General features: G+C 69.1%; 48 protein-coding genes (2 of these 48 cut by a window edge). 30 read left to right on the forward strand and 18 right to left on the reverse strand.

Annotated elements, in window-relative coordinates; all coding sequences use genetic code 11:
• The 11 genes from OG876_RS40185 to OG876_RS40235 form a co-directional block, all read left to right on the forward strand.
• Window positions 1-51 carry the end of a nucleotide sugar dehydrogenase gene (locus OG876_RS40185; protein ID WP_328521976.1) on the forward strand. Its footprint begins 1,290 nt before the window's first position, so only the last 51 of its 1,341 coding nucleotides appear in the window; its start codon lies beyond the left edge, outside the window; the stop codon is at window positions 49-51.
• Window positions 48-1,292, forward strand: a complete 1,245-nt coding sequence (locus OG876_RS40190; protein ID WP_328521977.1) for a glycosyltransferase family 4 protein — start codon at window positions 48-50, stop codon at window positions 1,290-1,292. Before OG876_RS40185 ends, OG876_RS40190 begins: the two co-directional genes overlap by 4 nt.
• Before the next feature lies 1 nt (window position 1,293).
• The gene (gene asnB / locus OG876_RS40195; protein WP_328521978.1) at window positions 1,294-3,213 is read left to right on the forward strand and encodes an asparagine synthase (glutamine-hydrolyzing); all 1,920 of its coding nucleotides are present in this window, start codon (window positions 1,294-1,296) and stop codon (window positions 3,211-3,213) included.
• A gap of 23 nt (window positions 3,214-3,236) precedes the next feature.
• Window positions 3,237-5,399 (forward strand): bi-domain-containing oxidoreductase, encoded by a 2,163-nt coding sequence (locus tag OG876_RS40200; RefSeq protein WP_328521979.1) that lies wholly within the window; start codon window positions 3,237-3,239, stop codon window positions 5,397-5,399.
• Complete coding sequence (locus OG876_RS40205; RefSeq protein ID WP_328521980.1) at window positions 5,396-7,372, forward strand: heparinase II/III family protein; 1,977 nt, start codon at window positions 5,396-5,398, stop codon at window positions 7,370-7,372. Before OG876_RS40200 ends, OG876_RS40205 begins: the two co-directional genes overlap by 4 nt.
• A gap of 89 nt (window positions 7,373-7,461) precedes the next feature.
• On the forward strand, window positions 7,462-8,679 hold the full coding sequence (locus OG876_RS40210; protein WP_328521981.1) for a Wzz/FepE/Etk N-terminal domain-containing protein: 1,218 nt from the start codon (window positions 7,462-7,464) through the stop codon (window positions 8,677-8,679).
• The gene (locus OG876_RS40215) at window positions 8,676-10,307 is read left to right on the forward strand and encodes a hypothetical protein (protein ID WP_328521982.1); all 1,632 of its coding nucleotides are present in this window, start codon (window positions 8,676-8,678) and stop codon (window positions 10,305-10,307) included. Before OG876_RS40210 ends, OG876_RS40215 begins: the two co-directional genes overlap by 4 nt.
• Window positions 10,304-11,533: an O-antigen ligase family protein gene (locus OG876_RS40220; protein ID WP_328521983.1), complete on the forward strand. Its 1,230-nt coding sequence runs from the start codon at window positions 10,304-10,306 to the stop codon at window positions 11,531-11,533. The genes OG876_RS40215 and OG876_RS40220 overlap by 4 nt, the downstream gene beginning before the upstream one ends.
• Complete coding sequence (locus OG876_RS40225; protein WP_328521984.1) at window positions 11,530-12,744, forward strand: glycosyltransferase; 1,215 nt, start codon at window positions 11,530-11,532, stop codon at window positions 12,742-12,744. The genes OG876_RS40220 and OG876_RS40225 overlap by 4 nt, the downstream gene beginning before the upstream one ends.
• A 31-nt stretch (window positions 12,745-12,775) precedes the next feature.
• Window positions 12,776-14,401, forward strand: coding sequence for a right-handed parallel beta-helix repeat-containing protein (locus tag OG876_RS40230; RefSeq protein WP_328521985.1), 1,626 nt, complete (start codon window positions 12,776-12,778; stop codon window positions 14,399-14,401).
• Window positions 14,402-14,407: 6 nt separating this feature from the next.
• The gene (locus tag OG876_RS40235; RefSeq protein ID WP_328521986.1) at window positions 14,408-14,779 is read left to right on the forward strand and encodes a hypothetical protein; all 372 of its coding nucleotides are present in this window, start codon (window positions 14,408-14,410) and stop codon (window positions 14,777-14,779) included.
• 31 nt (window positions 14,780-14,810) lie between these two features.
• Here the strand turns inward: OG876_RS40235 and OG876_RS40240 are convergent, their stop codons facing one another.
• The 4 genes from OG876_RS40240 to OG876_RS40255 form a co-directional block, all read right to left on the reverse strand.
• Window positions 14,811-15,410, reverse strand: a complete 600-nt coding sequence (locus tag OG876_RS40240) for an RNA polymerase sigma factor (protein WP_328521987.1) — start codon at window positions 15,408-15,410, stop codon at window positions 14,811-14,813.
• Window positions 15,411-15,501: 91 nt separating this feature from the next.
• Window positions 15,502-17,028 carry a sugar transferase gene (locus tag OG876_RS40245; protein WP_328521988.1) on the reverse strand — a complete coding sequence of 509 codons (1,527 nt, stop codon included), beginning with the start codon at window positions 17,026-17,028 and terminating at the stop codon, window positions 15,502-15,504.
• Between the two features lie 271 nt (window positions 17,029-17,299).
• Window positions 17,300-17,575, reverse strand: coding sequence for a PspA-associated protein PspAA (gene pspAA, locus OG876_RS40250; RefSeq protein WP_328521989.1), 276 nt, complete (start codon window positions 17,573-17,575; stop codon window positions 17,300-17,302).
• The gene (locus OG876_RS40255; RefSeq protein ID WP_328521990.1) at window positions 17,572-18,399 is read right to left on the reverse strand and encodes a PspA/IM30 family protein; all 828 of its coding nucleotides are present in this window, start codon (window positions 18,397-18,399) and stop codon (window positions 17,572-17,574) included. The genes pspAA and OG876_RS40255 overlap by 4 nt, the downstream gene beginning before the upstream one ends.
• Window positions 18,400-18,563: 164 nt before the next feature.
• Between OG876_RS40255 and OG876_RS40260 the strand changes: the two genes are divergently transcribed.
• From OG876_RS40260 to OG876_RS40320, 13 genes are all read left to right on the forward strand, one after another.
• On the forward strand, window positions 18,564-19,151 hold the full coding sequence (locus OG876_RS40260; protein WP_328521991.1) for a DUF3043 domain-containing protein: 588 nt from the start codon (window positions 18,564-18,566) through the stop codon (window positions 19,149-19,151).
• 22 nt (window positions 19,152-19,173) lie between these two features.
• Window positions 19,174-20,184 carry an aldo/keto reductase family protein gene (locus OG876_RS40265; protein ID WP_328521992.1) on the forward strand — a complete coding sequence of 337 codons (1,011 nt, stop codon included), beginning with the start codon at window positions 19,174-19,176 and terminating at the stop codon, window positions 20,182-20,184.
• The gene (locus OG876_RS40270; protein ID WP_328521993.1) at window positions 20,181-20,390 is read left to right on the forward strand and encodes a hypothetical protein; all 210 of its coding nucleotides are present in this window, start codon (window positions 20,181-20,183) and stop codon (window positions 20,388-20,390) included. The genes OG876_RS40265 and OG876_RS40270 overlap by 4 nt, the downstream gene beginning before the upstream one ends.
• A 205-nt stretch (window positions 20,391-20,595) precedes the next feature.
• Window positions 20,596-21,303 (forward strand): SCO2322 family protein, encoded by a 708-nt coding sequence (locus OG876_RS40275; protein WP_328521994.1) that lies wholly within the window; start codon window positions 20,596-20,598, stop codon window positions 21,301-21,303.
• Window positions 21,304-22,392, forward strand: coding sequence for an energy-coupling factor transporter transmembrane component T (locus OG876_RS40280; RefSeq protein WP_328521995.1), 1,089 nt, complete (start codon window positions 21,304-21,306; stop codon window positions 22,390-22,392).
• Window positions 22,389-23,999, forward strand: a complete 1,611-nt coding sequence (locus OG876_RS40285; RefSeq protein WP_328521996.1) for an ABC transporter ATP-binding protein — start codon at window positions 22,389-22,391, stop codon at window positions 23,997-23,999. Before OG876_RS40280 ends, OG876_RS40285 begins: the two co-directional genes overlap by 4 nt.
• The gene (locus tag OG876_RS40290) at window positions 23,996-24,841 is read left to right on the forward strand and encodes an ECF transporter S component (RefSeq protein ID WP_328521997.1); all 846 of its coding nucleotides are present in this window, start codon (window positions 23,996-23,998) and stop codon (window positions 24,839-24,841) included. Before OG876_RS40285 ends, OG876_RS40290 begins: the two co-directional genes overlap by 4 nt.
• Entirely contained in the window at window positions 24,834-25,364 is a 531-nt protein-coding gene (locus OG876_RS40295) for a bifunctional adenosylcobinamide kinase/adenosylcobinamide-phosphate guanylyltransferase (protein ID WP_328521998.1), read from the forward strand. The genes OG876_RS40290 and OG876_RS40295 overlap by 8 nt, the downstream gene beginning before the upstream one ends.
• A 164-nt stretch (window positions 25,365-25,528) precedes the next feature.
• The gene (locus tag OG876_RS40300; RefSeq protein WP_328521999.1) at window positions 25,529-26,317 is read left to right on the forward strand and encodes an adenosylcobinamide-GDP ribazoletransferase; all 789 of its coding nucleotides are present in this window, start codon (window positions 25,529-25,531) and stop codon (window positions 26,315-26,317) included.
• A 207-nt stretch (window positions 26,318-26,524) separates the two neighbouring features.
• Window positions 26,525-27,715 carry an ROK family transcriptional regulator gene (locus tag OG876_RS40305; RefSeq protein ID WP_328522000.1) on the forward strand — a complete coding sequence of 397 codons (1,191 nt, stop codon included), beginning with the start codon at window positions 26,525-26,527 and terminating at the stop codon, window positions 27,713-27,715.
• A gap of 171 nt (window positions 27,716-27,886) precedes the next feature.
• Entirely contained in the window at window positions 27,887-28,963 is a 1,077-nt protein-coding gene (locus OG876_RS40310) for a substrate-binding domain-containing protein (RefSeq protein ID WP_328522001.1), read from the forward strand.
• Window positions 28,964-29,112: 149 nt separating this feature from the next.
• Window positions 29,113-29,928, forward strand: a complete 816-nt coding sequence (locus OG876_RS40315; protein ID WP_328522002.1) for an ATP-binding cassette domain-containing protein — start codon at window positions 29,113-29,115, stop codon at window positions 29,926-29,928.
• On the forward strand, window positions 29,925-31,256 hold the full coding sequence (locus OG876_RS40320; RefSeq protein WP_328522003.1) for a sugar ABC transporter permease: 1,332 nt from the start codon (window positions 29,925-29,927) through the stop codon (window positions 31,254-31,256). The genes OG876_RS40315 and OG876_RS40320 overlap by 4 nt, the downstream gene beginning before the upstream one ends.
• Window positions 31,257-31,472: 216 nt before the next feature.
• Here the strand turns inward: OG876_RS40320 and OG876_RS40325 are convergent, their stop codons facing one another.
• The 6 genes from OG876_RS40325 to gcvT all read right to left on the reverse strand — a co-directional run bounded on the left by OG876_RS40325 (window position 31,473) and on the right by gcvT (window position 39,207).
• Window positions 31,473-32,540, reverse strand: coding sequence for an ABC transporter ATP-binding protein (locus tag OG876_RS40325; RefSeq protein ID WP_328522004.1), 1,068 nt, complete (start codon window positions 32,538-32,540; stop codon window positions 31,473-31,475).
• An 18-nt stretch (window positions 32,541-32,558) separates the two neighbouring features.
• On the reverse strand, window positions 32,559-33,686 hold the full coding sequence (locus tag OG876_RS40330; protein ID WP_328522005.1) for an ABC transporter ATP-binding protein: 1,128 nt from the start codon (window positions 33,684-33,686) through the stop codon (window positions 32,559-32,561).
• Window positions 33,687-33,718: 32 nt separating this feature from the next.
• Window positions 33,719-34,711 (reverse strand): ABC transporter permease, encoded by a 993-nt coding sequence (locus OG876_RS40335; protein WP_328522006.1) that lies wholly within the window; start codon window positions 34,709-34,711, stop codon window positions 33,719-33,721.
• Between the two features lie 109 nt (window positions 34,712-34,820).
• A complete protein-coding gene (locus tag OG876_RS40340; RefSeq protein ID WP_328522007.1) occupies window positions 34,821-36,578 on the reverse strand; it encodes an ABC transporter substrate-binding protein in 1,758 nt (585 codons plus the stop codon).
• Window positions 36,579-36,619: 41 nt separating this feature from the next.
• Window positions 36,620-37,627, reverse strand: a complete 1,008-nt coding sequence (locus OG876_RS40345) for an ABC transporter permease (RefSeq protein WP_328522008.1) — start codon at window positions 37,625-37,627, stop codon at window positions 36,620-36,622.
• Between the two features lie 473 nt (window positions 37,628-38,100).
• Window positions 38,101-39,207: a glycine cleavage system aminomethyltransferase GcvT gene (gcvT, locus tag OG876_RS40350; RefSeq protein WP_328522009.1), complete on the reverse strand. Its 1,107-nt coding sequence runs from the start codon at window positions 39,205-39,207 to the stop codon at window positions 38,101-38,103.
• 98 nt (window positions 39,208-39,305) lie between these two features.
• Between gcvT and OG876_RS40355 the strand changes: the two genes are divergently transcribed.
• Entirely contained in the window at window positions 39,306-40,802 is a 1,497-nt protein-coding gene (locus OG876_RS40355; protein ID WP_328522010.1) for a leucyl aminopeptidase, read from the forward strand.
• Here OG876_RS40355 and OG876_RS40360 read toward each other — a convergent pair.
• The 4 genes from OG876_RS40360 to OG876_RS40375 form a co-directional block, all read right to left on the reverse strand.
• Window positions 40,791-41,120 carry a cupin domain-containing protein gene (locus tag OG876_RS40360; protein ID WP_328522011.1) on the reverse strand — a complete coding sequence of 110 codons (330 nt, stop codon included), beginning with the start codon at window positions 41,118-41,120 and terminating at the stop codon, window positions 40,791-40,793. The two genes, OG876_RS40355 and OG876_RS40360, sit on opposite strands and share 12 nt — an antisense overlap.
• Before the next feature lies 1 nt (window position 41,121).
• Window positions 41,122-41,799 carry a DUF2848 domain-containing protein gene (locus OG876_RS40365; protein ID WP_328522012.1) on the reverse strand — a complete coding sequence of 226 codons (678 nt, stop codon included), beginning with the start codon at window positions 41,797-41,799 and terminating at the stop codon, window positions 41,122-41,124.
• 91 nt (window positions 41,800-41,890) lie between these two features.
• Window positions 41,891-42,529, reverse strand: a complete 639-nt coding sequence (locus OG876_RS40370) for a GntR family transcriptional regulator (protein ID WP_328522013.1) — start codon at window positions 42,527-42,529, stop codon at window positions 41,891-41,893.
• A gap of 149 nt (window positions 42,530-42,678) precedes the next feature.
• Complete coding sequence (locus OG876_RS40375; protein WP_328522014.1) at window positions 42,679-42,996, reverse strand: hypothetical protein; 318 nt, start codon at window positions 42,994-42,996, stop codon at window positions 42,679-42,681.
• 168 nt (window positions 42,997-43,164) lie between these two features.
• Between OG876_RS40375 and lpdA the strand changes: the two genes are divergently transcribed.
• The 3 genes from lpdA to OG876_RS40390 all read left to right on the forward strand — a co-directional run bounded on the left by lpdA (window position 43,165) and on the right by OG876_RS40390 (window position 47,728).
• Window positions 43,165-44,544 carry a dihydrolipoyl dehydrogenase gene (gene lpdA / locus OG876_RS40380; protein ID WP_328522015.1) on the forward strand — a complete coding sequence of 460 codons (1,380 nt, stop codon included), beginning with the start codon at window positions 43,165-43,167 and terminating at the stop codon, window positions 44,542-44,544.
• A 139-nt stretch (window positions 44,545-44,683) separates the two neighbouring features.
• A complete protein-coding gene (gene sucB, locus OG876_RS40385) occupies window positions 44,684-46,696 on the forward strand; it encodes a 2-oxoglutarate dehydrogenase, E2 component, dihydrolipoamide succinyltransferase (protein WP_328522016.1) in 2,013 nt (670 codons plus the stop codon).
• A gap of 141 nt (window positions 46,697-46,837) precedes the next feature.
• The gene (locus tag OG876_RS40390) at window positions 46,838-47,728 is read left to right on the forward strand and encodes a TIGR01777 family oxidoreductase (protein WP_328522017.1); all 891 of its coding nucleotides are present in this window, start codon (window positions 46,838-46,840) and stop codon (window positions 47,726-47,728) included.
• Between the two features lie 94 nt (window positions 47,729-47,822).
• On the opposite strand, the gene OG876_RS40395 is transcribed toward OG876_RS40390, so the two are convergent.
• Both OG876_RS40395 and OG876_RS40400 read right to left on the reverse strand, forming a co-directional pair.
• Window positions 47,823-50,372 (reverse strand): DUF222 domain-containing protein, encoded by a 2,550-nt coding sequence (locus OG876_RS40395; RefSeq protein WP_328522018.1) that lies wholly within the window; start codon window positions 50,370-50,372, stop codon window positions 47,823-47,825.
• Between the two features lie 529 nt (window positions 50,373-50,901).
• Entirely contained in the window at window positions 50,902-53,154 is a 2,253-nt protein-coding gene (locus OG876_RS40400; protein ID WP_328522019.1) for a protein kinase domain-containing protein, read from the reverse strand.
• Between the two features lie 130 nt (window positions 53,155-53,284).
• On the opposite strand from OG876_RS40400, the gene lipB reads away from it, so the two are divergent.
• Complete coding sequence (gene lipB, locus OG876_RS40405) at window positions 53,285-54,001, forward strand: lipoyl(octanoyl) transferase LipB (RefSeq protein ID WP_442914061.1); 717 nt, start codon at window positions 53,285-53,287, stop codon at window positions 53,999-54,001.
• Window positions 54,002-54,638: 637 nt separating this feature from the next.
• Here the strand turns inward: lipB and OG876_RS40410 are convergent.
• Window positions 54,639-56,021 (reverse strand): sulfatase family protein, encoded by a 1,383-nt coding sequence (locus tag OG876_RS40410; protein WP_328522020.1) that lies wholly within the window; start codon window positions 56,019-56,021, stop codon window positions 54,639-54,641.
• A 4-nt stretch (window positions 56,022-56,025) separates the two neighbouring features.
• Window positions 56,026-57,336: a sulfatase-like hydrolase/transferase gene (locus OG876_RS40415; RefSeq protein ID WP_328522021.1), complete on the reverse strand. Its 1,311-nt coding sequence runs from the start codon at window positions 57,334-57,336 to the stop codon at window positions 56,026-56,028.
• Window positions 57,337-57,423: 87 nt separating this feature from the next.
• Between OG876_RS40415 and OG876_RS40420 the strand changes: the two genes are divergently transcribed.
• Window positions 57,424-57,671: the start of a hypothetical protein gene (locus OG876_RS40420; RefSeq protein WP_328522022.1), read on the forward strand. It continues 1,693 nt past the right edge of the window; only the first 248 of its 1,941 coding nucleotides appear in the window; it begins with the start codon at window positions 57,424-57,426; its stop codon lies beyond the right edge, outside the window.

Consider the following 57,671-nt stretch of genomic DNA (forward strand, 5'->3'; position numbering starts at 1 on the left):
CTCGGCGACGCCGTCGAGGCGCTGCCCGGATACGAAGGAGTGGGCTGGTGACCGGTCCGCGCGTCCTGATCATCATCCAGAACCTCTGGGTCCCGTTCGACCGCCGGGTCTGGCTGGAGTGCAAGGCCCTGGTGGCCTCCGGGTACGACGTGACCGTCGTGTGCCCGAAGGGTCCGGGCGACCCGTCGTACCAGGTCATCGACGGCGTGACCGTGCACCAGTACAAGGCCTACGCGCCGGGCGGCAGCAAGCTCGGGTTCGTCACCGAGTACGCCTACTCGTTCCTGATGACGCTGCGGCTGGTGCTGCGGGCCCGCAAGGCCGGCACGTTCCAGGTCCTGCAGGCCTGCAACCCGCCGGACATCTTCTGGCCGATCGCGATGCTGCTGCGCCGCCTCGACCGGACCCGGTTCGTGTTCGACCACCACGACCTGTGCCCGGAGCTGTTCCAGTCCCGCTTCGGCGGTACGACGAGCCTGCCGTACAAGGGACTGCGGTTCCTCGAGCGGATGACGCACCGCAAGGCCGATCACGTCATCTCGACGAACGACTCGTACCGGCGGATCGCGATCACCCGCAGCGGCAAGGCGAACCACGACGTGACCGTGGTCCGCACCGGGCCGGACCCGGACAAGTTGCGCCGCGACTCGTCTGGTGCGGACGAGTCGCGCCAGATGTTGAGGCGCGGGCACCGCTACCTGGTCACCTACATCGGCGTGATGGGACCGCAGGACGGCGTCGACATCGTCGTCCGCGCCGCCGATCACATCGTGAACAAGCTCGGGCGCACCGACGTCGCGTTCACGCTGATGGGTGGCGGTGACTCCTTCGACGACGTCGTGGCGCTGCGCGACGAGCTCGGTCTCGGCGACCACGTCGAGTTCACCGGCCGGGTGCCGGACGAGACCGTCCGCGCGGTGATGTCGACCGCGGACCTCGGCCTGTCGCCGGATCCGAAGAATCCGCTCAACGACGTGTCGACGATGAACAAGACGATGGAGTACATGGCCTTCGAGCTCCCGGTCGTCGCCTTCGACCTGATCGAGACCAAGGTGTCGGCCGAGGACGCCGCCGTGTACGTCGAGCCCAACGACGTCGCGCAGTACGGCGAGGCGATCGTCGACCTGCTCGACGACGAGGTACGGCGCCGCCGGATGGGCAAGCTGGGTCGCGAGCGGGTCGAGCGGGTGCTCGCCTGGAACCACCAGCGCAAGGCCTACCTCGAGGTGTACGACCAGCTCACCGGTCACGTCAGCCACGTCGGCGACGTCGCCCGGGCCACGGGGTCCTGAGGTGTGCGGCATTGCCGGCTGCTACCAGCAGCGCGACGGGTTCGCCCTCGCCGAGACGATGAGCGACCGGATCGCGCACCGCGGTCCGGACGCCTCGGCGGTGTACCCGTTCGACGACGGCGACGTGCGCGCGTACCTGGCGCACCGCCGGTTGTCCATCATCGACCTCTCGTCGGAAGCCGACCAGCCGTTCAGCAAGCGCGGCCTGACGATCTGCTACAACGGCGAGCTCTACAACTACAAGGAACTGCGGGCCGAGCTGTCCAAGGCCGGCGTCGCGTTCCGGACCAACGGCGACACCGAGGTGGTGCTGGAGGCCTGGCGACGGTGGGGGCCGGACGCACTCCGGCGGTTCCGCGGCATGTTCGCGTTCGCGATGCTCGACGAGGACAGCGGCAGCATGTACCTGGCCCGCGACCCGCTCGGCATCAAGCCGCTGTACTTCCTCCGCCGTGAGGGCGGCGTGATCTTCGCGTCCGAGCTGAAGGCGCTGGTCGCCGCGATCGGACCGGAGCTCCGCACCGAGCCCGGGGCGCTGGTCGCGTCGATGCTCTACTACTGGCTGCCCGAGCAGCGCTGCTCGATCGAGGGCGTGGAGAAGCTGCCGCCGGGTTCGTGGGCCGAGTTCCGGCCGGACGGCAGCAGCCGGCACGAGACGTACTGGCGCGTGACCGACGTCGCGACCGAGGCCGCGGCCGGGCCGCGCGCCGACCTGCGGACGGTGATCGAGGAATCCGTCGCCGCTCACATGGTCGCCGACGTACCCGTCTCCACCTTCCTCAGCGGCGGTCTCGACTCCAGCCTGGTCACCGTGCTGGCGAAGCGGCTCGACCCGAGTGTCGACTCGTACACGATCACCTTCCGCGCGCAGGACCAGCGGCTCGAGGCGATGCCCGACGACGCGATCTACGCCCGCAAGGTGGCCCAGCAGTTCGGCATCGACCTGCACGAGATCGAGATCGCGCCGGACGTGGTCGAACTGCTGCCGCGGATCGTCGACATCCTGGACGAGCCGATCGGCGACCCGGCCGCGATCAACACGCTGCTGATGTGCGACACCGCCCGCGACGCCGGCGTCAAGGTCCTGCTCTCCGGGATGGGCGCCGACGAGCTGTTCGGCGGCTATCGCAAACACCTCGCGTGCGTGATGGGAGCGCAGTACCAGCGGCTTCCCGGCGTACTGCGCAACGGCCTCATCGGACCCACGGTCCGGCGGCTGCCGGTGACCGTGAACGGTCGCGGCCTGCGGTACGCGCGCTGGGCGAAGCGGTTCCAGACCTTCGCGGATCTCCCCGAGGAGACGGCGTTCCGGCGCAGCTACACGATGTACGACGGGGACCAGCTGACCGGTCTGATCAGTCCGGACCTGGAGCCGTACGTCGGGAAGCTGCTCGCCGAGCACAGCGACATCTACCACGACACCACGCTCGACGATCACGTGAACCGGATGTGCCTGGCCGACTCGCGGATGTTCCTGCCGGGGCTCAACCTGGCCTACACCGACCGGTCGAGCATGGCCGCGTCGACCGAGGTCCGGACGCCGTTCGTGGACCCGATCGTCGCGCGGGCGGCGTTCTCGATCCCGGGCAGCGAGAAGATCCACCGGCGGGTCAGCAAGCTCGCGCTGAAGAAGGCGGCCGAGGCCTGGTTGCCGAAGGAGATCATCTACCGGCCGAAGGCGTCGTTCAGCGCGCCGCTGCGGGCGTGGATCCGCAACGACCTGCGCGAACTGGTCGACGACACCCTGCTGCGGGGCGAGCTCGTCGGCAGCGGGTTCCTGCGGCAGAGCGCCGTACAGCGGCTGGTCGACGACGAGCGGGCCGGACGCGAGGACTACTCGAAGCAGATCTGGCAGTTGCTGACGCTGGAGACCTGGACCCGGAACATGCGGTCCCTGGGCGTGACCATCACCTCACTGTGAAGACTCTTCTCTGAAGGACTGGCATGAAACAGGTTGCACAGAACTACAAGTCCGGTGAGCTGGCGGTTCTCGACGTACCGCCGCCGGCTTGTGCGCCGGGGGGCGTGCTGATCCGCTCGCTCTACTCGTTGATCTCCACAGGCACCGAGCTGATGAAGGTCGGCGAGGCCAAGCTGTCCATGGTCGGCAAGGCACGGGCGCGGCCGGACCAGGTGCGGAAGGTGCTCGACTCGGTCGCCCAGCAGGGCGCGGTCAACACCTACAAGAAGGTGATGAACAAGCTCGACTCCTACACACCGCTGGGCTACTCGCTGTGTGGTGTGGTCGTCGAGGTCGGCGCCGGTGCCGAAGAGTTCAGCGTCGGGCAGCTGGTCGCTGCCGCGGGCAACGAGTTCGCGCTGCACGCGGAGTACAACTGGGTGCCGGTCAACCTGTGCGTGCCGGTGCCGGACGGGGTGCCGCCGGAGCAGGCCGCGTTCTCGACGGTCGGTGCGATCGCGATGCAGGGCGTGCGGCAGGCAGAGGTACAGCTCGGCGAGACCGCGGTCGTGATCGGGCTCGGCCTGGTCGGTCAGCTCGTGGTGCGGCTGCTGGTCGCGGCCGGCGTACGCGTCTTCGGCATCGACACGGTCGAGGACCGCTGCCGGATGGCGGAGAAGGCCGGCGCGTTGCACTGCTCGTCCGCGGACGAGGCCGGGATCGCGACGCTGGAACGGGCCTTGCTGGAGGCCTCGAACGGCCTCGGCGCGGACCGCATCCTGCTGGCCGCCGGCGGTCACTCGAATGGCCCGGTCGAGACGGCCGCCCGGCTGGCCCGCGACCGCGCCCGCGTGGTCGACATCGGCAAGACCAAGCTCGACCTGCCGTGGAACGCGTACTACGACAAGGAACTCGACGTCCGCTTCTCGCGGTCCTACGGCCCCGGCCGGTACGACGACCGCTACGAGCTCCAAGGCATCGACTACCCGGCCGGGTACGTTCGCTGGACCGAACGCCGCAACCTGGAATGCTTCATCGACCTGATCGCCCGCGAACAGATCGACGTCGGGTCCCTGGTGGCCAGCGTGTTCCCGATCGCCGACGCGACCGAGGTCTACCAGCAACTCAGCAGCGGCTCCCTCCCAGGAGTCGGCTTCCTCTTCGAGTACCCCGATGTTCCCCAGCAGGAGGCCGCGCCGCAGACGACGCGGGTTTCGCGACCGTCCGCTCCGACCACCGGCTCCGTCCGACTCGGATTCATCGGCGCCGGGAACTACGCGTCGAGCATGTTGCTGCCGCACCTGCAGAAGGATGAGGACGCGGTGCTGGCTCACGTGGCGACGAACAAGTCGTTGTCGGCGGCCAACGCGCAACGGAGGTTCGGGTTCGAGGCGATCTCGACCGACGCGGATGCGGTGCTGACGGACCGGAGCCTGGACGCGGTGTTCGTGGTGACCCGGCACAGCAGTCACGCCGACCTCGCCTGCCGGGCGCTGGAGAGCGGGAAGGCCGTCTTCGTCGAGAAGCCGCTGGCCCTGACCACCGAGGACGTGGACCGGATCGTCGCCACGGTTGATGCCACCGGCAACGACCGGCTGATGGTCGGGTTCAACCGGCGGTTCGCCCCGCTGTTGACCGACCTGCGGGACCGCTTCGGCACCCCCGGCGGCAACTCGTCGCTGCGCTACCTGGTGAACGCGGGCCGGCTCGACCCGTCCAGCTGGTACCTCGACCAGGACAAGGAAGGCAGCCGCTTCGGCGGTGAGGGCGGCCACTTCATCGACACCCTCAGCTGGTGGCTCAACAGCCCGCCCACCGAGGTGTACGCCGTACCCGGTCCCGACGCCGGCGACGTCGTCGTCACGCTGCGGTTCGCGAACGGCTCGGTCGGCACGATCAGCTACGTCGGCGGCGGCAACTCCCGCTTCCCGAAGGAGACGCTGGACATCACCGGCGGCGGCCGCAACGGCCGGCTGGACAACTTCCAGAGCGCCTCGGTGTGGGCCGGACGGAAGCCGGCGATCCGCAAGGCCCGCGGCACCGACAAGGGTCAGCGGATCGAGCTCGAACACTTCGTCGCGGCGGTCAGGTCCGGCGGCCCGATGCCGATCTCGTTCGACTCGCTGATAGCCACCACCCGCGCGACCATCGCGGTCGATCGCAGCCTCGCCAGCGGCCGCCCGGAGCCCATTCAAGGGACCCGATGAGCCGTCAGCCCCTGGGCTGGTACGTCCGCCGCCTGCGCCGGATGTCCGCCACCGAGCTGATCTGGCGCACCCGCGACCACGCACGCCGTACTGCCTGGGCCTACCAACAGGTCCGGCCCGGGCAGGACGCGGAGGTCCACCTCCCGCTGCGCAAGGAGCTGACCTTCGGTACGACGCTCCCGCCGCACACCGCGTGCGCCGTACCGGAGGAGGCCCGCAAGGCGATGATCGCGACCGCCGACGCGATCATGGCCGGCAAGCTCGAGGTGCTCGGCGCCGACCGGACGGACCTGCGCGCGCCGGACTGGTTCCGCGACCCGACCACGGGCCGCCGGTCGGACCCCGCGCAGTACGTGTTCAAGCTGAACCACCGCAACGAGGAGGTGGTCGGGAACATCAAGCAGGTCTGGGAGTTGTCCCGCCACCACCACCTCACCCAGCTGGCCGCGGCCTGGTATCTGACCCACGACGACGCGTACGCCGAACGAGTCGCCGACCATCTGAACGACTGGTGGCGGTCGAACCCGTTCCTGTCCGGCGTGCATTGGGCCAGCGGGATCGAGATCGGCCTCCGGCTGATCAGCTGGACCTGGATCCGCCGGCTGCTGAACGACTGGCCCGAGGTCACCGACCTGTTCGAGCACAACGAACTCGCCCTCCGGCAGATCTACTGGCACCAGCGCTATCTCGCCGCGTTCGAGAGCCGTGGCTCGTCGGCGAACAACCACGTGATCGCGGAGGCCGCCGGGCAGCTCGTCGGGGCCTGTGCGTTCCCCTGGTTCAGCAAGAGCGCGCGCTGGCGGACCGACGCGGCAGCGCTGCTGGAGAAGGAACTCGACGCCAACACGTTCCCGTCCGGTGTGAACCGCGAGCTCGCGACCGACTACCACCGCTTCGTCTCGGAGCTCGGCCTGTACGCCGCTCTCGAGGCGGACACCGCCGGTCATCCGCTCAGCCCCCGCACCTGGGCCCTGCTCACGCGGACCGTCGACGTCGCCGCGGCCATCGTCGACGACACGCTGCGACCACCTCGGCAGGGCGATGACGACGAGGGCATGGTGCTCGTCCTCGATCCACCGGATGTCCACCACTGGTCGGCGTTCCTGTCGCTCGGCGGCGCCGTCGTCGGCCGAGCACCCTGGTGGCCGAAGACTCCGGTCACGGCGACCGCGGTCATCGTCGGCTCTTTAGTCAACGGCAAGCAATCCGATCGTCCGGCCGAGCGGCCGGCGCACTTCGGGGACGCCGGTCTGACGATCCTGCGCAGCCGCGCCAGTGTCGACGGAGCCGACGGCCCGGAGATCTGGTGCCGCGCCGACGCCGGCCCGCACGGCTTCCTGTCCATCGCCGCCCACGCGCACTGCGACGCGCTGTCCCTCGAGGTCCGGGTCGGCGGGGTCGACATCCTGGCCGACCCTGGCACGTACTGCTACCACGGCGAGGAAGCCTGGCGGAACTACTTCCGCTCGACAATCGCCCACAACACCGTCGAGGTCGCCGGCACCGAGCAGTCCACCTGGGGTGGCCCGTTCCTCTGGCTGCGCGGGGCAACAGGCCGGGTACGCCGGTACGCCGTCGACGACGACGTGGTCACCTGGGACGCCGACCACGACGGCTACCGAGCCGGCGAATCACCGATCACTCACCGGCGGACCGCCGTACTGGATCATGGCGTGCTGCGGGTTGAGGATCACCTGGATGAGGCGTCCGCCGTACGGATGGCGTGGCACCTCGGTCCGGAGGTATCCGTCGAGCTGGACGGGGCCATCGGCCGGCTGGAGTGGCCCACGGGTTCGGCGATCGTCGAGTTGCCGGCCGGACTGAGCTGGACCGCGCACTGCGGTGGCGACGATCCGTTGATGGGCTGGTACTCCCCGCGATTCGGCCACAAGGTCCCGATCATCACGCTGGTGGGCTCGGGCACGCTCGCTGCGGACGCTCCGGCGACCAGCATCTTCCGATTCCGGTCCTGACCGGACTCCACTGCCTCCTCGCTGTATCAGGCGCGGATCACCGCCCTCTATTACTCCGAAGTCACAGTGACGTTCGACTGGAGGGGACTGTGAGCGCACAGCAGCTCGACGTCAAGAAATCCTGGCAGGCCATCCGCCGCCAGCGACTGGTGGTCGCCGCGGTGGCCGCTGTCGGCCTGCTCGGCGGGGTCGCCTACGGCGTCCTGGAACCGCCGCTGCACACGGCGACGTCGCTGGTGGTACTGCCACCACCGCCGGCGACCGACGCGGAGAAGGAAGCCGGTACGCAGAGCATCGCGACCCAGGTGTACATCGCCGAGAGCGAGCCGGTGCTGCGGAGCGCAGGCCAGAACCTCGCGCCGGCGCTGGGCGTGAAGACCGTCCGCGACCGGGTCAATGTCACCGCGGTCACGACGGACGTGATCAGGATCGATGCCAAGGGAACCTCGGCGCAGCAGGCGATGCGGCTGTCCAACGCGGTCGCCCAGATCTACCTGGTGTTCGTCACCACGGACCAGAAGCTGCCCGGTGACCTCGGGAAGAAAACGGGAGCCCGGATGCTGGAGGAAGCGACCACCGCCCGCGGCGGGAACATGTTCGTCCATCTCGGCATCTTCGGCCTGCTCGGTGCGCTGCTGGGTGCCGCGGCCGGCTCGATCGGTGTGCTGGCCAGGGCCCGCGGTGACCGCCGGCTCCGGCTGCGCGACGAGGTCGCCGACGCGGTCGGGCTGCCGGTGCTGGCCTCGGTCTCGTCGTACCGGGCGACGGACGTGTCGGACTGGGCCTATCTGTTCGAGCACTACTCCCCGACCGCCGTCGACGCCTGGAGCCTGCGCAAGACGTTGCACAACCTGGGCCTGGACGTGAAGGGTGGGTCGCCGGCCTCGCTGACGGTCATCTCGTTCGCCGACGACGACAAGGCCCGTCCACTCGGTCTGCAGCTCGCCGCGTTCGCCCGGTCGATCGGGATCAGTACGTCGATCGTGCTCGACAACCACCAGGAGCGACCGTCCGGATCCGTGGCCCTGGACATCCATCTGGTCGTGGTCGACAAGGACACCCCGCACCTGGACGGCGCGGAACCCACCACCAGCACGATCGTCGCCCTGTCGGCGGGCACCGTGACGGCCGAGGAACTGGCCCGGCTCGCCGTGGCCGCGGCCGCCGACGACCGGAACATCGACGGCCTGGTCGTCACCGATCCCGATCCGTCCGACCGGACGATCGGCCGGGTCTCGCAGGCACAGCGGCGCGCGGGCTCCCGACTGCCCACGCTGCTGACCGGATCTGCGAGGCGGCCGCGATGAGCAACCAACCGTACTCCGATCCCCCGGCCGGCTCGACCACCTGGTTCGACGACGACGACGGCCTGTTCGCCGACGAGACGACGACCTCGTTTCCGCCGGACGCCCTCGTCACCTACCGGTTCCTCCGCGACGCCATCCGCCGGCACATGCGCATCTGGCTGGTCCTGGCGATCATCGGTCTGGCCGGCGGGATCACGACGGCCGTCGCAATGCCGACGGCCAGCGTTTCGTCGGCCCGGCTGCTGCTGACCCACCGGGACGGCGAGGATCCGACCAAGGCGATGGCCACGGACGCCAGCCTGGCCACCACCCGCACCGTGGCCGAGCGGACGATCGAATTCCTGAAGCTGCCGGAGACACCGGACGACCTGCTCAAGGAGTACACGGTCGCGCCACTGACCGACCGGGTCCTGGAGATCAAGGTCAGCGCGAAGACCAGCGAGGATGCCACCAGGCTGGCCAGGATCCTGGCGCAGACGTACCTGATCTTCCGCAAGGAGCAGATCGCGCTCCAGGGGGCGCCACTCAGCCGCGATTATGTCACCGCCCAGAACGAGGAGACCACAGCGGAACAGGCTGTGGTGGCGGCGGGTGGCAACCCGAACAGTCCGGAGCAGCCGCAGACCCCGGAGATGATCAGGCTCGGCGCCGCCCGGGACAAGGCGCAGTACGTCCGGCAGCAGCTGCTCGACGAGCAGGTCGCGGCCTCCAAGATGAACAGCAGCCGGATGCTCGACGACGCGGCGCCGGTCCTCGTGTCGGCGAAGCGGACGCTGGCCATCAAGGCCATGACCGGCCTGATCGCAGGTCTCTTCATCGGGCTGGGCTTCGTGGTGGTTCGCGCGCTCGTGTCCGACCGTGCGTGGAAACGGCAGGACATCGCCCGCTCGCTCGGGGCCAGGGTCCGGCTCAGCACCGGCCGCCCGCCGCGCTGGCGCCTGTGGCCGTTCCCGAAGCGGCTGCGCGCCTCGCAGCAGCAGAACCCCGAGATCAAGCTGATGGTGCAGCACCTCGACCAGCGGATCATCTGGTCGAAGCGGCCGACTCCGGCGCTGGCCGTGGTGAGCGTCGACGACGTCAAGGCGTGTGCGCTGGCCGTGGCGTCTCTGGCCGTGTCGTACTCCACCGAGGGCAGGCATGTGCTGGCCGCCGACCTCACCGGGACCGGTCTGCTCGCCGCGACGCTCGGCGTCAAGACGCCGGGCACCCACGAGTCGCAGTTCAGCGAGCCGGGCAAGCGGCTCGACGTCTTCCTGCCGGACCCGGACAACGGACCGGCCGAGGGCTGCTACCTGCGGCTGGGTGACAACAACCGCTCGGGCGGTTCGGACGACATCGCCCTGGACGCCGCGTGGGACGTCGCCGACGTGGTCCTCACCCTCGCCACCTTGACGCCGGCCCTCGGCGCCGAGCATCTGGGCAGCTGGGCGGCGCGGGCGGCCGTCGTGGTCACAGCGGGACGGTCGACGACGGCCAAGATCCAGGCGACCGGGGAGATGCTGCGGCTCGCGGGCCTGCAGATCGACACCGCCGTCGTACTGCGGGCCGACAAGACCGACGAGGGCGTCGGGATCGCGGAACTGGAGTCTTCGACCAGGACCGCTGATGTCGAGATGTTCGACCGATGAGCACCGAGGTCGCCGGCCCGAAGCTCGGTGCCGCGGTCGGCCGCCGGCTCGTCGCGCCGGAGCGGCGCCGCCGGCGGCGGGTGCAGCTGGTCTGGGCCCTGCTGGTGCTGAACGTGATGACGTTCTTCCCCGGCGCGCCGCACATCATCCCGATCCCGGGGAGCGTCGGCAAGCTCATCGCCCAGTCGTCGCTGGTCGTCGCCCTGATGGTGGTGCTGACCGTGAACCGGCCGGCGCGGATCCGGCCCAGTGTCTACATGTTCCTGGCCGGCCTGCTGGCGGCCGAGGCACTGGTGGCGAGCATCCGGGCCGAGTTCCTGTTCGGCGCGCTGTTCCGGACCAGTCGCCTGTTCCTGTTCGTGCTCGTGCTCTGGCTGCTCACTCCGTGGTGGACCCGGCGCGACCTGCTGCTGGTGCGGACCCATCTGCTGGTCCTGTGGAGCATCGTCGGCTCGGTCGTGGTCGGGTTGCTGGTCGCACCCGGTCTCGCGCTCACCGACGATCGGCTCGGCGGCGTCCTGTGGCCCATCCCGCCGACCCAGGTCGGCCACTATGCCGCCGTCGCGATCGGCCTGACGGCTGTGCTGTGGATGGCGGGGCTGTTGCGTCGCTCGGTGGCGCTCGTCAGCGTCCTGGTGACAACGCCGGTCCTCCTGCTGACCCACACCCGGACGGCGCTGATCGCCATGCTGGCCGGCGTGGTGATCGCCGGGCTGAGCCTGTTCACCGCGCGTACGCGGGTCCGCCGGGCGTTCGCGATCGGCGTCGTCGTGTTCTCGGTCGGCGCGCTCACCCTCAGCTCGGTGGTGACCACCTGGCTGGCCCGCGGCCAGGACAGCGCGGAACTCGGCGCCCTGACCGGCCGCAAGATGGTGTGGGACGCGATCCTCGAGCAGCCGCGCTCGACGTTCGAGACCTTCTTCGGGTTCGGGCTGTCCAACAAGTCCTTCAACGGCCTGCCGATCGACAGCAACTGGCTGGGCACGTACTACGACGTCGGCCTGCTCGGCGCGGCGATCACGATCGTGCTCGTCCTGTTCGTGCTGATCGCGGCCTGGTTCCAGCCCCAGGGCCCGCGCCGCGCGCTGGCGCTCTTCCTGGTCGCCTACTGCGTCGTCGCCTCGTTCACCGAGAGCGGGCTCAGCGAGGCGTCACCGTACCTTCTCGAGCTCACACTGGCCGCGTCGCTGGTGTACTCGTGGACTCCGCGTGAGGGAGCACGATGAAGATCCTGCTGGTGCACAACAGGTACCGCTCGACGGCGCCCAGCGGCGAGAACCGGGTGGTCGATCAGGAGCTCGCGGCGCTGGCCGCGGCCGGCCAGGACGTCGAACTGTTCGAGCGCCGCAGCGACGAGATCGAGGACTGGCCGGCCTGGAAGAAGGCCACCTTGCCGGCCCGCGTGGTCTGGAACCCGGCCGCGAAACGCGATCTGGCCGAGACGCTACGGCGGTTCCGCCCGGACGTGGTCCACGTGCACAACACGTTCCCGGTACTGAGCCCGTCCGTGCTGTACGCGTGTCGGGACGCGGGCGTTCCGGTCGTGATCTCCTTGCACAACTACAAGCTGCTCTGTGCCAGCGGCGACTTCTTCCGCGACGGCGCCGTCTGTCACGACTGTGCCGGCGGCAATCCGCTCCCCGGCGTGCGGCACCGCTGCTACCGCGGGTCCACGCTGGCAACCGCGAGCACGGTGCTGAACACCCGCAGCCACCGGCGGAGCTGGCGCGACCTGGTCTCGGCGTTCGTGTTCATCTCCGAGTCGCAGCGCAGGCTGCTGGCCGGACTGTGCTTCGACCCGGACCGCAGCTTCGTCCGCTACAACTACGTGCCGTACGACGGCCCGGTCGGCCGCCCCGGCAACGGACGCAAGCAGCGACAGGTCGCGTATGTCGGCCGGCTCGACGCGGCGAAGGGCGCGCCCCTGCTGATGAAGGGCTGGGACGCGTACCGCGAGATCGCGGGTGACGACGCGCTGCGGCTGGTCATCGCCGGTGGCGGCCCGATGCTGGACGAGGTGACCGCCTGGGCGGCCGACCGGCCGTCGGTCGAGCTGCGCGGCCTGCTGAGCAAGCCGGAGGTCTTCGAGCTGCTCGGCGAGTCCCGCGGGGTTGTCCTGCCGTCGGAGTGGGAGGAGACGTTCGGGCTGGTGGTGGTCGAGGCGATGGCGGTCGGCGTACCGCCGCTGGCGTCCGCTCACGGCTCCTTCCCCGAACTCGTCACCGACGGGGTCGACGGCGCGTTGTTCGATCCCGGCCGCCCGGACGACCTGGGGAAGCTCCTGCTCGATGTCGACACCGACCCGGACCGGTACGACGTCCTCGGCCGCAACGCGCGGGCGACGTACGAGGCCAAGCACGACCCCGGACACGCCATCGAGCAACTGCTCGACATCTACCGGTTCGCCATCGACCGGTCAGCCACACCGCTTCGTTAGCCCACAGCACGTGCCCCCCGAAGGAAGAGCCATGGAACAGCGCGACCCGTCCCCGCCGGTCTCCGGCCGAGGAACCGCGTGGTACCGCAACCGGCGGACGGTGATCGTCGCCGGAGTGGCCGCGCTCGCGGTCGTCGCCGGCGCCGGTGTCTATGTCGCGAACCGGCCGTCCTCAACGGGGACGGCGTCATCCGGCCCTGCCGCGACGTCCACCGCGGCGAACGTGGTGGCGCCGAAGACACCGCCGGCCGCGATCTGCGGAAACGTCAAGGCACTGTCCGGCCCGGCGACCGCACCCGCGGGCGCCGTCGTCGTCAGCGCCACGCAGAACCTGCACGACGTCACCGAGGCCAGCCCGGCCGGCACCACGTTCTACCTGGAGGCTGGCAAGCACACGCTGGGCTCGGGCGCGTTCGCCCAGGTCATTCCCAAGCAGGGGAACGTCTACATCGGTGCACCTGGGGCCGTGCTGGACGGCGGCCGGAAGAACCGGTACGCCTTCACCGGCTACGCCACCGACGTGGTGATCAAGAACCTCACCATCCAGAACTTCGGAGCGCGCCGGACGAACAACGACGAGGGCGCGGTGAACCACGACGCCGCCGCGAAGTGGACGGTCGAGGCCAACACGATCCGGGAGAACGCCGGCGCCGGGGTGATGATCGGTGACCACAACGTTGTCCGCAGCAACTGTCTGAAGGACAACGGCCAGTACGGCTTCAGCGCGTACAACCCCGGCAAGGTCACCAGCATCACGGTCGAGCACAACGAGATCGCCGGGAACAACACCGACGACTGGGAGACCGCGAAGTCGGGCTGCGGCTGCACCGGCGGCGGCAAGTTCTGGGAGGTCACCGGCGCGATCGTGCGGTCCAACTGGATCCACGACAACCACAGCGCGGGGCTGTGGGCGGACACGAACAACACCAGCTTCGCCATCGAGGGCAACTACATCTCCAACAACCTGGCCGAGGGCATCGTCTACGAGACCAGCTACAACGCCTCGATCCGGGGCAACACGTTCCTGCGCAACGGTCTCGGCAAGGGTCCGCAGAACGGCGGGTTCCCGACCCCGGCGCTGTACCTGTCCGAGTCCGGGGCCGACAAGCGCGTGGCCGGCATGTTCAACCAGACGTTCGAGGTCAGCGGCAACGTGTTCACCGACAACTGGGCCGGGGTGATCCTGTGGGAGAACGCGGACCGGTTCTCCGGCTCACCGGCCAACACCAGCACGGGTTCGGGCACCCTGGTGAACCCGAAGGTCGTCACCGCCAAGACCTGCAACGCGGCGAACATCCTCGACCAGCCATACCTCGGCGACTGCCGGTGGAAGACTCAGAACGTCCGCGTGCACGACAACGTGTTCAGCCTCGACCCGGACAACATCGGCAAGTCCTGTGCGTCGCGCAGCGGCTGTGGCTACAACGGGTTGTTCTCCAACTGGGGCACGTTCCCGACCTGGTCGCCGTACCAGAAGGCCATCGTGCAGGACGCCATCACCTACCACCAGGGCAACCGTTTCTTCAGCAACACCTACGCCGGGCCGTGGAACTTCATCGTGCACGGTCAGGGCACACGGGTGAACTGGGCCTCGTGGCAGGGAGCGCCGTACGGGCAGGACGGCGACAGCGTGATCAAGGTGACCGAGGAGCGTTGAGCGGCGATGATCGGGCCTCCTGAGCGTGCCGCGGGCGAGCAGATCGCACTGCTCCGCTCGGTCGGCTATGCCGCCTTCGGGCGGCACGAGCGGGATCTCGACGTCCTCGACCTGATCTTCGACAGCATCATCGACGCCCCTGGTTCCGAAGACGTCCGGCGGCTGCGGTTCGCCGGCCACGGCATCACCCTGGACGTCGACGTGCACGGCCAGGCCGACCTGACCATCGAGCTGCGGGTCTCCCCGTCCGGTCCGGTCGCGGTCGAGTCCCGTGGCGGCGAGGCCGAGGGCCCGACCGCCGCGCGGCTGGTCAGCTTCCTGCTCCGCTGGCCGGGCAGCACGCAACGACCGGTCCGGACCGCCTGGATCATGCTCTGATCAGGCGGTCCGGACCGGTCGGGATGCTGCTTCAGGAGGCAAGCAGCAGTCTGAGTTTCTCCAGGCAGCGGCCGCGGATCGGGCCGATGCTGCCGATCGGGATACCGATCGTTGCGGAGATCTCCGCGTACGGCGCGGGCGGGTCGGCCATCAGCATGCCGAGCAGCTGCTGCCACCGATCCGGCAGGCTTTCCAGCGCCCGCCGTACGTCGTGCGCCCGCTCGCCGGCGAGCAGCTCGGAGTCCAGCTCGGGCTGGTCGCCCGGCTGTCCCTCGAACGCGGACGACTCGTAGGTCAGCAGGACACGCTTGCGGAATGCCAGCACCCGCAGGCATTCCCGGCGGGTCGTGACGACGAGCCACGCGCCGACCCGCTCGGGGTCGACGCGGTGAATGTGCTCGAGCAACCGCAGCCAGACCATCTGCGACACGTCGGCAGCGTCGCTGTCGCTGAGCCGGAAGCTGCGGGTGACGGCCCAGACGAGCCGCGCATAGTGATCGACCAATCGGCTCCACGCACCCTGGTCCCCGGACGCGGCCTGGATCACCAGGGTCGCGGCTTCGGACCGGACAGAGGTGTCCTCGGTCGTTGCCTGATCAGTACCGGATTCGGCACTGAGGTGTTGCGTCATGAATTCCCCCCTCGGGAATGCACCGCTGTTCGTCGTCCCCCGACGTGGTGCTTGGAAATGTCGCGCCGACCGGCAGAAGGCCGGAGCGAGGTCAGTACGCGCCGTCGCTACCGAGGACGGCGCGGGCGGTCTTCCACAAGATCAGCAGGTCCAGCGCGATCGACCAGTTGTCGGCGTAGCGCAGGTCGAGCCGCATGGACTCCTCCCACGTCAGGTCGCTGCGTCCGCTGACCTGCCACAGACCGGTCAGGCCTGGCTTCACGAGCATCCGCCGCGCGTCGTCGATCGCGTACTGCGCGACCTCGGCGGGCAGCGGCGGCCGTGGGCCGACCAGTGACATGTCGCCACGGAGCACGTTCACCAGTTGCGGCAGCTCGTCGATCGAGAACCGGCGCAGATACTTGCCGACCTTGGTCACGCGCGGATCGTCGCGGAGCTTGAACAGCACCCCGTTGCCCTCGTTCAGCACGGCCAGCTCGGCCTTGCGGGCCTCCGCGTCGGCCACCATCGTGCGGAACTTCAGCATCGAGAACTGCTCTCCGCCACGCCCCACCCGGGTCTGCCGGAACAGCACGGGCCCACGGCTGGTCAGCTTGACCAGGACCGCGGTGACGAGCAGGATCGGCGCGATCGCCAGCAGCAGCAGGCAGCCGACCACCCGGTCGAAGATGCTCTTCAGCAGGTGCGGCCCGCCGGAGACCGACGGGCGCTCCAGGTGCAGCAGCGACAGGCCGGCCACCGGGCGGATCGAGATCCGCGGACCGGCGACCTCGACGATCCCCGGCGAGACGATCAGTTCGACCCCGCGCTGCTCGAGCGCCCAGGACAGCTTGCGCAGCGTGTAGCCGGCCAGCTCCGGATCCGCGGCCACCGCGACGACATCCACGTCGTACTTGTCGACCGCGGCCAGGATGTCCATCTCGGTCCGGCCCAGGAGCTCGAGCTCCGGCTCCTCGAAGGCGTCGCCGCGCGGCAGGCAGCTCGCCACCACGACGTAGCCGTCGGCCGGCCGCTCCTCCAGGTGCCGCCGCAGCGTACTCACCTGATCGTTGCGTCCGACAACGAGCACCCGGCGCATGCACCGGCCGGCGAACCGCCGCCAGGAGATGCTGCGGTGCAGCACCCAGCGTCCGGTCATCGCCGCCAGACACGTCATCGGCACCGCGAGGACGACGAATCCACGCGCGACCTCGCTCTTGGTCGCGTACGACGTGATCGCGACCACGGCGGTCAGCGCCACCGCCGCGCGGATGATCGAGCGGAACTCTTCCGGCCCGGTGCCGAAGTAGCGGGTCTCATAACCCCGCTGCAGCGCCACACAGGCCAACCAGGCGATCGGCAGCAAGGCCCCGACCAGGAAGTAGCCGACATTGATCTGGGCCCCGAACCGGGCCACCAGCGCCAGCGAACCCCCGATCACGCCGGCACCGAGGTCGGCGGCGAGCGCAGCCCGCCGGTACCTCCCGACCCAGCGTGCCTCGGTGAACCGCGCCGATTGCGGCACGATCGCCGGGACCTCGTCCGGAACCACCCAGACCGGCCGACGACGCTCCCCCGACGACGCCGGCCGCAGCTCAGCTGGTTCGGCCAACCCCTCCGACATGACAAATTCAGTCACGCACAGTCACCCCCCACAGGTGAAAAGCGATGCCCGTGACCAACCCACACCCCGTCACGGACCTCGATGAACGCCGCCCCCACAACGGCGTGAAGCAGACAGTACTACGAGGACGCTGCGGACAACAGCACTGGTGGGCAGTGTTTACTTCGGCGCAACCCAACCAACAGGAAGAGACCCCCGAGGCCGCGATGCTGGCCTCGAGGGTCTCGAATGACTCGACTACCCGTGGTGATCAACCGCCGGGTCGGGACGGAGATCGGGGTGTGGTTCAGCCGGCGATCAGGCCGTCGCCGCTGATCAGCTCGCGCATCTCGGCCAGCGAGCTGTCGCCCGGCGGCAGGATCGCGTCGGAGTCGTGCAGCTCGTCGTCCGGCACCCTGGCACCGGAGCGGACGAACTCCAGCAGCGCGGCGAACGCGGTCTGGAAAGCCGCCTCGTCGCCGGCCGAGACCGCCTTCTCCAGGTCGCCGTCGACCGCGTTCAGCGCGTCGAGCTTCTCGTCGGCGAGGCGGTACTGACCCTCACCCATGATCCGAACGATCATCGAACGTCTCCGTCCTGAGGTCGCACCGGCTCGGCGGCCGGCTGCTGCACTGGCTGCTGGGTCTGGGCGGACTGCGGCGCCGCGGCGCCCTCGGCCTCACCGGAGAGCTCCTTCGGCGCACTGCCGCCGGACAGCTGGGCCTTCATCGCGGCCAGCTCGTTCTCCACGTCGGAGCCGGACGACATCCGGTCCAGCTCCAGGGTGATGTTGTCCTTGACCGTTCCGCTCGCGTCGTCGAGCGCGCCGGAGGCGAGCAGCTCGTCGATCGCGCCGGCCCGGGCCTGCATCTGCTGGGTCTTGTCCTCGGCCCGCTGGACCGCCAGGCCGACGTCGCTCATCTCCTCGGAGATGCCGGAGAAGGCCTCGTTGATCCGGGTCTGCGCCTCGGCCGCGGTGTAGGTGGCCTTGATGGTCTCCTTGCGGGTCCGGAACGACTCGACCTTGGCCTGCAGCCGCTGGGAGGCGAGCGTCAGCTTCTCCTCCTCGCCCTGCAACTGGGCGTGCTGGGTCTGCAGATCGTCGATCTGGCCCTGCAGCCCGGACTTGCGGGTCAGGGCCTCCCGGGCCAGGTCCTCACGGCCCATCGAGAGCGCCTTCTGGGCCTGCTCCTGCAGCTTCGCCGACTGGGACTGCAGCTGGGACGCCTGCAACTCGACCCGCTTGCGGCTGGTGGCCACGTCGGCCACGCCCCGCCGTACCTTCTGCAGCAGCTCCAGCTGCTTCTGGTACGAGTAGTCAAGGGTTTCGCGAGGATCCTCGGCCTTGTCCAGGGCGGAGTTCGCCTTGGCCTTGAAGATCGTCGACATCCGCTTGAAGATGCTCATCGATATCCGTACCCCTTCTGTGCCGGCGTGACGACCCGGCGTGCCTTATCCACCCTATGTCCCCACGGGTCACCACACCATCAGGACCGGCCCCGATAAAGTAGTGCCTAGGTCCGGGGACCACCCCGAGTCGCGACCTGCCCTGCGAATGAGGTTCAGACCCCGTGTTCCGTCGTACCAAGTCTGAGACAGCTACCACCGTACCCGCCGAGCCCCAGGGCAAGCCGGGAGGGAAGGGACGCCCGACCCCGACCCGCAAGGAGGCGGAGGCGGCCCGTAAGCAGGCGCTGAAGAAGCCGCGCAACCGCAAGGAGGCGTCGGCGTACCGGCGGGAGAAGGTCCGCACCGAGCGAGCCAAGATGCAGGACGCCATGCGCACCGGCGACGACCGGTACCTGCCGGCCGCCGACAAGGGCCCGGTCCGGCGGTTCGCCCGGGACTATGTGGACGCCCGCTACTCGGTGATGGAGTTCGCGCTGCCGGTCCTGCTGGTGGTGTCGCTGGTCGGCGTGGTGTTCTCGGCGCAGTTCCCGTGGCTGGCCGGCGTGGTCAACCTGCTCTTCCTGGTGATGATCGTGCTGATCGCGGCGGACTGGTTCCTGCTCTCGGCCGGGCTGCGGAAGGCGGTCACGGTGAAGTTCCCGAAGGAGTCCACCAAGGGCCTGGGGTTCTACGCGGTCCGGCGGACCATGCAGATGCGCCGCTGGCGGATGCCCAAGCCGATGGTCAAGCGCGGCGAGAAGCCCAGCTGACCGGGCCGGTAGGGTCAGGGGTATGGACTTCCGCTATCTCGGCAACAGTGGTTTGAAGATCAGCGAGATCTCGTACGGGAACTGGCTCACGCACGGGTCCCAGGTGGAGAACGATCAGGCCAAGGCCTGTGTGCGGGCGGCCCTGGAGGCCGGCATCACGACGTTCGACACCGCCGACACCTACGCCAACACCAAGGCCGAGTCGGTCCTCGGCGAGGCGCTGGAGGGTGAGCGGCGCGAGTCGCTGGAGATCTTCACCAAGGTCTACTGGCCGACCGGCCCCGGCGGACCGAACGACACCGGCCTGTCCCGCAAGCACATCCACGAGTCGATCAACGCCTCGCTGAAGCACCTCAAGACCGAGTACGTCGACCTCTACCAGGCGCACCGGTACGACACCGAGACGCCGCTGGAGGAGACGATGGAGGCGTTCGCCGACGTCGTCCGGGCCGGCAAGGCGCTCTACATCGGCGTGTCCGAGTGGACCGCGGAGCAACTCCAGGAGGGCCACCGGCTGGCCCGGGAGCTGCGCATCCCGTTCGTCTCGAACCAGCCGCAGTACAGCATGCTCTGGCGGGTGATCGAGGCCGAGGTGGTGCCGGCCTCGGAGGAGCTCGGCATCGGCCAGGTGGTGTTCTCGCCGATCGCGCAGGGTGTCCTCACCGGCAAGTACCTGCCGGGTCAGCAGCCGCCGGAGGGCTCCCGGGCCACCGACGCGGCCGGGTCGAACTTCATCAAGCGGTTCCTCACCGACGACGTGCTCACCCGGGTCCAGGACCTGAAGCCGGTCGCCGACGAGGCCGGTCTGTCGCTGTCCCAGCTGGCGATCGCCTGGGTGCTGCAGAACCAGAACGTGTCCTCGGCGATCATCGGCGCCTCCCGGCCCGAGCAGGTCACCGAGAACGTGAAGGCGTCCGGGGTGAGGCTCGAGGAGAGCCTGCTGAAGCGGATCGACGAGACGCTGGGCGGCATCGTCGAGCGTGACCCGGCCAAGACCGCGCAGAACGCGCCGCAGACCCGGCCCGGCTCGTGAGCTGGAGCTGGCGGTTCGAGACCGCTTCCGGCGCCCTGGTCGACCCCGGTGAGGTCGGTGGGGCCGAGTTCTCCGCACAGGGTGACGCGGAGAGCTGGCTGGGTGAGCTCTGGCGGGACCTGGCCGACCGCGGTGTCGGCCAGGTGTACCTGCTGGAGGACGGCCGGGAGGTCTACGGCCCGATGAGTCTGGCCGCGCCAGAGTAGGCTTCGGTCCGAACACGCCTGCGTCACAGGGAAGCCGGTCCGAGTCCGGCGCTGACCCGCAACCGTAGGCCACCTCAGGTGGCGAGCCGGAACACTGTGCCGCAGGCAGGCTCAGCTACCCGCCGTGGTCCGCGGGTGGGGCCCCTACCCTGCCGGTGCAGGCGGGACTTCCTCCACCGGGCCACGGCCCGATCGAGGACATGTGATGACTGCACACCGGACCGTACGACTGGTCCTCGCCCTGCTGGCGGGTCTCCTGCTGGCGGGGACCGTCGCCACCACCGCACAGGCCGAGGACGGCTATCGCTTCTGGGGCTACTACCAGTGGGCCTCCGGCCAATGGGCCTTCTCGCAGAAGGGCTCCGACGCCGTCGTCCCGGCCGACGGGGCGGTGGAGGGCTGGCGGTTCGCCGTCGGCGGCGCGAAGCCCCGGGTGCCGCGCGCAGCGGGCGATTTCGAGGCGATCTGCGGCAAGACGCCGGCCGAGACCGGCAAGAAGCGGGTGGCCCTGGTGGTCGACCCGGGTACGCCGGAGGACGCGGCCAGCGGTGAGACCCCGGGTCCGGCCACCGGCACCTGCGTGGTGACCGACCCGAAGGCGACCGGCGCGAAGATCCTGGCCGCGGTCGCGCCGGTCCGGATCGAGAAGGGCCTGACCTGCGGGATCGCGGGCTACCCGGCCAAGGGCTGCGGCGACCCGGTGAAGAACATCCAGGTCCCGGCCACCGACACCCCGGTGACGCTGCAGATCGGCGCCGCGGTCGGTGCCGCACCCGTGGCGTCCCCCTCGCCGGTCGCATCCTCCTCGGACAGCGACGGCGCTCCGTGGGGCGGGATCATCATCGCCGCCGTGGTTGTCGTCGTCCTGGCCGGTGGTGGTCTGCTCCTCAGTCGCCGCCGTACAGCCAAGTAAGTGCGTGCTGTCGATCGCCTGACGTTCCCCCGGGCACTCCACCCGGGGGCCTGGTGGCTGTGGGCGCTCGGCATGGCCGTGGCCGCCAGCCGCACGCGGAATCCGGTGCTGCTGGTGCTGATCCTCGCAGTGACCGGATTCGTAGTGGCCGCCCGCCGGACCGATGCTCCCTGGGCGCACAGCTACGCCGCGTTCCTCAAGCTCGGTCTGGTGGTCATCGGCCTCCGGGTGGTGTTGCAGGCGCTGCTGTCCACCCGCTCGCAGGGGAACACCGTCCTGTTCACCCTGCCGCAGGTCCCCTTGCCTGACTGGGCAAACGGGGTGAAGCTCGGCGGTGAGGTCACCCTGGAGGCGTTGCTCACCGCGCTGTACGACGGTGGTCAGCTCGCCGTCATGCTGTGCTGCGTCGGTGCCGCCAACGCACTGGCCAGTCCCCGGCGGCTGCTCAAGTCGTTGCCCGGGGCCCTCTACGAGATGGGTGTGGCCTGTGTGGTGGCGCTGACCTTCGCACCGCAGCTGGTGACGGACGCCCGTCGCATCCGCGCCGCCCGCCGTCTGCGCGGCCGCACCCGCGGCTCCTTCCGTACGACGGCCATGCCCGTGCTGGAAGGTGCTTTGGACAGGTCGGTCGAACTCGCCGCCGCGATGGACTCGCGCGGCTACGGACGTACGGCGCACGTCCCGCCGGCGCAGCGTCGTCTCACCGCTGTCTGCGTCCTGCTGGGGTTGCTGGGCATCCTGCTCGGCGTCTACGCGTTGCTGACCGACTCCATGGCGTTTCCGCTCGCGGCGTCCGCGCTGGCGATCGGACTGCTGCTGGCGCTCGGAGCCATGGCAGTTGGGCGTCAGCGGGTCACTCGGACTCGATACCGGCCGGATCCGTGGGCGCTGCCCGAGTGGCTGGTCGTGGCGTCCGGTGCGATCGCTGCCGGGACTATGGTCACCGCTGCGGCACGTGGTGTCCCCGGACTGCTGCTGGCTGGCCCGTTGGTCGTTCCACCCGTTCCGCTGGTGCCCGTTGTCGGCGTACTGATCGGACTGGCTCCAGCGGTGGTCGCGCCTCCACAGGTCAGGCGGGCGGTCGCATGATCGAGTTCGACCGGGTGACAGTGACGTACGACGGGGCCGCGGAGCCGGCGCTGCGGGACGTGAGCTTCACCGTGCCCGAAGGCGAGCTGGCGCTGGTGATCGGGCGGACCGGATCCGGCAAGTCCACGTTGCTGCGGGCAATCAACGGACTGGTGCCGCACTTCACCGGCGGGACGTTGGCCGGGCGGGTCCTCGTCAACGGACGGGACACCAGCGAGTACCGGCCGCGCGACCTGGCCGACGTGGTCGGCATGGTCGGGCAGGACCCGATGGCCGGGTTCGTGACCGACACGGTCGAGGACGAACTCGCTTACAGCATGGAGTCGCTCGGGGTCGCGCCGGACGTGATGCGCCGACGGGTTGAGGAGACTCTGGATCTGCTGGGGCTGGCCGATGTGCGGGATCGGGCGTTGACGGCGCTGTCGGGCGGACAGCGGCAGCGGACCGCTATCGGTGCCGCACTGACCTCCCACCCGGCTGTGCTCGTGCTGGACGAGCCAACGTCCGCACTGGACCCGCAGGCGGCCGAGGAAGTGCTGGCCGCGCTGCAGCGACTCGTGCACGACCTGAGTGTCACTGTGATCATGGCTGAGCATCGGCTCGAGCGCGTGATCCAGTACGCCGACCGGGTGATCGAAGTACCAGGTGGTGCAGCCGCTGTGTCCACTGGGCTGCCGGCGGAGCGGATGGTGACCGCTCCGGTCGCACCGCCTGTGGTGGAGCTGGGGCGTCTGGCCGGCTGGTCGCCACTCCCCCTGTCTGTCCGCGACGCCCGGCGGGCCGCCGTCGCGTTGCGCGGCCGTCTGGACTCCATCGTGCCGCAGAGGTCGGCGGCTGCCCCAGGTGCCGAGCTCGCCCGCTGCACTGACCTGGTGGTTGGCTACGGCAACGTCATGGCTCTGCGGGGCGTGTCACTGAGTATTAAGGCCGGTGAAATCGTCGCACTGATGGGCCGCAACGGCGCCGGCAAATCCACACTGCTCAACGCCCTGGTGGGGATCCTGCCGGCGCGATCCGGTACGGCGGCAGCGGCCGGCGCGGACCCGCGTCGTACCAAGCCTTCCGAGCTGGTCAAGGCGGTCGGACTGGTCCCGCAGGAGCCTGCCGACCTGCTGTACGCCGCCACGGTCGCCGAGGAGTGTGCGGGTGCCGACTCCGACTTCGGTGTGCCGGCGGGTAGTTGCCGTGCGCTACTGAATCGGCTCGCTCCGGATATCGACCAGGCGATGCATCCGCGGGACCTGTCCGAGGGACAACGGCTCTGTCTGGCGCTGGCCGTCGTACTGTGTGGTGCTCCGCCGCTCCTGCTGCTCGACGAGCCGACGCGGGGTCTGGACTACGGCTCCAAGCGTCGGCTGGTGGCGATCCTGCGCGAGCTGGCTGCTGCCGGGCATGCGGTCGTGCTGTCGACGCATGACGTCGAGATGGTGGCTGAGGTCGCTACCCGGGTGCTGGTGCTCGCCGAGGGCGAGTTGGTCAGCGATGGCGATACAGCCGAGGTCATGGCGGGGTCTCCGTCGTTCGCTCCGCAGGTGGCGAAGATTCTTGCCCCGTTGCCGTTCCTGACCGTCGGAGAAGTCGCTACCGCATTGGAGCGGGCGTCATGAGCACGACCCGGCTCAAGCTACGCGGCCGTTCGCTTCGCCTGGTGCGGCTCAAACCGCGGAGCACGACCATGCTCGTGGTTGCGTCTCTGGTCGGGCTGCTGGCGTTCGCCTGGCCGCTGTTCCTCCACACCGATCAGGGCGGTGCGTCCGCGATCGGACACACCACGGACGCGCCCTGGCTGTTCGTCCTGCTGCTGCCGCTGCTGGTGGCCGTCGTACTCGCGGAGCTGTCCGAGGCGGGGATCGACGCGAAGGTGATCTCGCTGCTCGGCATGCTGGCGGCCGTCGGTACGGCGTTGCGAGCACTCGGTCCGGGGACTGCCGGGCTGGAGCCTGGGTTCTTCCTGCTCGTGCTCGCGGGGCGGGCGTTCGGGGCCGGGTTCGGGTTCGTGCTGGGGGCGGTGTCACTGCTCGGCGGGGCGCTGATCACTGGTGGGGTCGGGCCGTGGATGCCGTTCCAGATGTTCGCCTGTGCGTGGGTCGGGTGCCTGGCGGGGCTGCTGCCTCGAGTGGGCGGGCGGTTGGAGTTGTTGATGCTGGCGGCGTACTCGCTGGTGTCCGGTGTGATGTACGGCGTGGTGATGAACCTGTGGTTCTGGCCGTACGCGACCTTCGGCAGCGACTTCTCGTTCGTACCGGGTGACGCGCTGACCGAGAATCTGCATCGGTACCTGCTGTTCGTGGTCGCGACGTCGCTGGCGTGGGACATTCCGCGCGGGGTGCTGTCCGCCGTCCTGGTGCTGCTGCTCGGCCGGCCGGTCCTCACGGCCTTCCGCCGGACCGCACGCAAGGCTGCCTTCGACACGCCTGTCGTCTTCGAGCCCGGGAGAACAGATGTCTGATCAACGCACGCTGATCCTCGGCGGCGCCCGCTCCGGCAAGTCGATCGCGGCCGAGCGCCGGCTCGCGTCGGAGCCGGAGGTGTTGTACGTCGCGACCGGCGGGGACGACTCCGGTGACGCGGAATGGGCCGAGCGGGTCGCCAAGCATCAGGCCCGCCGGCCGGCCACTTGGGGGTTGGCGGAGACGATCGATCTGGTCCCGTTGCTCGATGTCCCCGGACCACCGCTGCTGATCGACTGCCTGACGCTGTGGCTGTCACGCACGATGGACGCGCTGGACATCTGGTCCGACCTGAGCCGCGCCGGGCTGGTCGAGGAACGCATCGCCGAACTGGCGGACGCCTGGTCCCGGACCCCGCGGCTGGTGGTTGCTGTCAGCAACGACATCGGCTCCGGCGTGGTCCCGGCCGACCCCGGCACCCGCCTCTTCCGCGACCTGATGGGCCGCCTGAACACCACCATCTCCCTAGCCTCCGACCAAGTCCTCTGGACGATCGCCGGCCGAACCCTCCCCCTGACATGACTCCTCCCTCCCAACCACCCCCCGACCAGTCACCCCGCCAGCCGCCACCGGAGCCGCCGACTGGCCCGCCGCCGAGTGGCCCGCCGAGTGGACCGCCGCCGACTGGGGCGACTGGCGGCGCGGCTGACGGTGCCGGTCGGCGGGATGGCGGGTGGGGTGACGGGTTGCGGCTGGCGGTGGGGATGCTGAGCTTGCTGCCGGCCGGGATGCCCTCGCGCGTCGATCGGGTGGTCGGCGGTCGGGCGATGGTGCTAGCGCCGGTCGTGGGGGTGCTGCTCGGGGGAATCGCGGCTGGTGTGGTGGCTTTGGCTCAGCTGGTGCAGCCGGATGCGGATCTGCTGGCCGGAGTGCTCGGCGTACTGGTGGTGGCCGGGCTGTCCGGGGCGTTGCATCTGGACGGGCTGGCGGACTTCGCGGATGCACTCGGCAGCCGGCGGGATCGCGAGACCATGCTCCGGATCATGAAGCAGAGCGACATCGGGCCCTTCGGCGTCGTGGCCATCGTCGGGGTGCTCCTGGTCGACGTGGCGGCGCTCACCGCCTGCATCCAGGCCGGCTTCGGCTGGCAGTCGATCCTGATCGCCACCGTCGCCAGTCGCCTGACACTCCCCTGGTCCTGCCGTACGTCGGTCCCCGCGGCTCGCCCCGACGGCCTGGGCGCCATGGTCGCGGCCACAGTCCGCCCCATCACGGCCGCTCTCACCACAGTCGTCGTACTGGCCGCCGCTCTGCTCCTGGCGTGGCTCAGCGCCCCGCTCGCCCCGGACCGGATTGCCGACCACGTACTCCTGCTCGCCGGCACCGCGGCCGCCGTCCTGCTCGCCGTCGCCACCAGCTTCGTCACCACCGGCCGCGCCCGGACCGCTCTCGGCGGCACCACCGGCGACGTCCTCGGCGCCACCCTCGAGCTGGCCCTCCCCATCACCCTCCTGACTCTCGCCCTGACCGCTTGAAGCACCCCGAGCCGACCGTCCGAAGTTGACCAACCAGCCCGCTCGGCGACCACGCCGTGTGACTCCTCCACCATCGCGGCGGCGGGGTGCATTACTGTCACCGATGGACGGTGAAGTGGGGTAGTGACGGCGAGGGCGAATGATGATGTTGGTGGTTCACGACCGGTATGCGGCGGCTTACGCCCCGCGATCCGTTATCTTTATGTAATGAACGCAACCCGCCCGGCGCCGGGATCGCAGGCTTCGCTGCGCGAAGCCAACCGTGCGCGCGTTCTCGGAGTCGTCCGCCAGCACGGCCCGCTGACCCAGGTCGAGATCGCCGCCGCGTCCGGCCTGTCCGCCGCCACCGTGTCGAACATGGTCCGCGAACTCGACCAGGCCGGCATGGTCGGCCTGTCCCGCAGCATCCGCAACGGCCGCCGCGCCGTCCTGGTCTCGCTGGCCTCCGGCGGCGGCCTGCTCGCCGGCGTCGCGTTCGGCGAGCGCGACGTCCGCGTCGCGATCGCGAACGAGTCCGGCGAGATCCTCGCCCAGCAACTGATGCCGTTGCAGGCCGACCATGTCGCCGACGACGGGATGGAACGCGCCGCCCGGCTGCTCGCCGACCTCGCCGAGACCGTCAGCTCGGGCGTCGAGGACATCGCCGGGATCGGCTTCGGCCTGCCCGCCCCGGTCGACTCGGTCAGCGGCGAGGCCGGCTCCGACGCGGTCCTGCCCGGCTGGCGCGGCGTCAACGTCGCCGAGGCGATGGCCGGCTATCTCCGCGCCCCGGTCGCGCTCGACAACACCGCCAACCTTGCCGCGCTCGGCGAACTGCGCAACGGCGCGCTCCGCGGCGTCCAGCACGGCTGCTACCTGAAGTTCTCGTACGGCGTCGGCGCGGGGATCGTGCTGGGTGGCGAGGTGTTCCGCGGCTCGGCCGGTACGGCGGGCGAGATCGGGCACGTCACGATCGACGAGAACGGGCCGATCTGCCGGTGCGGCAACCGCGGCTGCCTGGACACGTTCGTCGGCTCCCGGGCGCTGATCAACAGCCTCGCGGCGTCACACGGCCCGCTCCGGCTCAAGGACATCGTCACCCGCGCGCTGGCCGGTGACCTCGGCTGCCGCCGCGTGATCGAGGATGCCGGGCGCCGGGTCGGCGTCGCGGTGGCCGGCCTGGTGAACCTGCTCAACCCCGAGGTCATCGTCGTCGGCGGCCTGATGGCCGAAGCCGGCGACCTGGTCCTGGACCCGCTCCGCGAGGCCCTCGACCGCTGCGCGATCCCCAGTGCCGCCGCCACCGTCGAGCTCCGCCGGGCCGAGCTCGGCGATGACGCCGACATCGTCGGCGCCATCCACCTGGCCTCGGTCCTGAGCCACACCCAGGCCACGAAATCACTCAGCACCACCTCCTGAGCACCCCCACAGCACGACTTCGGCGGACGCCGTACGCCGAAGTCGCTGCGTCATCGTCCGTCATGTAACGCCAATATGTCTATTTCTTGAATTCAAGTCTTGACGACAAGGCCCGCGGACGCTTGACTTCGGGGCAGGCCTACTCGGGCCTTCACGTCAAGGAGCCGCCATATGTCCGTGTCAGCATCCCGTCTCGTCGGCCTCGGCATCGCCGTCTCGGCCCTGGCCGTCTCATTGGTGGCCTGCGGCTCGGACAACGGCGACTCCGGCAGTTCGGGCGGCGCGAAGAAGATCGCCCTGCTGCTGCCCGAGTCGAAGACGACCCGCTACGAAGCGCTCGACCGGCCGCTGTTCACCGAGGCGCTCAAGGCGGCCTGTGCGGACTGCGAGCTGATCTACAGCAACGCCGACCAGGACGCGGCGAAGCAGCAACAGCAGGCCGAGGCGGCCCTGACCCAGGGCGCGAACGTACTCGTCCTCGACCCGGTCGACGGCAAGGCCGCCGCCGCGGTTGTCGCCTCCGCCAAGAGCCAGAACGTCCCGGTGATCGCGTACGACCGGTTCATCGACGGCGCCAACTACTACGTCTCGTTCGAGAACGAGGCGGTCGGCAAGCTGCAGGCGCAGACCCTGGTCGACACGCTGAAGGCGGCCGGCAAGACGTCCGGAAACCTCGCCATGATCAACGGCGCCCCGACCGACCCGAACGCGGCCGACTTCAAGAAGGGCGCGCACAGCGTGCTCGACTCCAGCGGCTTCAAGGTCGCGGCCGAGTTCGACACCCCGGACTGGAGCCCGGACAAGGCCCAGGCCTGGATGGAGGGCCAGCTCAGCGCGATCAAGAACGGCCTGGTCGGGGTGTACGCCGCCAACGACGGGACCGCGGGTGGCGCGATCGCGGCGCTGAAGGGTGGTGGCGTGACGCCGCTGCCGCCGGTCACCGGGCAGGACTCGGAGCTGGCCGCGATTCAGCGGATCGTCGCCGGCGACCAGGCGATGACGATCTACAAGGCCGTCAAGCCGCAGGCCGAGGCCGCCGCGAAGGGCGCGGTCGCGCTGGCGAAGGGCGACAAGCCCGAGTCCACCACCGAGAAGAGCGGCATCCCGTCGACGATCCTCGACCCGGTCGCCGTGACCAAGGCCAACATCAAGGACACCGTGGTGAAGGACGGCATCTACAAGGTCAGCGACATCTGCACCACGTCGTTCGCCGCCGCCTGCACCGCTGCCGGCCTGAGCAGCAACTGACCGCCCCTTCGGTGTTGCCCCGCAGTGAGGTGCGGGGCAACACCGGGTCGGTCCACCAAGCCCTGGCCGGATCTGTTGCCGCGTCGCCCTGTCCCACGGGGCGGATCGCCGCGATCATGGCCTGAAGCGAAGCCCAGGAGGCTGATCGAGTGACTGTTACCCCGACATCCCTCGACGTCGGTACCGGCACGGTGCTGACGCTGCGAGGGATTTCCAAGCGTTTCGGCGCGGTACAGGCCCTGAAGAACATCGAGCTGGACGTCCGGGCCGGTGAGGTCCTCGCGCTGGTCGGCGACAACGGCGCCGGGAAGTCGACGCTGGTGAAGACGATCGCCGGGGTCTACACCGCCGACGACGGGACCATGGTGTTCGACGGCCAGGAGGTGCGGGTCAGCAGTCCGGCCGAGGCACAGCAGCTCGGCATCGCGACGGTGTTCCAGGACCTGGCGCTCTGCGACAACCTGGACGTGGTCGCCAACCTCTACCTCGGCCGCGAGCTCCGCAAGGGCAGCCTGCTCGACGAGGTCGAGATGGAGCGCTCGTCCTGGGAGCTGCTCCGCCAGCTGTCCGCGAAGATCCCGTCGGTCCGGATCCCGGTCGCCAGCCTGTCCGGCGGCCAGCGGCAGACCGTCGCGATCGCGCGCAGCCTGCTCGGCCAGCCCAAGGTCGTGATGCTGGACGAACCGACCGCGGCCCTCGGCGTGGCCCAGACCGCCGAGGTGCTCAACCTGGTCGAACGGCTGCGCGAACGCGGCCTGGCCGTGATCCTGATCAGCCACAACATGGCCGACGTGATGGCGGTCGCCGACCGGGTCGCCGTCCTCCGCCTCGGCCGCAACAACGGCGTCTTCATGGTCACCGACACCAAGACGCAGGACATCATCGCGGCCATCACCGGCGCGACCGACAACGCGGTCTCCGAGCGCGCCGCGCGCCGGAGCCGGGAGGAGGGCTCCGCATCATGAGCCTGCGAGGACCGGCCCGCCCCCAGGACGACACCCCATCGACAACGAGGTCAGGTACGACGGCCGCCCCCGATCCGGCCGTGGACGCCAACGGCGCCGACCAGCTGCCGGCCGATCTCCAGGACGAGCGGCTGATCGCCAGCCATGGCATCCGCGGCGCCGTCTCGGCCTTCACCGCACGGCTGCGCTCGGGTGACCTCGGCTCGGTGCCGGTGGCAGCCGGCCTGATCATCATCTGGGTGGTCTTCCAGATCGCCAACAGCTCCTTCCTGTCCAGCCGCAACCTGGTCAACCTGACCCTGCAGACCAGCTGGGTCGGAGTGATTGCCCTCGGCATCGTTCTGGTCCTGCTGCTCGGCGAGATCGACTTGTCCGTCGGCTCGGTCAGCGGTCTGTCCGCCAGCGTGCTCGCAGTCACTTTCGTCAACGAGAGCTGGCCACTGGTGCTGTCGCTGGTGGTCAGCGTCGCCCTCGGGCTGGTGATCGGGTTGTTCTACGGCGCGCTCTACACGCGCTTCGGCGTACCGAGTTTCGTCATCACTCTGGCTGGTCTGCTCGGTTTCCTCGGTCTCCAACTCCTGGTGCTCGGTAAGGAAGGCACGCTGAACCTGCCGTTCGATTCCGCGCTGGTCAGGTTCGCCACCCGCAGCTTCCTCTCCCCCGCGCTGTCCTACGGACTGATCGTGGTGGTTGTCGGGCTGTACGTGCTGACCCGGCTGCGCGGCCGAGGCGCCCGCATCGCCGCCGGGTTGTCGGCGGCACCGCCCTCGATGATCGCGATCAAGGCCGGCGCGCTCGCCGTCGCGCTGTTCGTGCCGGTCCTGATCCTGAACGGCAACCGTGGGGTGTCGTCGATGTTCCTGCTGTTCATGGGAATGGTCGTCGCCACGGATCTCGCGGTCCGACGGACCCGTTGGGGCCGCTCGGTCGTCGCGGTCGGTGGCAACGTGGAGGCCGCCCGTCGGGCCGGTATCAACGTGCGGATGATCTACCTGTCCGTGTTCGCGGCCTGTTCGACGTTCGCCGCGGTCGGCGGTATCCTCGCGGCCGCCAGACTGGGAGCGGTGAGCCAGAGCAGCGGTGGCACCGACACCAACCTGAACGCGATCGCCGCCGCTGTGATCGGTGGCACCAGCCTGTTCGGTGGCCGTGGTTCGGCGTACTCCGCTCTCCTCGGTGCCTTCGTGATCATGTCGATCTCCAACGGCCTCGCGCTGCTGAGCCTCGACTCGAGCATTCGCTACATGGTCACCGCCGGCGTCCTGCTGATCGCCGTCACGATCGACTCCCTCAGCCGCCGCAGCCGCCAGGCCCACGGCCGGGCATAAGAAAGAGCCGGTGGGCTCCCTCCTGCCCCTGACCAGGCGGGAGCCCACCGTTCCACCCACACCGGACGGGCGAACCAGGCCGGGATGCGTACATGTTCCTGTCACGGCGGCGCTCACGATCATCGCCGTACCGGTGCTGGCGTCGGTGCCTTGCGGCACGGCGAACAGCGCGCATGAGAAAGGCCCCCGCCACCTGGCGGGGGCCGATCAGCTTTCTCAGGCGGTGGCGGCGGTCAGGTCGACCTTCGGCTCCGCGAAGTGGCAGGCGGCCGTGTGGCCGGTGCCGGACTGCGGCTTGATCTCCAGCAACGGCTCCTGGGTGGCGCAGATGTCCTCCGCCTTCCAGCAGCGGGTCCGGAACCGGCAGCCGCTCGGCGGGTCGATCGGCGAGGGTACGTCGCCGACCAGCCGGATCCGCTCCTTCGGCGGGACACCACGAATGGTGCCCAGGTCCGGAGCAGCCGACAGCAGCGCCTGCGTGTACGGGTGCTGCGGTGCGTTGTAGATCTGGTCCCGCTGACCCTGCTCGACGATCTTGCCCAGGTACATCACCGCGACCCGGTCACAGAAGTGCCGGACCACGCCGAGGTCGTGGGCGATGAACACGAACGCGATGCCGAGGTCGTGGCGCAGGTCCTCCAGCAGGTTCATCACCTGGGCCTGGATGGACACGTCGAGTGCGGACACCGGCTCGTCGGCGATGATCACCTCGGGCTCCACCGCGAGCGCCCGGGCGATGCCGATGCGCTGGCGCTGACCGCCGGAGAACTCGTTCGGGTAGCGGTTGTGGTGCTCGGGGTTCAGGCCGACCCGCTCCAGCAACTCCTGGACCCGCTCGACCTCCTTGCCCCGCTTCACCAGGTTGTGCACGCGCAGCGGCGTACTGATGATGTTGCTGACCGTCTGCCGCGGGTTCAGCGAGCTGTAGGGGTCCTGGAAGACGATCTGCAGCTGCCGGCGGAACGGGCGAAGGTCCTTCTCCTTCAGCTGCGCGATGTCGGTGCCCTTGAACAGGATCTGCCCCGAGGTCGGGGTCAGCAGCCGGGTGATCATCCGGCCGGTGGTCGACTTGCCACAGCCGGACTCGCCGACCAGACCCAGGCTGCCGCTCGCCTCCAGCGTGAAGCTCACGCCGTCGACGGCCTGGACGACCTTCTTCGTCCGGGACAGACCCGCCGCTTCCTTGATCGGGAAGTGCATCTTCAGGTCCCGGATCTCCAGCAGCGGGGTCCCCGCATCCCCCGACGCCGGAACGCTGTCGACCTTGCGTACGTTGTCGCTCATCTCTCTCCTCAGCCCCTGTCAGCTCAGTCTCGGCAGGACCTCGGCCGTATAGATCGCGGCCTTGTCGTGCAGGTGACAACGGGACGTGTGGGCTCCGGCGCCGTCGACCGGCATCAGCTCCGGCAGTTCGGTCGTGCAGCGCTCGCCCTTCACCCGGTCCACGTACGGACAGCGCGGGTTGAAGGAGCAACCGCTCGGCAGGGCCAGCAGGCTCGGCGGCAGACCCTTGATCGGGCGCAGCCGCTCGGTCGCCGCCGACACCGTCGGGATCGACTCGAGCAGACCCCACGTGTACGGCATCCGCGGGTTCGCCAGCACGTCCTCGGCGGTGCCGTACTCGACGCAGCGGCCGCCGTACATGACCAGCACGTCGTCGGCCATCTCGGCCACCACGCCCAGGTCGTGCGTGATCATCACGATCGCGGAGCCGAACTCCTTCTGCAGGTTGTTCAGCAGGTCCAGGATCTGCGCCTGCACGGTCACGTCCAGCGCGGTGGTCGGCTCGTCGGCGATCACCAGCTTCGGGTCGTTGACCAGGCTCATCGCGATCATCGCACGCTGCCGCATACCGCCGGAGAACTCGTGCGGGTACTGCCCGAACCGGCGGGCCGGGTTCGGGATGCCGACCAGGTCGAGCATCTCCAGGGCCCGCTTCTTGGCCGCGTCCTTGGACACCTTGTGGTGCACCTGGTACGCCTCGACGATCTGGGCGCCGACCGTGTACAGCGGGTGCAGCGAGGACTGCGGGTCCTGGAACACCATCGCCACCGCGTCACCGCGGACCTTCATCAGCTCGCTCTCCGGCAACCCGATGATCTCGTCACCACCGATCCGGATCGACCCGGTGATCTGGGTGCGCTTGCGGTCGTGCAGGCCCATCACGGCCATGCTGGACACCGACTTGCCGGACCCGGACTCGCCGACGATCGCCAGCGTCCGGCCCAGCGGGACCGAATAACTCAACCCGTTCACCGCGCTGACCACGCCGTCCGCGGTCGGGAACTTCACCGTCAGATCCTCGACCACCAGATACGGCGTCTCACCGCTCGGGTTGATCGCACCTTGACGCTTCTCACGGGTCGCGATCGAAGGACCACGCTTCGCGGCGGCCGCTGTCTCCGGCTGGCCGGCTGCACTCTCGACCATGGTGTCCTTCCGGTCTTCTGGGGCGGGTGTGGTCACGAAAGCCTCACCCGCGGGTCGATCACGCTGTACACGATATCGACAACCAGGTTGGCCGCGACCAGGAAGACCGAGGCGACCAGGACGGTCCCCATGATCACTGGCAGGTCGTAGTTGTTCAGGCTCTCCAGCACCAGGTTGCCGAGGCCTGGCAGGTCGAAGATGCGCTCGGTGAAGATCGCGCCGGCGAGCATGGCGGCGACATCCAGGCCGAAGATCGTGATGACGGGGATGAGTCCGGCGCGGAGAGCGTGCTTGTAGGTGACCTTCCGGTCCGACAGGCCCTTGGCCCGCGCCGTCCGGATGAAGTCCTCGTTGAGCGTCTCGACCATCGAGCCTCGCGAGTACCGCACGTACTGCGTGGTGTTGACCAGGCCGAGCACCAGCCAGGGCGTCAGCAACCCGACGAACCACTGGGCGGGATTCTCGAAGAATGGCGTCCAGCTACCACGCGGTAGCACCGCGTAGAAGATGGTGAGGTACAGGGCGACCATCAGCGCGACGATGTAGTACGGGATCGAGCTGATCACCAGCGACGTGGTCACCAACCCCCGGTCGCCGGTCGTCCCTCTTCGTTTGGCCGCCATCGAACCTATCGCGACGCCGACCGGCAGCATGATGAGCGCAGCCCCGGCGACCAGCGAGACCGTCACCGGTACGCGCTGAGCCAGCATCTGCAGGACGGGACGGTCGTTCTTGAAGGAGAAGCCGAGGCACGGTGCGGGGCACTCGCGCTCGACGCCGGCCGTCGTGTAGGTCCGGCCGACCACGATGCCCTTCATGTAGTCGGCGAACTGGGTCACCTTCGGCTTGTCCAGGTTCAGGTTCTTCTTGATCTCCAGGTACCGCTCCTGAGGACAGTTGCGCTGACCGCAGATCGCGCCCGCGGGGTCGGTGGGCGCGACGAAGAACAGCGCGAACGTCGCGACGAGGGTGACGAGCACGACGGAGATGGCGCTCACGATGCGACGCGCCAGGAAGTGCAACACGGGATTCTCCTCACCGATCGCTGGCGGTGGCCGGACCGGGAAAACCGGTCCGGCCACCTACCCTGCGATCAGAACGGACGCCTCACGGCTGTCCGGTCACTGGTACCGATCAGGGCTGCTTCAGGAACAGCGAGGTGAATTCGGGCATGCCCTGTGTCGGGTCGTTGATCGCGTTGCCGATGTTGGTACCGACCAGGAACGCCGACCGCGACTGGTACACCGGAAGAGCCGGCAGGAAGTCCTGCATGATCTTCTTGTCCAGGTTGATCCAGGCCTTGGACTTCAAGGCCTCGTTCGGGTCCATGTTCGAGACCTTGTCGATCTCCGCGTCCAGCGCCTTGTCCTCGAGCTGGCCGACGCTGTTGCCCAGGGCGATCGCGTCGGAACGGAACAGCACCGGGGCCCAGGAGGAACCGCTCGGCCAGTCGGAGCACCAACCGGTCGGAGACTTCAGCATGTTCACCGGAGCGTTCTGGTCACCGGTGACGGTGCGGATCTGGGCCTTCGGCACGCCGATCGCCTTGACCTTGAATCCGGCCGCCTCGAGCTTCTGCTGGCGGACCTGGCTGCGCTGCGTCGCGATCTTGTCGTCGTTGGAGTAGTACCACGACAGCTCGAACCCGACAGCGTTCGCGTCGGTCAGCATCTGCTTGGCCTTGACCGGGTCACCGTCGCCCTTGCCGTTCAGGCCCGGGATCTCGTAGTTCTCCCAGCCCGGAACCGACGGCGACATGTACGTCGAGGTGGCCGGCTCGGCCAGCGACGTCCAGCCCGCGACCTTCCGCTCGGTGTCGTACGGGTACGCGGCCGCAATGGCCTTGCGGACCGGCAGCGGGATCTTCCGGGTGTCCATCGGGACCATCCGGTTGCACGGAGTGTCGCCCTGGATGAGCTGGGACTTGTTCTGGTCGGTCAGCTCAGGTACCAGCGTCGAGTCGATGTTGCTGTAGGTCAGCGCACTCGCATCCGGGCCGGAGCTGGCCAGGATCTGCCGCTGGATCTTCAGGGTGTCCAGGCCGAACTTGAAGTCGTAGCCGTCCAGGTACTGGTGGCGCACCGCGTCGGTGGCCGGGTCCCAGTTCGGGTTCTTGACCAGCTTGAGCTCGGTGCCCGGGTTGTACGAGTCGACCATGTACGGACCGGTCGACAGCGGCTTCTGCTCGTAGTTCTGCTTGGTGTCCTTCGCCTTCGGGATCGGCGTGAACATGGTGAACGCCGCGAAGAACGGCATGTCCGGGAACGGCTTGGCCAGGTGAATGACCAGCGTCGTGTCGTCCGGCGTCTCGACACCGGCGTACACGTCACCGTTCGGGCCGTACGGGCCCTTGTACTTGTCGCCGTCCTTGAAGAACTGGATCTGGTACGCCGGTCCCGCGTCGTACAGATCGTGCGCGAAGGACCGCTTGATCGAGTACGCGTAGTCCTCGGCCTTGACCGGCGTGCCGTCGGAGTACTTGATCCCCGGCTTCAGCTTGAAGGTCCAGGTCAGCTTGTCGTCCGACACCTTGCCCAGGTCCTCGGCCAGGTCAGGCACCAGGACGGGCTTGTGGTCGGGGCCGTCGAGCCGGTACTGGGTCAGCGCCCGGAAGTACAGCTTCTCGATCTGGAAACCGTCGACGTAGTACGTGTTCGTCGGGTCGAAGGTGTCCGGCGTCACGTCGGACAGGATCGTCGCCGTACCGCCCTTCTTGAACCCGTCGACATCCGCGGCCGGGCCTTTCGCGCCTTCGTCAGTTACCTTCGTCTGCGTGCCGGCGGCCGGCCCGTTCGACTCGTTCGCCGTACCGCTGTTCGAGGACGGGCTGCCGCAGGCCACGGCGGCCAACATGACCGTCGCCGCGACTGCGGTGATCCGTTTCCACTGCATGGTCGGGTTTCTCCTTTTCTGCCGCTGGGGCAATCGCCGTACTACCGGCGAGTCTTGGGGTCGAAGGCGTCCCGGATCGCGTCGCCGAGGAGGGCGAGAGCGAGCACCAGGATGGTGATCGCCGCGACCGGAAGCCACAGGTACAACGGGTCGGCCTTGAACCAGTTCGTCGCGCTCGCGATCGTCTGGCCCCACGAAGGCCGGGGCTCGATCAGGCCGACGCCGAGGAAGGACAGCCCCGCTTCCGCGGTCACGTACGCCGGCAACGCGAGGGACGCCGAGATCACGATCGGGGCGACCAGGTTCGGCAGCAGTTCCTTGAACAGGATCCGCCGGGTCGACACGCCGATCGCCTTGGCGGCCAGGACGAACTCACGTTCTCGCAGTGACAGGACCTCGCCGCGGATGATGCGCGCCAGTCCGGCCCAGCCGAAGAACGACAGTACGAAGATCAGCACATAGAACCGGGTGCTGGCCTGTTCCTCCGGGGTCATGTTGAAGCTGCCACCGCGCCACGACTCGACGATCGGGACCATCGCGATGGCGAAGAGCAGGTACGGAAGGCTCAGCACGAAGTCGATGAACCAGGAGATGGTCCGGTCCACCCAGCCGCCGAGGAATCCGGCCAGCAGGCCCATCACGACACCGACCGTGGTGCCGAAGATGGTGGCCACGAACGCGACGATCAGCGACGGCCGGGCCCCGAAGACCCAGCGGGCGAAGTTGTCCCGGCCGGTCTTGGGCTCCACTCCGAACCAGTGATCGGGCGTGATGCCGATCGTCGGGAAGCCGAACTCGTCGACCAGCTCCGGGTGGAAGGTCTGGACGTCGCCGCCCTCGAGCCTGGCCAGCAGCGGCGCGAAGATCGCGATCAGTACGAAGAACAGCACGATGCACACGCAGATCACGGCGACCTTGTCCTTGCGGAGCCGGTCCATCGCGATCCGGGTCGGGGACTTGCCGTGCGCCATGGTTGCCGAACGAACCGGTTCCGCCGACGCCGGGTGATCCTCGATCCCTACGGTCGAGTCGGGTGACCCAATACTCATTCGCGCTCCGTCAGCTCTGTCAGCCGGAATTCTGTCCGTGGATCCGGCACATATCGGTGGATATCGTGCCGAAGCTTCGTTCTCTGGTGGGCTCTGGTCAAATCCCCTTGACACGCCGATCCGCCTCAACCGCGGGCAAGCCTGCCTGACACTGTGACACCAAGCCAGCGGTGCTCGGCACCAGTGCACAAATCGTTACCGGAACGGGTACTGGAACGGAACATTTGCCCCGATCCGTCACCCTTTGCGATCAATCCTTCGCAAAACGCGTCGGCACAGTCCAGCCAGCGACCATTTTGTGCCAGCTTTTGACAGTCTGTGACGAAATGCCACTCTTCGTGGAGCATTACCGAGTGTGATGAGGGTCAAGTCCCGGGAGCTCCGGTACTGCCCGATCCCATAGGTATACGCGCAGTAAAAGGCCCGAGCCAGGCTTCCGCCGGCTCGGGCCTCGGACCGGGGCGACCTGGGGTTCAGCCTTCGCGGACGTGGACGGTGACGAAGGGCGGCTTGACGACGTCGAACGGCTCCTGCCGGCCGCGGATGTCGACGGAGACCTGGTCGCCCTCTTTCACCGTCGCGTCGAGCAGTGCGAGCGCGATGCCCTTCTTCAGCGTCGGTGAGAAGGTGCCGGACGTGACCTCACCGAGTGCGGTTCCGGACTGGTCGAGAACGGTCATGTGCGGCCGCGGGATGCCACGGCCGGCCGCACGCAGGCCTCGCAGGATCCTGGCCGGCCCGCGCTCCTTCTCGGCCCGCAGCGCCTCGTCGCCCCAGAAGTGCTCCTTCTTCCAGCCCACGGCCCATCCGGACCGCGCCTGCACCGGCGTGATGTCCGGCGAGATGTCCTGACCGTGCAGCGGGTACCCCATCTCGGTCCGCAGCGTGTCCCGCGCACCCAGCCCGGCCGGGACGATGTCGTACGCCGCACCGGCCGCCAGCAACGCGTCGAACACACCGACCGCCGCCTCGTTCGGCACGACGAGCTCGTACCCGCGCTCGCCCGTGTAACCGGTCCGGCACACGACGACCGGCGTACCGGCGAAGTCGGCCGTCGCGAAGGACATGTAGTCGTGCCCGGTCGGCAGACCGATCGCGCCCACCACCTCGTCGCTGTTCGTCCCCTGCACCGCGAGGATCGCGTAGTCGTCGTGGGTGTTGGTCACCACGACGCCCTCGGGCGCCTCGGCCTGCAGCAACCGGACCACCTCGGCGGTGTTCGCCGCGTTCGGGATCAGGAACACGTCGTCGTCGGCGTGCAGGTAGGCGATCAGGTCGTCGACCACTCCCCCGCGCTCGTTGCAGCACAGCGTGTACTGCGCCTGGCCCGGAGCGATCTTGCCGAGGTCATTGGTCAGGCACGAGTTCACGTATGCGGCGGCACCCGGACCCTTGACGGTCGCCTTGCCCAGGTGACTCACGTCGAAGACGCCGACCGACGTACGGACCGCGGTGTGTTCGGCGACGACGCCGGAGTACTCCAGTGGCATCTCCCAGCCGCCGAACTCGGCGAACTTGGCGCCGAGTGCGACATGGCGCTCGTGCAGCGGCGACTTCTTCAGATCAGGCGACTCGGTCATGGAGGGGAAACTACCTGACGCGTAGCATGCGGAGGCAGCATGCACGTACCGTCACGGCCGGCCATCTGCCTCGCCGGTCAAGGAGGACTGAGGATTTCGTGACCACCATCACCCTGAGCAAGTCAGATGCCGCCGGCGTCAAGACCGACGCCGTAGTCATCGGCGTGGTCAAACTCGGCGGCGCCGTCACCCTGCCGGCCGGCACCGAGGCGCTGAACGCCGCGTACGGCGGGAAGCTGGTGGAGGTGCTGTCCGGCCTCGGCGCCACCGGCAAGGCCGGGGAGGTGACCAAGGTGCCCGGTGCGAAGCCAGGCAAGTCGGCGACCCTGATCGCGGTCGGCCTGGGCGAGGCGCCCGACGGTGCGCTGAAGACCGAGGACCTGCGCAAGGCGGCCGGCGCCGGTGTCCGGGCTGCGAAGACCTCGCAGTCGGTCGCGTTCGCGCTGCCGGCGCCGGATGCCGAGTGCGTCCGCGCGATCGCCGAGGGCGCGCTGCTCGGTCGCTACACGTTCACGGCGTACAAGTCCGCTGAGGGCACCACCGAGGCGCCCGGCAACCTCACCGTGCTGACCGACCTGGCCCGGAACAAGGACGCCAAGGCCGCGCTGGAGCGGGCCGAGGTGACCGCCGACGCGGTCGCCCAGGTGCGCGACTGGGTGAACACCCCGCCCTCGGACCTGAACCCGGTCGACTTCGCCGCCTCGGCTGTGAAGCTCGGCAAGGAGTACGGCGTCAAGGTCGAGGTGCTGGACGAGAAGGCGCTGGTCAAGGGCGGGTACGGCGGCATCCTCGGCGTCGGCCAGGGATCGGCCAACCCACCGCGGCTGATCCGGATCAGCTACACGCCGAAGAAGCCGGTCACCCATCTGGCCTTCGTCGGCAAGGGCATCACCTTCGACTCGGGTGGTCTCTCCTTGAAGACGTCCACCGGCATGGTGAGCATGAAGGCGGACATGGCCGGCGCCGCCGCGGTGCTCGGCGCGACCGTCGCGATCGCCCGGCTCGGGCTGCCGGTCCAGGTCACCACGTACGCCGCGATGGCCGAGAACATGCCGTCCGGATCCGCGGCGCGGCCGTCCGACGTCCTGACCATGTACGGCGGCAAGACCGTCGAGGTGCTGAACACCGACGCCGAGGGTCGGCTCGTGCTCGGCGACGCGCTGGTCCGCGCGTCCGAGGACCAGCCGGACCTGATCGTCGACGTGGCTACCCTGACCGGTGCCTGCGTCGTTGCCCTGGGCACCAAAGTGGCCGGCGCGTTCGCGAACACCGACACCGCCCGGGACCGGGTCGTGGACGCCGCGATCGCGGCCGGTGAGTCGATGTGGCCGCTGCCGATCCCGGCCGAGATGCTGGACAAGCTGAAGTCGCACTCGAAGGTCGCCGACCTGGCCAACATCACCGGCGAGCCGTGGGGCGGCGCACTGGCCGCGGCCGCGTTCCTCGGCGATTTCGTTGCCGACGGCATCGACTGGGTCCACCTGGACGTGGCCGGCCCCGCCTTCAACGAGGGCGGCGCGTCCGGCTACACCCCGGCCGGTGGCACGGGGTACGCCGTACGCACGCTGATCGAGCTGGCCGCGTCAGCGAGCTGAGTACCGGATCTCGAGCATCGTGCAGCCGTCGGTCGTGCGGTACGGACCGTGCGGCATCCCCGGCGGCCGGCAGGCGTAGTCGCCGGGGTGGAAGGTCTGCTCGAGGGTGAGATCGGTCAGCGAACCCTCGAGCAGGTAGACCTCTTCGACGTACTCGTGGCGGATCACCTCGGTGCCCGACGTCGTACCGGGAGCCCAGCGGGCCAGCCGGGTCAGAGTGCCGTCGGCGTCCTGGCTCAGCACTCGCTGGGTGATGCCGGCGCCTCCATCGGTCCACGCCACGCTGCTGGCGGGGAAGAACTCCTTCTCTTCCTTCATGTCAGTCCCAGGCCGGTGCGAGCTGCTCGACGGTGTACACGACGCGGCTGGTCAGCCCGCGCGGATCGGTCAGCTCCACGCGCCACGTGTCGGCGAACTGATCGACACCGGGGATCATCGGGATCGTGCCGCTGAGCAGCACGGTGCCCGGGACGACGCGGTCGCCGAGCTCCTTCAGCCAGTACGACGGCGGCAGCAGCTGGGCCAGCGTGCCGTCCTGGATCAGCTGCTCGGCGTCGCCGTGCTGGACCCATGCCTTCAAGGTGAACCGGTCGAGCTCGTCTTCGATCTCCGCAAGCGGCCAGGCGACGTCGCCCAGCAGGTCCGGTGCGGATTGCTTGCTCCAGGCAACGCCATGCACCTCGAGCGCCCGGTCGGTGTGGTCGCAGGCGGCCGTCAGCAGGACATCGTCCTCCCCGACCACCAGCGCCCACTCCGCCTCGCCCGAGGTCTTGGCGTGCGCCACCTGGACGACCTCGGGCCGCCCGACCAGCGACGCGGACAGCGGGTACAGCGTCGGGATTCGGCTCGGAGCCGGTACGCCGAGGTCGGCCAGTTCGTCCACGTGGTGCTGGACCTGCTCGGTGTCGCGACCGGCGTACCCGGCATTGAGGGCGTAGCGGACCGGGATCGTCCGCTCACGGCCGTCCGGCAGGGTGAACTGCAGGGCCTGGCTCATCGATTCCCTCCACCTTCTCGGCGTCGGCGCTTGCGTGAACACGTCGTATACAACGAGTATGGAGCATCTCCCCACGGAGGTCCAGTTGCGCTCAGCCCTGCATGAGAAGCGAGCCGGTGGTGCCGAGGTGGCTGAGGATCGCCTTCTCGGCTGCCGCCGGGTCGCCCGCCGCCAGACCGTCGACGATGGCCTGGTGCTCCGCGAGTACGTCCTGCCGGCGGGTGGCACTGCGCTGCAGGGCGACGACGCCCAGCAGCACGTGCTTGGCCCGCAGGTTGTCGTACAGCCGGCCGAGGACCGAGTTGCCGCCGGCCTCGACCAGCAGCGCGTGGAACTGGCTGTCCAGCTCGATGAACTCCTTCGCGTCGCCCCGCTCGACGATCGCTCGCTGCTGCTCGAGGACGGCGGACATGGCCTCGACCGGGGCGAGGTCGGCTCTGAGCGAGGTGGTCGCGGCCCAGCACTCGATGACACCGCGGGCCTGCATCAGCTCGGCGATCTCCCGGCCCGGCAGCGGCGCGACGAACGCACCGCGGTGCGGCACGAGCTGGACCAGGTCCTCGGCGGCGAGCATCAGCAAGGCCTCACGGACCGGCGTCCGCGAGACGCCGACCTCGGTCGCGACGACCTGCTCGTTGATGAACGTCCCCGAGACGGCCGGGTCGCTCAGTACGGTCCCCCGCAAGTATTGGTAGGCACGGTCACGGCCGGAGTCCCCACTCAATTGCATACTCAACGTATACAGCTTCGGAGGTTCTGAAAACAGTCGTGCGCGTGGCCGTCCGGCAGGCGAGTCGGACACCGTTGCTCCGGGCAAGGAGCTGGTGACGTTCAGGTGTCGCGACGGCCGGGCGCGTGTGCCCATCCTTCAGATCGCGTCTACGTGCGGCCGTTCTTCTTCATGCGGGCGTTGTACTCACGCATCCGCGGCGGGTACCCGACCACGGCCGCGTCGTACGACGGGATGCCGAGCCGGTTGGCGAAGTCGTGCGCCCACCGCACGGACGGGACCCGGCGCCGGGTCCACTCGCCGTCGATGGCTACCAGCAGCAAGGTGTACTCGGTCACCGCCGTCCGCGGCTCGACGAATCCCTCGACGCCCTGGCGGGTCTGGGCGAACTCCCGCAGGTGCGCCTGATCGGGGTTGTCCGACCGGCGCATCGTTCCGGCCTTCTGCCGGCGACCGAACCACTTCATGAAGTAAGTGTCCCCTATCCCGGCAAGTCCCCGGGCGAAAGCCGGCGTAACGGTTCCATCGGCGGCGTGCCCCGGCCCGGCGGTGGCTCCGATGGGGAGCGGTGGAAAGATGACGCCGGGCCGGAACCGCGATCCGGGGCCGCCCGACCGACACCCACGGAGGAACCTGTGACTGATAGCGGTACGACGTTCGACCTGGTGATTCTCGGTGGCGGCAGCGGTGGTTACGCCGCCGCACTGCGCGCCGCGACCCTCGGGCTGTCCGTCGCCATGGTGGAGAAGGACAAGGTCGGCGGCACCTGCCTGCACCGCGGCTGCATCCCGACCAAGGCGCTCCTGCACGCCGCGGAGGTGGCCGACTCGGCCCGCGAGGGTGAGCAGTTCGGCGTCCGGACGACGCTCGAGGGCGTCGACATGGGCGGCGTGAACAAGTACAAGGACGGCGTCGTCGACCGGCTGTTCAAGGGTCTGCTGGGGCAGGTCAAGGCCCGCGGCATCACCGTGATCGAGGGCGAGGGGCGGCTGACCTCCCCGACCACGGTGCAGGTCGGCGACACGACGTACACCGGCCGCAACATCATCCTTGCGTCCGGCTCCTACTCCCGTTCCCTGCCCGGCCTCGAACTCGACGGGCACCGGGTGATCGCGAGCGAGCACGCGCTGACGATGGACCGCGTGCCGGAATCCGCCGTCGTGCTGGGTGGCGGGGTGATCGGCGTCGAGTTCGCCAGCGCGTGGACGTCCTTCGGCACTGCCGTGACCATCGTCGAGGCGCTGCCGCGGCTCGTCCCGGCCGAGGACGCGGATTGTTCGAAGACGCTGGAGCGGGCGTTCCGGAAGCGGAAGATCGCCTTCAAGACGGGTACGTCGTTCGAGTCCGTCGCGGTGACGGATTCCGGGGTGCGCGTGACGGTCGCCGGCGGTGAGGTGATCGAGGCCGAGCTGCTGCTGGTCGCCGTCGGCCGTGGCCCGAACACCTCCGGGTTGGGCTACGAGGAGGTCGGCGTAGCGCTCGACCGCGGGTTCGTCACCGTGGACGCGACGCTGCAGACCAGCGTGCCCGGGGTGTACGCGGTCGGCGACATCGTGCCGGGGCTGCAGCTCGCGCACCGCGGGTTCCAGCAGGGCATCTTCGTCGCCGAGCACATCGCCGGGCTTTCGCCCACCCCGATCGACGAGGCCGGCATCCCGCGCGTCACCTACTCCGAGCCGGAGGTGGCGTCCGTCGGTCTGACCGAGGAGCAGGCCCGGACGAAGTACGGCGAGGTCGAGATCCTCAACTACAACCTCGGCGGCAACGGCAAGAGCCAGATCCTCAAGACGTCCGGCTTCGTCAAGCTGGTCCGCGCCAAGGACGGCGCCGTCGTCGGCCTGCACATGGTTGGCTCGCGCGTCGGCGAACTGATCGGCGAGGCCCAGCTGATCTACAACTGGGAGGCCTACCCGGCCGACGTCGCACCCCTCGTCCACGCCCACCCCACCCAGAACGAAGCCCTCGGCGAAGCCCACCTCGCCCTCGCCGGGAAGCCTCTGCACTTCCACGATTGAGATGCTCGGGCGCGTTGTGGGCCGCCCGAGTAGGTTTGAGGCCGTTGGGGGCGTGCGGGCGCCGTGACCCGGATCCCGCCCGCTCCGGCGGCACCGTAGGCTGACACTCGACCGATCAGACGAAGGAGCAACGACCGTCATGCCGACCTCTGTATCCCTGCCGGCCCTCGGGGAGAGCGTCACCGAAGGAACCGTCACCCGCTGGCTCAAGCAGGTCGGCGACACGGTTGCCGTCGACGAGCCCCTGCTGGAGGTCTCGACCGACAAGGTCGACACCGAGATCCCGTCCCCGGTCGCCGGCACCCTGCTGGAGATCAAGGCCGCCGAGGACGAGACTGTCGAGGTCGGCGCCGAACTGGCCCTCATCGGCGACGCCGGCGAATCCTCCGCCCCCGCCCAGGACGCCCCAGCAGAACAGCCCGCCCAGGCCGCTCCGGCTCAGGAGGCGCCGGCCGCAGAGGCCGCCCCCGCCCAGGAGGCTCCAGCCGCACAGGCCGCTCCCGCCCAGCAAGCGCCGGCGCAGGAGGCTCCCGCCGCACAGGCTGCTCCGGCCCAGGCCGCCCCAGCCGGGGAAGCCCAGGCCGCCCCGGCGAACTCCGCGGCCGCCCCAGCTGACCAGGCCCCCTCCGACTCGTCTTCGGCCGCAGCGGCCTCAGCCCCCGCAGCCTCCCCGGCCGCATCGGCACCCGCCTCCGGTGGCACCTCGGTAACCCTTCCCGCCCTCGGCGAGAGCGTCACCGAAGGCACCGTCACCCGCTGGCTCAAGCAGGTAGGCGACGACGTAGCCGTCGACGAGCCCCTCCTGGAGGTCTCCACCGACAAGGTCGACACCGAGATCCCGTCCCCCGTCGCCGGCAAGCTCCTCGAAATCAAGGTCGCCGAAGACGAGACCGTAGAGGTAGGCGCCGAACTAGCCATCGTAGGCACCGCCGACGCAGCCCCGGCCGCCTCGTCCGCCCCCGCGGCCCCCGCCGAAGCCCAGCCCGCCGCCCAGGCCCCGGCCCCGCAAGCCGCCCCAGCCCAGGCTGCCCCGGCTCAGGCCCCGGCCCCGCAGGCGGCCCCCGCGGCACAGGCTCCGGCAGCACAGGCTCCGGCCGCGCCGGCCGCCCCCGCCCAGGCTGCTCCGGCTCAGGCCCCCTCCGTCTCTGCTCCGGCCGCATCGGCACAGCCCGCAACCCAGGCCCCGTCGACCTCCACACCCCCCGCCGCGTCCCCGAACGGCTCCTCCTCCGACGCCCCGAACTACGTCACCCCGCTCGTACGCAAGCTGGCAGCAGAGCACCAGGTTGACCTCAACGCCGTACAGGGCACCGGCGTCGGCGGCCGGATCCGCAAGCAGGACGTGATCGCCGCCGCCGAAGCGAAGAAGGCCGCAGCAGCCGCACCCGCCGCGGCCCCGGCCGCCGCAGCCCCAGCGGCGAAGGCTCCGTCGATCAGCCCGCTGCGCGGCACGACCGAGAAGATGAGCCGGATCCGCAAGGCGATCGCGAGCCACATGGTCAACTCGCTGAAGGTCTCGGCCCAGCTGACCACCGTGGTCGAGGTCGACGTCACCGAGATCGCCAAGCTGCGGAACGCGAAGAAGGCCGAGTTCGAGGCCCGCGAGGGCGTCAAGCTGTCCTTCCTGCCGTTCTTCGCGCTCGCCGCGATCGACGCGCTGAAGCAGTACCCGAAGCTGAACGCGTCGATCGACGAGGAGGCCGGCGAGATCACGTACCACGCCGCCGAGCACCTCGGCATCGCCGTGGACGTGGAGAAGGGCCTGATGGTCCCGGTCGTGCACAACGCCGGCGACCTGAACATCGCCGGCCTGGCGAAGAAGATCGCCGACCTCGCCGAGCGCACCCGCACCAACAAGGTGCTGCCGGACGAGATGGCGGGCGGCACCTTCACCATCACCAACACCGGCAGCCGCGGCGCCCTGTTCGACACGCCGATCCTGAACCAGCCGCAGGTCGGCATGCTCGGCACCGGTGCCGTCGTGAAGCGCCCGGTCGTCATCACTCACCCGGACCTCGGCGAGACGATCGCGATCCGGCAGATGGTGTACCTGGCCCTCACTTACGACCACCGCCTGGTCGACGGCGCCGACGCGGCCCGCTACCTGACCGCCGTCAAGCAGCGCCTCGAAGAGGCCCAGTTCGACGTCTGATCCCGACCAGACAGCCGGCGCCGGTGTCCGTCTCGCTCGAGACGGGTACCGGCGCCTTGTCATTCGAACCCGAATACCTGCAACCGCAGCCAGTCCACGGCGCGACCCACCATGGACGCAGCTGATCAAGGAGCACGCTGGATGAAGTACGTCCTGGCCGGCGCATCCGGCTTCCTCGGCAAAGCCCTCGCCCGCGACCTGGTCACCGACGGCCACCAGGTCCTCCGACTGGTACGACGTACGCCCGCAAGCGCCGACGAAATCCGTTGGGACCCGGCCCGCGGCGACTTGGATCCGGCCGCACTCGGCGATCCCGACGTCCTAGTCAACCTGGCCGGTGCGAACATCGGCCGCCCGTGGACTCCGACGTACCGCACCCTCATCCGCGAGAGTCGCGTCAGCACCACCGCAACCCTCGCGGCCGTCGCCGGGCAACTCGAACGTCCGCCGGTCGTGATCACGCAGAGCGGGGTCGGCGGCTACGGGCTCGACTGCGGCGACCGCGTCCTGACCGAGGACTCCGAACTCGGTGAGGGCTTCCTGTCCGACGTCGTACGCCTCTGGGAAGGCGCCCTCGAACCCGCCCGCGCCGCCGGCAGCCGCGTCGCCGCCCTCCGCACCGGCGTCGTCCTCGACCGCAAGGCGCCCGCGTTCCAGCTCCTCTCGCTCCCCTTCCGCGTGGGTCTCGGCGGCCGCCTCGGCCCAGGCACCCAGTACTTCCCCGTCATCTCCCTCACCGACTGGCTCCGCGCCGTCCGCTTCGTCGCCGAACACGACGCCCTCAACGGCCCCGTCAACGCCACCCTCCCCGTCCCCGGCACCAACAACGAGTTCACCCAAGCCCTCGCCACCGCCCTCCACCGCCCCGCCTTCGTCCCCGTCCCCGCCTTCGTCATGAAAGCCGCCCTGGGCGAATTCGCCTGGGAACTCCTAGGCAGCAAACGAGCCATCCCCACCCGCCTCCAATCCCACAACTTCACCTTCCACCACCCCACCACCCCCACAGCCCTCTCCGCCGCCCTGACCTCCTAACCCACCACGCCCGCAGCCGCGGGGCCCGCAGACTGTGCTGTGTGGCGACCCTCCTGTGGGCGTCGCCAAGGTCGCTCCGGTTCAGCTGATCTCCTCACCGGCCGCCGTACGGAACGACCCCCGCACCATCACGCCACGGATCAGCCGGCCGAACGCCCCGAAGATCACTTGGTTGACCGCAGACCAAACCTCTCCCCTTCGAATCCGCGGGCTCACCTCCTGAGGTCGGCACCTCACCCCAGATGGCCAAACTCACCGCCTCCCGAACCGACAAAGGCGCCCCACTCCCAGCCCCCTCGCTGCCAGCCAGCAACAACCGCTGCAACATCCCTCCACGCACACCGCTAATGGCGAGGCCCGACGAGCTACGGACATCCGAGTCCGCACCGCTCCCCGGCGCGCATGCCGAGCCAAGTTCGGACGACAGCGGTCTCGAACTGAGCCCAGCCGCCGGGGTCGTCGACCCGACCTCAGCCGATGGGGTCGCCGAACTGAGCCCGGTCGATGGACTCGCCGATCCGAGCCCACTCGATGGATTCGCCGACCCAAGCCCGGCCGACAGACTCGCCGATCCGAGCCCACTCGATGGATTCGCCGACCCAAGCCCGGCCGACAGACTCGCCGATCCGAGCCCACTCGATGGATTCGCCGACCCAAGCCCGGCCGACAGACTCGCCGATCCGAGCCCACTCGATGGATTCGCCGACCCAAGCCCGGCCGACAGACTCGCCGATCCGAGCCCACTCGATGGAGTCGCCGAACTGAGCCCGGCCGATGGAGTCGCTGACCTGCGCCCGGCCGACGGACTCGCCGATCCGAGCCGACTTGATGGAGTCGCGGACCCGAGGCCGGCCGATGGAGTCGCTGACCTGCGCCCGGCCGATGGAGTTGTCGGGCCCAGCTCAGCCGGCGAGGACGTCCGGGACTGACCTGATGGGTCGTGTCCGGTGTGCGTTGGGGCCTTCCAAGATGGACCGGACAGGCTAGGTCCGACGTTCGCCGGATCCGTGCGGGATGAACCAGTCCGGGCCGGTCCTGCGAGCGGTGAGGCTGTGCGGGACGGACCGCACAAGATCGGTTCCGTCTGCGGCGAACTCATGCAGGAGAGACCGGACGAGCTTGGTCCGGTGGGCGGTGGCAGTTGGGCAGCCTGGTGCCGTGGTCGGCAGATGTCGGGCTGCCGGGCCGGCCGGAGGGCGTGTTGTGGTGGCGGGTCGGCCCAGGTGGGGCGGGCGACGTGGACCTCGCCGTCGGTGATGGTGATGATCCACTCGCCGGCGTGCAGGTCGACGTGGTGGCGACGGCACAGCAAGCACAGGTTGTGCACGGCGGTGGCACCGCCGTCGATCCAGGACTGCAAGTGGTGAGCGTCGCACTGCACCGGCGGCGCACCGCACACGACACAACCCCTGTCGCGGGCGTTCAGCGCGCGCCGCATCGCCCCGGTGACGAGCCGCTCGGCCCGCCCGACATCCAGCGGCTCCGACTTCGACCCCAACACCAACGGAATGACCTTCGCATCACACGCCAGCCGCCGGATCGTGGCCGCCGACAGCCCGTCGCCGTAGACGACATCGCCGATCGCATCCGCGGTCGCAGACTTCAGGTCCTGGAGGTCGATGGTCACGGTGATATTCGCCTTCGCCCCGAACCCCGGTATCCGCCCAGACCTGCCGGCCCCACTCGCCCCGTCCACATCCGCCGTACCGGCCCTGGCCGTCCTGTCCGCGTCCGCCGGACCGGCATCGGCCGCATCGGCATCAGCCGCACCCGTCGTGCGGGCGCCTGCTGTACTGGCTGCGGTCGTATCGGCTGCGGCGGTATGGGCTGGGGCGATGCCGGGTGGTGTTGTGCCGGTGTCGTAGGCGGTGGCGGCGAGGGTGAGGGCGGTGGTGAGGGCGTCGGCTTGGCGTTTGTCGCGGGGGCGGGGGTCGAGGTCGCCGGTGCGGGTGCGGTGGGGGCGGGCGCCGGCGTGGATGAGGGAGCGGAGGAGTTCGGCGTTTTCGTTGGCCAGGTAGCCGCGGAACTTCACGCCTCGGTCGGCTCCGGTCAGGGTCAGGGATTCGCGGGCGTAGGCCTGGTGTTCGTCGGGTTCGGGGCCGTCGGTGTCCAGGACGTCGCGGACGCGTTGGCCGGCCTTGCGCAGTTCGGCCGGGGACAGGTGGCGGGCCAGGCCGACGAGTTCGCGTTCGGCCACGTCGAGGTCCTCGACCGGGACGCTGTCGGGGACCTTCTCGAGCGCGGTCACGATCGCCTCGGCCTGAGCCGGGTACAGGAACCTGTCCGCCGCACCCGCGCCATTCGCCTCGTCCGGATCTTCGGGGTCGTCGGTCAACTTGTCGGGACTGTCTGCTGCGCCGTAGGGCGTCGGCAGGGCGGCCGACACGGCGGGGTACTTGGGCAGGGTTTGGGCGAGGCGGACGTCGCGGCGGGCTTGGGGGCGGTCGAGGCGGTAGCGGAAGGCGAGGAGTTGGGTGGTGTCGTGGGCGCCGATTTCTTGGGCGTAGCCGTCGTGGTCGAGGCCGGCGATGAGGTGGAGGCGGTAGGTCTGTCGGCGGGCGAGGTCGGCCTCGAGGGCGTCGAGAGCCGCGAGCTTTTCGCTGCCGCTCATCGACCATACCGGTCGCTCGCCGAGGAGTTCCATGTCGTCAACTCTAGACAAAGCCACCGACAATCTTCGAACCTAGAATCCCTTGTTTTGAAGGGATTCTGTTCATCCACAACGCATCGGCGACTGTCCACAAGCGTCGGATGTTGTGGACACCTGAAGGACGTTGCCTCAGGCAACATGAGACTCAGGCGAGTCGCTGCCGACGGTTCGGGCGGCAGATGACTCCAGTTGTTGGTGAACCATGCGCAGGCGACTCCGCTGGGCTGACGACAAGCGTCGACGGCCGAAAGCACATGCCGTAAGGGCGAGCCGAAGCCGCTCGCGGCGAACTCGATCACCAGCACGCACTCGATTGCCGGCGTGATCGGACGCGATCGGTGGCGGGCGCGACAGTGGCGGGTGCTCGGAGTGGGGGTGCGAGCGGTGGCGGGTGCGCGGAGTGGCGGGTGCGAGGGGTGGCGGGTGCGACGGTGGCGGGTGCGCGACGGTGGCGGGCGTGTGGGTGGCGGGGTGCGAGGGGTAGCGGGCGCGTGGGGTGACAGCGGTCGTTGCGGGCGGGGGCTCAGGCCGGGGTGATGGTGGTGATTCGCCAGGTGGGGGTTGTTCGGGTGGTGGTGAGGGTGATGAGGCGGGTTGTGGGGGTGCCGGGTGGGAGTGGGGTTGTGGTGCCGGTGTGGTCTATTGCTTGGCCGGCTGAGAGGTGGTCGGTGGTTTTGAGGGTGATGGTGGTGGGGGTTTGGTGGGTCACGATCGTTTTGTCGATCTGGATGCGTAGGCCTTGGATGCGGACGTTTTGTTTGAGGTATGAGGCGAGGAGTGCGCGGTCGGCGAGCCAGGGTGGGCTGCCGGGGACATAGATCTTGTCCAGTACTTCCGGGTTGAGTGTCCAGAACGCGTGTGCGCGTTGGGCATCTAGGTCTTGGAGGGTGAGCGCCCACCGGGCCGCGTCGGTGCGTGATGTGGTGGTCGGGGGCTTGATGGTCGACTGAGGGGTCGCTGGGCGGGTCGGTGTGGGCGGGGTTGTCGGCTGGGTGGCTGTTGGTGAGGTCGTGGGCAGGCTGGGTGCCAGTGAGCTCGCGGGGCCGGTGGGTGTCGTGTGGATTGCGGGTTGAGTGGGTGTCGGTGGAGTGGATTGAGTAGGTGTCCCTGGGGTTGTGGGGTGTGTGGATGTCTGTGGGGATGTGGGTTGGTTGGTCGCGGCGGTTGGGGTGGTGGGGGCGTTGAGGGCGCCGATTGTTGCTATGCCGATGGCTAGGACGATGACGGCTCCGAGGGCGGCTGCGGCGAGTACGCCGTACGCGGGGTGAGGTAAGCGTCGTCGTTCTGGTGAGGTTCTTGGGTGTAGGAGGCGGGACCACAGGGCGTAGGTGCGGCGCCAGGGGTGGCGATTGGTGCGCGGGCGGTTGGGCATGGTCGGCGTCACCAACGCGGTGGAGGCGGCTGTCGGGCTCGAAGCGAGCGCGGACGTTGGAGTGTGCGCCGGGCGCTGATCGCGTGGTGGGGTCTGGGCCGGCGCGAGGGCCTCGGCGGGCGCGGGGGTCGGCGTGGGCGATGCGCTCTGGACGGCGGCCGGGGTCCAAGCCTGTGTCGGAGTCGAGGTGAGTGACGGCGTGGAGGCGTCGGGCGGCAAGGTTGGTGCCGGGGGCCGGGCCTGTGCGGAGATCCAAGCCTGTGGCGGGGTCGAGGTAAAGGGCGGCGTCGAGGTGTCGGGCGCCGTGAAGGACGGCGTCGAGGTCCGTGCCGGGGTCGAGGCGTGGGGCGGCGGCGAGGTCCGTACCGGGGTCCAGGACTGTGCCGGGATCCAGGCCTGTGGCGGGGTCGAGGTAGAGGGCGGCGTGGAGGTGGGAGGCGGGGTTGAGGCGGGGGGCGGTGTTGTGGGGTGGGGCGGGGGCGGGGCGGGGGTCGGTGGGGTTAGGCGGGTTAGGGGGTTGATGGGGGGTGGGGTGGGGGTGCGGCGGGTGAGTTTGGGGCGGCGCAGGGGGCGGGGGCGGCGGGAGGGTTTGGGGAGAGGTTTGGTGGGGGCGGGTGGGCGAGGAGTGGTGGCTTGTGGGGGTTGGAGGGTGGGGGGTTTGGGTGGGGGTGGAGTGAGAGGGGTGCGGGAGCGTTGGAGGGGGTCGTCGGTGGTCGGGGGTTTGGTGGTCGTTGGGGGGCGGGGTGGGGTGGGGATGGTGTCGGGCAGGGTCGTGGGAGGGGTGGTGGGGTCTTCGGGGTAGGCCAGGTCGATGGGTTCGGGGGCGGCCAGGGTGAGGAGGCGGCTGGGGAGGTTGTGGGTGGTGAAGAGGTCGGGGGTGAAGGTGGTTGGGTCGCCGCCGGCTTGATGGGCGATGGTGGCGAGGGCTCGTAGGTCGTCGGTTGGACTGCCGGGGTGGAGGGCGGCGTCGGTGAGGACGGGGCGGCCGTCGGCGTCGAAGAGGGTGTCGGTGGGGGTCGGACTGCCGTGGGTCAGGCCGGAGCGGTGGAGGTGGTCCAGGGCTTCGGCGAGTGGGGTGAGGAGGGTGACGAGCTCGCCTGGTGAGAGGGGGCCGCGGCGGGTTCGGAGGGCGGTCAGGCTGCCGGCTACGACGTACTGGGTGATGAGGAGCCAGTCGGTGCCGGTCTCGCGGACCTCGAGGAGGCGGGCGATGTGCGGGTGGCGGATGCGTTGGAGGATGGCGATGTCTTCACGGAACTTCTCCTGGTCGGGGATCGCGGTGATCGGGATGCGTTTGAGTACGGCGTTGCGGCCGGTCGCGAGGTCGCGGACCTGCCAGACGGCGCCGGCGGATCCGGACCCGAGCTTCTTGCGGAGGCTGTAGCCGGCGATGTCGAGGTCCATGCCAAGAGAGTGCACGAATCGCCGGAACCGCCGCGGAAGTTATCCACAGACGGCATCGGGGTTCGGCGTACGGCGGTGGCCTGTGGATGGCGGCGTACGGCGGGATCGGGCGCCGCATACACTCGAAGGCGTGAGGGATATCAGGTATGTGGAGGCCGGGTTCGGCGCCGACGCGGTGGAGTACGAGGCCGCGTGGGCCGAGCAGCGGCGCCTGCACGCTGAAGTTGCCGAGGGCACCGGTTCGGATACGGTCATCCTGCTCGAGCACCCGCCGGTGTACACGGCGGGCAAGCGGACCGAGCCGCATGAGCGGCCGCTCGACGGGACGCCGGTGGTGGACGTCGACCGCGGCGGGAAGATCACCTGGCACGGTCCGGGGCAGCTGGTGGGCTACCCGATCGTGAAGCTGGCCTCACATGTGTACGTGGTGGACTACGTACGGCGCCTGGAGGAGGCGCTGATCGCGGTTTGTGCCGAGTTCGGGGTGAAGACCGGGCGGGTCAAGGGGCGCAGCGGGGTCTGGGTGGCGGCGGACGATCGCGGTCGGGAGCGGAAGATCGCGGCGATCGGGATCCGGGTCGCGCAGGGCGTGACGATGCACGGGTTCGCGTTGAACTGCGACAACGATCTGACGTGGTTCGATCGGATCGTGCCGTGTGGGATCTCGGATGCGGATGTCACCACGCTGTCCAGGGAGTTGGGGCGGGACGTGCCGGTGACGGAGGTGCTCGAGTCGGTGCGCCGGAATCTGGGTCGGCTGCTGGCGTGGGAGGAGTACGAGCGGAGTCCGGACATCGACCATCATGAGGAACCGCCTACGGCGATTACCTACGGGTTGACTGTCTGAAGGTCTTTGCTGCCGCCGCGTTTGTGCGTGTGTGCGGGTAGCTCCCATTCGGTGCTTTGCCGGTTGTTGTTCGGCTGATCCGTCGGTGCCTAGGCAAAGCACCGAATGTGAGCGGTTGTGGATGATGCCGTTCGTCTGGCGGGCGTGGGTTGTGGGTGCCGCAGCCCGTGTGGCGTGGGCCGGGTGGTCGCGCGGTTGGCGGTTGTGGCCGGAGCGTCCGTGTGCGGTGTGGTGAGTCGTCGGTTGTGAGCGGGGCGGGGTCATGGCGTGAGACCGCCGGATGCGGGCGGGGTGGTCGGCGCGGTTCTCGGGTTGTGGCCGGAGCGTCCGTGTGCAGGCCTGGTTGTGAGCGGGGCGGGGTCATGGCGTGAGACCGCCGGATGTGGGCGGGGTGGGCGACGCGGTTCTCGGGTTGTGGCCGGAGCGTCCGTGTGCAGGCCTGGTTGTGAGCGGGGCGGGGTCATGGCGTGAGACCGCCGGATGTGGGCGGGGTGGGCGACGCGGTTCTCGGGTTGTGGCCGGAGCGTCCGTGTGCAGGCCTGGTTGTGAGCGGGGCGGGGTCATGGCGTGAGACCGCCGGATGTGGGCGGGGTGGGCGACGCGGCGAGGCTGGCGACTGTGGGTGAGGTCCGCTTGGTTATGGGGCGGGGTGGGGTAATGGCGGGAGGCCGACCTTGGTTCGCCAGGTGGTGTGGAGGGTTTGTAGGTGGGTGGCGAGGGTGGGGTCGGTGGTGAAGTGGTTTTGTTGTTCGGCTAGGTCGTTGGTGAGGTTGGTCAGGGACCAGCCGTTGCCCATGGGGGCGTGTTCGTAGGTTTTGAGGTGTTGGGTGTCGGGGGTGTCGGCTACCCAGCTGAGTTTCCAGGGGCCGGAGCGGACTGCCCATTGGAATTCGCAGTCCCAGTGGAGGGTGTCGTGGGCAGTGTCCGTCTCGCCGGACAGCGCCGGCAGGATGTCCAGGCCGTCGGTCGCCTCGACAGTCGCGCCTGCGGCGGCGGCCAGGGTCGGGACTAGGTCGAGGGTGCTGACGAGGGCATCGGTACGGCGGCCGGCGGGGAGGTGGCCCGGCCAGCGCCAGAGCATCGGGACGCGGATGCCGCCGTCCCAGACTGTGTACTTGGTGCCGCGGAGCGGTGTGTTGTCGCCGAAGTTGCAGGTCGAGCCGCCGTTGTCCGTGGTGTAGACGACGATGGTGTTGTCATCGACGAGATCCAGCAGCCTGCCGATCTCGGCGTCCATCAATTCCAGTTGTGCGAGGTAGTACTCCCGGCCGTGCGGCAGGTTCGGCACGATCACGTCGTCGTACCACTCGGCGAAGGAGTTGTTGACGTCGGGCGTCCAGTCGCGGAATGCGGGTAGGCCGCGAGCCGCGAGTTCGGACTCGGGTAGTTGCCAGCAGAAGTTGTGTACGGCGTTGAACGCGAGCATGCAGAAGTACGGCCGCTCGTCCTCACCGGTGATGAACTCGGCCGCCCGCCGCCCGAACTCCGCGGTCAGGAAGCCCTCGTGCTCAACCGGCTCGTCCCCCGACAGCAACGGCTGGACCGCCATGTGATGCGCCGCGGGCTGCCCGTACGACGAGACCGCGTCCTCCGAATGATGCAGATAGTTCAGCCGCCCGAAGGACTGGCCGGCCAGCCCGTACAACGTCTCCTCGAACCCGTGATGCGGCGGACACGCCCGATCGCCGACGGCCTCTCCCCCATAGTGCACCTTGCCGAAGTACCCGGTTCGATACCCCTGATCACGCAGGATCTCCGCCAGCGTCGGTACGCCGTCCGGCGGGAACGCGGCCGAGTCGAACCACTGGCCACCCCAGCGCTGCTGATACTGCCCGGAGATGATCGCGGCCCGCGAAGGACTGCAGATCGGCGCGGTCACATACGCGTCGGTGCAACTCACCCCCTCCGCCGCGAGCCGGTCCAGCGCAGGCGTCCGGACATCGGCGTGAATCCCCTGGACGCCGCGATCGGCGTACCCATGGTCGTCCGAAACGATCAGCAGAATGTTGGGCGCGGACAAAGGATCATCCTCTCGTCAGGGTGGCCAGGCGCTCGGCCTGGTCGGATTTCGCGAGTACATCGATCTGGTCGGGGTCAAGGATCGATCGGAGCTCGGAATCGAGCTTGGCGACCAGAGCCTCGTCCGTCGAGAGGTCGTGCAGCTCGAGGGGATCGGTGTCGACGTTGAAGACCTGCGGCCGCTGCGCCGCACCGTAGTAGCAGTACTTCCACGGACCGGACTTGAGCATGAAGCCGCCGTCGACCATCCCCTGTGCGTGGTACTCCGACAGCACCGGCCGATCGACCGGATCGAGCAGAGTCCGTCCCGGGAGCGCTGGATCCGGTGTCAGGCCGGCGATGTCTCGCAGCGTCGGCAGTACGTCGACCAGACTCAAGTGGTCGTGGTTGCGCCCCGACCGCACCGACGGATGGCGCAGCAGCAGAGGGATGCGTACGGCGGGCTCGTAGAAGCACTGCTTCTGCCAGATGCCATGGTGACCGGCCATCTCACCGTGATCGCTCGTGTAGATGACGACCGTGTCGTCAGGCACCGCCGCCAACAGGCGACCGATCTGGTGATCGAGGTGACTGATCAGCGCCCAGTAGCAAACCGTCGCCTCCCGAAACTCCTCCTCGGTCAGCGGCTCATCGTTGCGGAAGCCGTGCCGCAGCAACGAGATCACCGGGTGTTCGTCATCGCCGGCCGGCGGCAGCTCAACGTCCGCTGGATCGTAGAGAGCCCGATACGAAGGCGGTGCCACCAGCGGGAAGTGCGGATGCATGTACCCGACGTACAGCAGGAACGGCTCCGATCCCGGATCACGCAGGAAGTCCAGCGCGGCATCGGTCGCCGCGACATCGTGTCTGGTGTGGACGTGGTCGCCGGGGCCGTGTTCGGTCACGTGTGAGTTGGACGGTCGCCGCCAGTGCGTCGTACGACGAGGTGGCTTGCCGGTGTGGTCGAGCCAGAAGTCCAGGTCGTCGGTCAGCCGGCGATCGAACCCGACCAGCCGGTCCGGTCCGTTGAAGTGGGTCCGGCCCGCGATCACCGAGGTATAACCGGCCTCGCGCAGATGGTGACCCCAGGTGCGGAACGACGGTCCAGGGATCACGCCGTTGTCCCAAGCCCCGATCTGGTGCACGTACTGGCCAGCCATCAGAGACAACCGCGAAGGGACACACATGGGGCTGTTTGTGTACGCGCGGTCGAACGAAACGCCCTGTGCGGCCAGCTGATCCAGGTGTGGGGTCCGAACGTGCGGATGCCCGGCCCAACCGGCCGCAGCGGCGGTGTGCTCGTCGGACAGCACAACGAGGACGTTGGGAGGGCGCATGGGGACAGCCTAAGCAAGCGATTGCCCTTCCGCGCGGTGCCGAAGTGTCTGCGCGGTGTGGCGGCAAAACGTCGCTACCTTGGGGGTGTGGCCAAATTTCTTGGGTTCTTGCTCGGGGTGGCGGTAGCACTGGCCGGACCGGCTGTGTTCGGGGTACTCGCGGCGCCGGGTGGTATCGAGCTGAATACGAAGGAGATGGCGCTTGCCTTCGGCATCGGCGCGCTGATCTTCTGGGCCGTGGTGTCGTACTTCTCCGGGGCCGGTGCGCTCGGTGCGTTCGTCGCCTTCGGCGCGCTGATCTACTGCTGGCTCTGGATCCCGAACCGGACCACGAA

It is taken from the genome of Kribbella sp. NBC_00359 (assembly GCF_036097425.1).
In the GTDB taxonomy this organism is placed as follows: Bacteria; Actinomycetota; Actinomycetes; order Propionibacteriales; family Kribbellaceae; genus Kribbella.

What these genes read in the sequence shown, in the direction of transcription:
- OG876_RS40200 (WP_328521979.1), top strand. Translation starts at nt 3,237, where the DNA reads ATGAAACAGGTTGCACAGAACTACAAGTCCGGTGAGCTGGCGGTTCTC.
- OG876_RS40205 (WP_328521980.1), top strand. Translation starts at nt 5,396, where the DNA reads ATGAGCCGTCAGCCCCTGGGCTGGTACGTCCGCCGCCTGCGCCGGATG.
- OG876_RS40215 (WP_328521982.1), top strand. Translation starts at nt 8,676, where the DNA reads ATGAGCAACCAACCGTACTCCGATCCCCCGGCCGGCTCGACCACCTGG.
- OG876_RS40220 (WP_328521983.1), top strand. Translation starts at nt 10,304, where the DNA reads ATGAGCACCGAGGTCGCCGGCCCGAAGCTCGGTGCCGCGGTCGGCCGC.
- OG876_RS40225 (WP_328521984.1), top strand. Translation starts at nt 11,530, where the DNA reads ATGAAGATCCTGCTGGTGCACAACAGGTACCGCTCGACGGCGCCCAGC.
- OG876_RS40230 (WP_328521985.1), top strand. Translation starts at nt 12,776, where the DNA reads ATGGAACAGCGCGACCCGTCCCCGCCGGTCTCCGGCCGAGGAACCGCG.
- OG876_RS40235 (WP_328521986.1), top strand. Translation starts at nt 14,408, where the DNA reads ATGATCGGGCCTCCTGAGCGTGCCGCGGGCGAGCAGATCGCACTGCTC.
- OG876_RS40240 (WP_328521987.1), bottom strand. Translation starts at nt 15,410, where the DNA reads ATGACGCAACACCTCAGTGCCGAATCCGGTACTGATCAGGCAACGACC.
- pspAA (WP_328521989.1), bottom strand. Translation starts at nt 17,575, where the DNA reads ATGATCGTTCGGATCATGGGTGAGGGTCAGTACCGCCTCGCCGACGAG.
- OG876_RS40255 (WP_328521990.1), bottom strand. Translation starts at nt 18,399, where the DNA reads ATGAGCATCTTCAAGCGGATGTCGACGATCTTCAAGGCCAAGGCGAAC.
- OG876_RS40265 (WP_328521992.1), top strand. Translation starts at nt 19,174, where the DNA reads ATGGACTTCCGCTATCTCGGCAACAGTGGTTTGAAGATCAGCGAGATC.
- OG876_RS40275 (WP_328521994.1), top strand. Translation starts at nt 20,596, where the DNA reads ATGACTGCACACCGGACCGTACGACTGGTCCTCGCCCTGCTGGCGGGT.
- OG876_RS40285 (WP_328521996.1), top strand. Translation starts at nt 22,389, where the DNA reads ATGATCGAGTTCGACCGGGTGACAGTGACGTACGACGGGGCCGCGGAG.
- OG876_RS40290 (WP_328521997.1), top strand. Translation starts at nt 23,996, where the DNA reads ATGAGCACGACCCGGCTCAAGCTACGCGGCCGTTCGCTTCGCCTGGTG.
- OG876_RS40295 (WP_328521998.1), top strand. Translation starts at nt 24,834, where the DNA reads ATGTCTGATCAACGCACGCTGATCCTCGGCGGCGCCCGCTCCGGCAAG.
- OG876_RS40305 (WP_328522000.1), top strand. Translation starts at nt 26,525, where the DNA reads ATGAACGCAACCCGCCCGGCGCCGGGATCGCAGGCTTCGCTGCGCGAA.
- OG876_RS40310 (WP_328522001.1), top strand. Translation starts at nt 27,887, where the DNA reads ATGTCCGTGTCAGCATCCCGTCTCGTCGGCCTCGGCATCGCCGTCTCG.
- OG876_RS40320 (WP_328522003.1), top strand. Translation starts at nt 29,925, where the DNA reads ATGAGCCTGCGAGGACCGGCCCGCCCCCAGGACGACACCCCATCGACA.
- OG876_RS40325 (WP_328522004.1), bottom strand. Translation starts at nt 32,540, where the DNA reads ATGAGCGACAACGTACGCAAGGTCGACAGCGTTCCGGCGTCGGGGGAT.
- OG876_RS40330 (WP_328522005.1), bottom strand. Translation starts at nt 33,686, where the DNA reads ATGGTCGAGAGTGCAGCCGGCCAGCCGGAGACAGCGGCCGCCGCGAAG.
- OG876_RS40340 (WP_328522007.1), bottom strand. Translation starts at nt 36,578, where the DNA reads ATGCAGTGGAAACGGATCACCGCAGTCGCGGCGACGGTCATGTTGGCC.
- OG876_RS40345 (WP_328522008.1), bottom strand. Translation starts at nt 37,627, where the DNA reads ATGAGTATTGGGTCACCCGACTCGACCGTAGGGATCGAGGATCACCCG.
- gcvT (WP_328522009.1), bottom strand. Translation starts at nt 39,207, where the DNA reads ATGACCGAGTCGCCTGATCTGAAGAAGTCGCCGCTGCACGAGCGCCAT.
- OG876_RS40360 (WP_328522011.1), bottom strand. Translation starts at nt 41,120, where the DNA reads ATGAAGGAAGAGAAGGAGTTCTTCCCCGCCAGCAGCGTGGCGTGGACC.
- OG876_RS40365 (WP_328522012.1), bottom strand. Translation starts at nt 41,799, where the DNA reads ATGAGCCAGGCCCTGCAGTTCACCCTGCCGGACGGCCGTGAGCGGACG.
- OG876_RS40370 (WP_328522013.1), bottom strand. Translation starts at nt 42,529, where the DNA reads ATGCAATTGAGTGGGGACTCCGGCCGTGACCGTGCCTACCAATACTTG.
- OG876_RS40375 (WP_328522014.1), bottom strand. Translation starts at nt 42,996, where the DNA reads ATGAAGTGGTTCGGTCGCCGGCAGAAGGCCGGAACGATGCGCCGGTCG.
- sucB (WP_328522016.1), top strand. Translation starts at nt 44,684, where the DNA reads ATGCCGACCTCTGTATCCCTGCCGGCCCTCGGGGAGAGCGTCACCGAA.
- OG876_RS40390 (WP_328522017.1), top strand. Translation starts at nt 46,838, where the DNA reads ATGAAGTACGTCCTGGCCGGCGCATCCGGCTTCCTCGGCAAAGCCCTC.
- OG876_RS40395 (WP_328522018.1), bottom strand. Translation starts at nt 50,372, where the DNA reads ATGGAACTCCTCGGCGAGCGACCGGTATGGTCGATGAGCGGCAGCGAA.
- OG876_RS40400 (WP_328522019.1), bottom strand. Translation starts at nt 53,154, where the DNA reads ATGGACCTCGACATCGCCGGCTACAGCCTCCGCAAGAAGCTCGGGTCC.
- OG876_RS40415 (WP_328522021.1), bottom strand. Translation starts at nt 57,336, where the DNA reads ATGCGCCCTCCCAACGTCCTCGTTGTGCTGTCCGACGAGCACACCGCC.